The organism is Pseudomonas sp. BJa5, assembly GCF_030272875.2.
In the GTDB taxonomy this organism is placed as follows: domain Bacteria; phylum Pseudomonadota; class Gammaproteobacteria; order Pseudomonadales; family Pseudomonadaceae; genus Aquipseudomonas.
Genome location: NZ_JALRNG020000009.1, coordinates 1 through 57,671 on the forward strand (window position 1 = coordinate 1; position 57,671 = coordinate 57,671).

General features: G+C 63.6%; 39 protein-coding genes and 1 pseudogene (1 of these 40 running past the window's edge). 22 read left to right on the forward strand and 18 right to left on the reverse strand.

The genetic code is table 11. The annotated features are described in order from the left end of the window. Positions 1-193, forward strand: a 193-nt coding sequence (locus M2D63_RS07240) for a hypothetical protein (RefSeq protein ID WP_285862159.1), incomplete at its 5' end; no start/stop codon positions are given. Positions 194-345: 152 nt separating this feature from the next. Here M2D63_RS07240 and M2D63_RS07245 read toward each other — a convergent pair. Then, a complete protein-coding gene (locus tag M2D63_RS07245) occupies positions 346-1,248 on the reverse strand; it encodes a bile acid:sodium symporter family protein (protein ID WP_285862160.1) in 903 nt (300 codons plus the stop codon). Between the two features lie 140 nt (positions 1,249-1,388). Between M2D63_RS07245 and M2D63_RS07250 the strand changes: the two genes are divergently transcribed. Next, positions 1,389-2,390 (forward strand): AraC family transcriptional regulator, encoded by a 1,002-nt coding sequence (locus M2D63_RS07250; protein WP_285862161.1) that lies wholly within the window; start codon positions 1,389-1,391, stop codon positions 2,388-2,390. Between the two features lie 2 nt (positions 2,391-2,392). Here the strand turns inward: M2D63_RS07250 and M2D63_RS07255 are convergent, their stop codons facing one another. Next, on the reverse strand, positions 2,393-2,965 hold the full coding sequence (locus M2D63_RS07255) for an HD domain-containing protein (protein ID WP_285862162.1): 573 nt from the start codon (positions 2,963-2,965) through the stop codon (positions 2,393-2,395). 175 nt (positions 2,966-3,140) lie between these two features. Between M2D63_RS07255 and M2D63_RS07260 the strand changes: the two genes are divergently transcribed. Together M2D63_RS07260 and M2D63_RS07265 are read left to right on the forward strand one after the other, a co-directional pair. Further along, positions 3,141-4,019 (forward strand): Dyp-type peroxidase, encoded by an 879-nt coding sequence (locus tag M2D63_RS07260; protein ID WP_285862163.1) that lies wholly within the window; start codon positions 3,141-3,143, stop codon positions 4,017-4,019. A 325-nt stretch (positions 4,020-4,344) separates the two neighbouring features. Continuing rightward, the gene (locus M2D63_RS07265; RefSeq protein ID WP_285862164.1) at positions 4,345-6,246 is read left to right on the forward strand and encodes a potassium transporter Kup; all 1,902 of its coding nucleotides are present in this window, start codon (positions 4,345-4,347) and stop codon (positions 6,244-6,246) included. Here the strand turns inward: M2D63_RS07265 and M2D63_RS07270 are convergent. After that, entirely contained in the window at positions 6,206-7,147 is a 942-nt protein-coding gene (locus tag M2D63_RS07270) for a LysR family transcriptional regulator (protein ID WP_285862165.1), read from the reverse strand. The genes M2D63_RS07265 and M2D63_RS07270 overlap by 41 nt on opposite strands. Positions 7,148-7,275: 128 nt before the next feature. Here M2D63_RS07270 and M2D63_RS07275 point away from each other — a divergent pair, with 128 nt between their 5' ends. Next, positions 7,276-8,106, forward strand: a complete 831-nt coding sequence (locus M2D63_RS07275; RefSeq protein ID WP_285862166.1) for an oxidoreductase — start codon at positions 7,276-7,278, stop codon at positions 8,104-8,106. 57 nt (positions 8,107-8,163) lie between these two features. Here the strand turns inward: M2D63_RS07275 and M2D63_RS07280 are convergent, their stop codons facing one another. The 3 genes from M2D63_RS07280 to M2D63_RS07290 all read right to left on the reverse strand — a co-directional run bounded on the left by M2D63_RS07280 (position 8,164) and on the right by M2D63_RS07290 (position 12,143). After that, complete coding sequence (locus M2D63_RS07280; protein ID WP_285862167.1) at positions 8,164-9,435, reverse strand: MFS transporter; 1,272 nt, start codon at positions 9,433-9,435, stop codon at positions 8,164-8,166. A 34-nt stretch (positions 9,436-9,469) separates the two neighbouring features. Next, positions 9,470-10,534: a sugar phosphate isomerase/epimerase gene (locus M2D63_RS07285; protein ID WP_285862168.1), complete on the reverse strand. Its 1,065-nt coding sequence runs from the start codon at positions 10,532-10,534 to the stop codon at positions 9,470-9,472. 112 nt (positions 10,535-10,646) lie between these two features. Then, positions 10,647-12,143: a PLP-dependent aminotransferase family protein gene (locus tag M2D63_RS07290; RefSeq protein WP_285862169.1), complete on the reverse strand. Its 1,497-nt coding sequence runs from the start codon at positions 12,141-12,143 to the stop codon at positions 10,647-10,649. A 192-nt stretch (positions 12,144-12,335) separates the two neighbouring features. Between M2D63_RS07290 and M2D63_RS07295 the strand changes: the two genes are divergently transcribed. The 7 genes from M2D63_RS07295 (at position 12,336) to M2D63_RS07325 (ending at position 18,703) form a co-directional block, all read left to right on the forward strand. Beyond that, the gene (locus tag M2D63_RS07295; protein WP_285862170.1) at positions 12,336-13,316 is read left to right on the forward strand and encodes a quinone oxidoreductase; all 981 of its coding nucleotides are present in this window, start codon (positions 12,336-12,338) and stop codon (positions 13,314-13,316) included. Positions 13,317-13,329: 13 nt separating this feature from the next. After that, positions 13,330-14,178, forward strand: a complete 849-nt coding sequence (locus M2D63_RS07300; RefSeq protein WP_285862171.1) for a TauD/TfdA family dioxygenase — start codon at positions 13,330-13,332, stop codon at positions 14,176-14,178. Positions 14,179-14,248: 70 nt separating this feature from the next. Further along, positions 14,249-15,301, forward strand: coding sequence for a 3-keto-5-aminohexanoate cleavage protein (locus M2D63_RS07305; RefSeq protein ID WP_285862172.1), 1,053 nt, complete (start codon positions 14,249-14,251; stop codon positions 15,299-15,301). Between the two features lie 108 nt (positions 15,302-15,409). Further along, the gene (locus M2D63_RS07310) at positions 15,410-16,717 is read left to right on the forward strand and encodes an MFS transporter (RefSeq protein WP_285862173.1); all 1,308 of its coding nucleotides are present in this window, start codon (positions 15,410-15,412) and stop codon (positions 16,715-16,717) included. A gap of 5 nt (positions 16,718-16,722) precedes the next feature. Then, positions 16,723-17,376: a DsbA family oxidoreductase gene (locus M2D63_RS07315; RefSeq protein WP_285862174.1), complete on the forward strand. Its 654-nt coding sequence runs from the start codon at positions 16,723-16,725 to the stop codon at positions 17,374-17,376. Then, positions 17,373-17,699, forward strand: coding sequence for a Rieske 2Fe-2S domain-containing protein (locus M2D63_RS07320; protein ID WP_285862175.1), 327 nt, complete (start codon positions 17,373-17,375; stop codon positions 17,697-17,699). The genes M2D63_RS07315 and M2D63_RS07320 overlap by 4 nt, the downstream gene beginning before the upstream one ends. After that, positions 17,696-18,703: a YeiH family protein gene (locus tag M2D63_RS07325; RefSeq protein ID WP_285862176.1), complete on the forward strand. Its 1,008-nt coding sequence runs from the start codon at positions 17,696-17,698 to the stop codon at positions 18,701-18,703. Before M2D63_RS07320 ends, M2D63_RS07325 begins: the two co-directional genes overlap by 4 nt. 106 nt (positions 18,704-18,809) lie before the next feature. Here M2D63_RS07325 and M2D63_RS07330 read toward each other — a convergent pair whose 3' ends face one another. Further along, positions 18,810-19,820: an AraC family transcriptional regulator gene (locus M2D63_RS07330; protein WP_285862177.1), complete on the reverse strand. Its 1,011-nt coding sequence runs from the start codon at positions 19,818-19,820 to the stop codon at positions 18,810-18,812. Between the two features lie 276 nt (positions 19,821-20,096). Here M2D63_RS07330 and M2D63_RS07335 point away from each other — a divergent pair, with 276 nt between their 5' ends. From M2D63_RS07335 to M2D63_RS07370, 8 genes are all read left to right on the forward strand, one after another. Beyond that, positions 20,097-20,663, forward strand: coding sequence for an alpha/beta hydrolase (locus M2D63_RS07335; protein WP_285862283.1), 567 nt, complete (start codon positions 20,097-20,099; stop codon positions 20,661-20,663). A gap of 84 nt (positions 20,664-20,747) precedes the next feature. Further along, a complete protein-coding gene (locus M2D63_RS07340) occupies positions 20,748-22,703 on the forward strand; it encodes a DUF1302 domain-containing protein (RefSeq protein WP_285862178.1) in 1,956 nt (651 codons plus the stop codon). 38 nt (positions 22,704-22,741) lie between these two features. Then, positions 22,742-24,100 (forward strand): DUF1329 domain-containing protein, encoded by a 1,359-nt coding sequence (locus M2D63_RS07345; RefSeq protein ID WP_285862179.1) that lies wholly within the window; start codon positions 22,742-22,744, stop codon positions 24,098-24,100. Between the two features lie 69 nt (positions 24,101-24,169). After that, the gene (locus M2D63_RS07350; RefSeq protein WP_285862180.1) at positions 24,170-25,237 is read left to right on the forward strand and encodes a YCF48-related protein; all 1,068 of its coding nucleotides are present in this window, start codon (positions 24,170-24,172) and stop codon (positions 25,235-25,237) included. Positions 25,238-25,265: 28 nt separating this feature from the next. Then, on the forward strand, positions 25,266-27,761 hold the full coding sequence (locus M2D63_RS07355; protein ID WP_285862181.1) for an RND family transporter: 2,496 nt from the start codon (positions 25,266-25,268) through the stop codon (positions 27,759-27,761). Next, a complete protein-coding gene (locus M2D63_RS07360) occupies positions 27,754-29,526 on the forward strand; it encodes an acyl-CoA dehydrogenase C-terminal domain-containing protein (RefSeq protein WP_285862182.1) in 1,773 nt (590 codons plus the stop codon). The genes M2D63_RS07355 and M2D63_RS07360 overlap by 8 nt, the downstream gene beginning before the upstream one ends. 11 nt (positions 29,527-29,537) lie before the next feature. Then, positions 29,538-31,181: a fatty acid--CoA ligase gene (locus tag M2D63_RS07365; RefSeq protein WP_285862183.1), complete on the forward strand. Its 1,644-nt coding sequence runs from the start codon at positions 29,538-29,540 to the stop codon at positions 31,179-31,181. 79 nt (positions 31,182-31,260) lie between these two features. Then, entirely contained in the window at positions 31,261-31,842 is a 582-nt protein-coding gene (locus M2D63_RS07370) for a flavin reductase family protein (protein ID WP_285862184.1), read from the forward strand. Between the two features lie 291 nt (positions 31,843-32,133). On the opposite strand, the gene M2D63_RS07375 is transcribed toward M2D63_RS07370, so the two are convergent. Then, a complete protein-coding gene (locus tag M2D63_RS07375; RefSeq protein WP_285862185.1) occupies positions 32,134-33,087 on the reverse strand; it encodes a GlxA family transcriptional regulator in 954 nt (317 codons plus the stop codon). Between the two features lie 151 nt (positions 33,088-33,238). Here M2D63_RS07375 and M2D63_RS07380 point away from each other — a divergent pair, with 151 nt between their 5' ends. Continuing rightward, the gene (locus M2D63_RS07380; RefSeq protein ID WP_285862186.1) at positions 33,239-34,030 is read left to right on the forward strand and encodes a cysteine hydrolase; all 792 of its coding nucleotides are present in this window, start codon (positions 33,239-33,241) and stop codon (positions 34,028-34,030) included. A 107-nt stretch (positions 34,031-34,137) separates the two neighbouring features. On the opposite strand, the gene M2D63_RS07385 is transcribed toward M2D63_RS07380, so the two are convergent. Both M2D63_RS07385 and M2D63_RS07390 read right to left on the reverse strand, forming a co-directional pair. Further along, entirely contained in the window at positions 34,138-35,310 is a 1,173-nt protein-coding gene (locus tag M2D63_RS07385) for an MFS transporter (RefSeq protein ID WP_285862187.1), read from the reverse strand. Then, on the reverse strand, positions 35,307-36,500 hold the full coding sequence (locus tag M2D63_RS07390; protein WP_405309343.1) for a serine hydrolase domain-containing protein: 1,194 nt from the start codon (positions 36,498-36,500) through the stop codon (positions 35,307-35,309). The genes M2D63_RS07385 and M2D63_RS07390 overlap by 4 nt, the downstream gene beginning before the upstream one ends. Before the next feature lie 116 nt (positions 36,501-36,616). Here M2D63_RS07390 and M2D63_RS07395 point away from each other — a divergent pair, with 116 nt between their 5' ends. Then, positions 36,617-37,531, forward strand: a complete 915-nt coding sequence (locus M2D63_RS07395; RefSeq protein ID WP_285862188.1) for a LysR family transcriptional regulator — start codon at positions 36,617-36,619, stop codon at positions 37,529-37,531. Between the two features lie 47 nt (positions 37,532-37,578). Here the strand turns inward: M2D63_RS07395 and M2D63_RS07400 are convergent, their stop codons facing one another. The 8 genes and pseudogenes from M2D63_RS07400 to M2D63_RS07435 all read right to left on the reverse strand — a co-directional run. Then, positions 37,579-38,022, reverse strand: coding sequence for a potassium channel family protein (locus M2D63_RS07400; RefSeq protein WP_285862189.1), 444 nt, complete (start codon positions 38,020-38,022; stop codon positions 37,579-37,581). Next, positions 38,016-39,068, reverse strand: coding sequence for a DUF2955 domain-containing protein (locus M2D63_RS07405; RefSeq protein ID WP_285862190.1), 1,053 nt, complete (start codon positions 39,066-39,068; stop codon positions 38,016-38,018). The genes M2D63_RS07400 and M2D63_RS07405 overlap by 7 nt, the downstream gene beginning before the upstream one ends. Beyond that, complete coding sequence (locus tag M2D63_RS07410) at positions 39,058-40,179, reverse strand: HlyD family secretion protein (RefSeq protein WP_285862191.1); 1,122 nt, start codon at positions 40,177-40,179, stop codon at positions 39,058-39,060. Before M2D63_RS07410 ends, M2D63_RS07405 begins: the two co-directional genes overlap by 11 nt. Further along, positions 40,176-41,684 carry an efflux transporter outer membrane subunit gene (locus M2D63_RS07415; protein WP_285862192.1) on the reverse strand — a complete coding sequence of 503 codons (1,509 nt, stop codon included), beginning with the start codon at positions 41,682-41,684 and terminating at the stop codon, positions 40,176-40,178. The genes M2D63_RS07410 and M2D63_RS07415 overlap by 4 nt, the downstream gene beginning before the upstream one ends. Positions 41,685-41,698: 14 nt before the next feature. Continuing rightward, entirely contained in the window at positions 41,699-42,844 is a 1,146-nt protein-coding gene (locus M2D63_RS07420) for an AI-2E family transporter (protein ID WP_285862193.1), read from the reverse strand. A 1,008-nt stretch (positions 42,845-43,852) separates the two neighbouring features. Next, a pseudogene (locus tag M2D63_RS07425) lies at positions 43,853-44,266 on the reverse strand (IS3 family transposase); the annotation flags it as partial. A 56-nt stretch (positions 44,267-44,322) separates the two neighbouring features. Beyond that, positions 44,323-47,175, reverse strand: a complete 2,853-nt coding sequence (locus M2D63_RS07430) for a UvrD-helicase domain-containing protein (protein ID WP_285862194.1) — start codon at positions 47,173-47,175, stop codon at positions 44,323-44,325. A gap of 251 nt (positions 47,176-47,426) precedes the next feature. Beyond that, positions 47,427-57,671, reverse strand: partial view of a peroxidase family protein gene (locus M2D63_RS07435; RefSeq protein ID WP_285862195.1) — the 3' portion only. It continues 579 nt past the right edge of the window; the window shows 10,245 of its 10,824 coding nt (coding positions 580-10,824); the start codon falls outside the window, past its right edge — the gene reads right to left on this strand; the stop codon is at positions 47,427-47,429.

Here is a 57,671-nt window from a genome sequence, read left to right on the forward strand (position 1 = left end):
CTGCGCAGCCGATCGCAGGCTTCGCCAGCTCCCACAGTTGCCATTCGATTGCAGGGTATCTGCGGGAGCTGCCGCCAAGCTGCGATCCTGGCTGGTGGGCCTGCTGGTGACCTCGCCGCTGTACTACTGGCTGGCCAGCCGCGATTCGGCGTACCGTCGCCGGCAGCGGTCGGCGCAACTGGCGATGCAGTAATCGGCGGCTGCTGCGCAGCCGATCGCAGGCTTCGCCAGCTCCCACAGTTGCCATTCGATTGCAGGGTATCTGTGGGAGCTGCCGCCAGGCTGCGATCGGCCGCGAAGCGGGCGTAGAACCTGACAACCCGGTGCATCAGACCCACCGTGCGGTCAGCCGCGATCGCGGGACAGGCCCGCGCCTACCGTTGCCGGCTCCTGGCTGCGGCTCACCCACCAGCCAAAGCACGCCGCGGTAAAGAACATGATCAGGCTGTAGATCGCCGCCGGGATCGCCATGGTTGCGTTGTTCAGCAAACTCGGCGCCAGGGCCAGGGCAATGGCCAGGGTGCCGTTGTGGATGCCGATCTCCATGCCGATGGCAATCGCCTGGCGCTTGGGGATCTGCAACAGCCGCGGCAGCCAATAACCGATGCCCAGGCTCAGCAGATTGAACAGCAGCGCCGCACCACCCACCACCGGGGCGTAGTTGAGGACGGTCTGCCAGTCCTTGACCATCGCCAGGACCACGGTAAAGGCCAGGAACAACGCGGCAACGATCTTCATCGGCCGCTCCATGCGCGCGGCAAAGCCCGGCGCCAGGCGGCGGATCAGCATGCCGATGGCCACTGGCACCAGGACGATGGCGAACACCTGCAGCACTTTGGCGAACTGCAGGGGAATGGCCTGGCCGGCCTCCATGAAGTACGCCAGCGACAGGTTCACCAGCAGCGGCATGGTCAGGATCGCGATCAGTGAGTTGACCGCGGTCAACGTCACGTTCAACGCCACATCGCCGTGGGCCAGGTGGCTGAACAGGTTGGCGGTGGTGCCCCCAGGCGAGGCGGCCAGCAGCATCAGGCCGACGGCCAGGGCCGGGGCCAGACCGAAGCCCTTGGCGATCAAAAAGCAGATAAAAGGCAGCAGCAGGATCTGGCAGGCCAGCCCGATCACCACCGGTTTGGGAAATTTCACCACCCGGGCGAAGTCGGCCAGGGTCAGGGTCAGGCCCAATCCCAGCATGATGAAGCCCAGGGCGAGGGGCAGGAAGGCGCTGAGCAATGGCGATGCAGTCATGTCAGGATCTCGCGTAAAGGGATGTGCGCCAGTGTAGGCGAGGATTGCAGCGGGTGTGGCCGGGCAGCCGCCTGTAAGGTTGTCGCTGGGGGTGGCACTGGTGTAGAACGGCGGTGCACTGATTGAACAAGAGTCCGTCGATGACCGAGCGCACCACCTCTTCCCATTGGGCCAGCACTATCGTCCAGTCCCTTGAACTGCAGGGTGTGGATTGTCGTCGGTTGTTCGCCGGGCTGGGCCTGGACTACAGCGCGCTGAGCGACACCGAGGCGCGCTTCCCCCAGGACGCCATGACCCGCCTGTGGCAACAGGCGACCCTGGTATCCGGCAACCCGGCCATTGGCCTGGGCATGGCCCGGGTGGTCAGGCCTTCGGCCATGCACGTGGTCGGCTATACGCTGATGTCCAGCCATTGCTTGCTCGAAGGCATTCACAGCCTGGTGCGCTATCAGCGGATCATCGGCGAGGCGGCGGACCTGGCCCTGCAGTCCACGGCCCAGGGCTATGAGCTGACCCTGGCGATACAGGGCGACCGCTTGCCCTCGACCCGGGAGAGCGCCGAAGGCTCGCTGGCCTACTTCCTGGCGTTCTGTCGCTGGCTGGCCTGCCGGCCATTGCAACCGCGACTGGTGCGCCTGCGCGGTGCCGCGCCGCGTGACTGCACACCCTATCAGGCGGTGTTCCAGGCACCGTTGCAATTCGATGCCGAGCATTACGCCCTGTGCTTTGCCGAGGAAGACCTGCAGGCACCGCTGCCCGGCGCCAATGCCGAACTTGCCAGGCTGCACCAGCGTTATGCCGACGATTACCTCAGCCGCTACGCCGACGCCCCGGTCAGCCAGCAGGTGCGCCAGTTGCTGTTCCAGATGCTGCCCCGCGGCGAGCCTAGGCGCGAGGCGCTGGCCCAGGCCTTGTTGCTGTCCGAGCGCACCTTGCAGCGCCGCCTGCAGGAAGAGGGCAGCAGCTTTCACCAGTTGCTCGACGATACCCGCCGGACCCTGGCCGAACAGTACATGGCGCAACCGGCCTTGAGCCTGCAGGAAATCGGCTACCTGCTGGGTTTCTCGGCGCCCAGCACCTTCTTTCGCGCCTTCCGCCGCTGGTTCGACTGCACCCCCAACGAGTACCGGGCCCGCCGCTGAGCTCAATGGCTGGCCTGGTACAGCGAACGGCGCGGCTGGGCGAACACCCGTCGCAGCATGGGCTCGAAGAATGCCAGCGGCAGGATTTCGCCGTCCGGGTCGAAGGCGGCCGCGTCATAGCGGGCACAGAACTCGATGGTGCGCTGGTACTGCGGGTGCTGCTTGAATTGCTCGCGCAGGTGGCGGTCCATGCCCAGGTGGTGGAAGAAGTAGTAACCCTGGAAGATCCCGTGGTGCTCGATCATCCAGTGATTCTCGGGGCTGACGAAGGGTTTGAGGATCGCCGCGCCGATATCGGCATGGTTGTAGCTGCCCAGGGTGTCGCCGATGTCGTGGAGCAGGGCGCAGACCACATACTCTTCGTCCTCGCCGGCGCTGTAGGCGAGGGTGGCGGTTTGCAGCGAATGGGTCAGGCGATCTACCGGGAAGCCACCGAAATCACCTTCGAGCAGGCGCAGGTGGGCCAGGATGCGCTCGGGCAGGCCGGCGGCGAAATCGGGGAAGTGCCGGGCAATGATGGCCCAGTCTTCGGCGGTGCCGTCGTCCATATGGGTAAAGCGGGCGCGTGCGGTCATTGGCGGCTCCTTGGCCTGGCGGTCGATGGGGTGAGGATAAGCGGCACCTGAGGTGCGCCCAATCACCGCAGGCGCCAGATTGCTCGCTTTGTTGGCCATTCTGGCTTGCGCATTGCCTTGTCGGTCCGGCGCCCAGGCAGTAGCATTTGCGTTTTACTCAAGGATTCGATCGCCGATGCAGTTCCAGCCAGGCATTCTCGCCGCCCCCGTTCCCGCCCAGGGCCGTCACCTGTTTTTCACCCTGCACACGCCGGCGGCCTTGTCGGCTGTACTCGACGCGCTGCTGCAGCAGGTCGACGGCAGCCGCGTGGTGGCCGGTTTCGGCGCGCCGCTGGTGCAGGCGCTGGGGCGCAGCATCGAAGGCCTGCGCGAGTTTCCGCGCCTGACTGCCACGGTCGACAACCCCTGCACCCAGCACGACCTGTGGCTGTGGCTGCGTGGCGAGGATCGCGGTGACCTGTGGCTGCTGAGCCAGGACCTGGAAAAACTGCTGGCCCCGGCCTTGCGCCTGGTCGAGGCCACCGACGCGTTCCGCCACAAGGACGGTCATGACCTGACCGGTTATGAAGACGGTACGGAAAACCCGGTCGAAGACGCTGCTGTCGAGGCCGCTATCGTTGCCGGCGACGTGCCGGGCCTGAGCGGTTCGAGCTTTGCCGCCTTCCAGTTGTGGCGCCATGACCTGGCCGGTTTCAAGGCCATGCCGCAGACCGAGCAGGACAACATCATCGGCCGGCGCCTGGAGGACAACGAAGAGCTCGACGACGCGCCGGCTTCGGCCCACGTCAAACGCACCGCCCAGGAGAGCTTCGACCCCGAGGCCTTCATCGTCCGCCGCTCCATGCCCTGGGCCGACCAGCGCGGTGCGGGCCTGGCGTTCCTGGCCTTCGGTCGTTCCTTCGATGCCTTCGAAGTGCAGCTGCGGCGCATGAGTGGCCTGGAAGACGGGGTGGTGGATGCCCTGTACCGCTTCAGCCGGCCGCTGACCGGTGGCTACTACTGGTGCCCGCCGATCAATGCACAGGGCTTGGACCTCAGCGCCCTGATCGGCTGAGTAACACTGTGGGAGCATCTGTCTTTGTGGGAGCCGGCGAAGCCTGCGATCGACTGCGCAGCAGTCGCAATCCGGTCACCTCATTGAGTCAGGTGTACTGAGGCGGTCTGGTTTTACGGCCGCTTCGCGCCCGATCGCAGCCTATCGGCAGCTCCCACAACGTCCGGGCATACCGGGAACCCTTGTGGGAGCTGGCGAAGCCTGCGATCGGCTACACAGGTATAAATAATTTTACGGACTTTTTACGAAGGGCCGCGGCGCATACAGGGATACTGCCCGTGTATTACCTGATGTTTCAGGCCCTCCGTACCCGAGAAGTCCAGCCGTGAGCCAAACCGCATCCGCCGCCACCGCCCATTCCCCCGTAAAATCCTCATCAATCAGCCTGCTCATCGCCGCCGCCGGTGTGGTCTATGGCGATATCGGCACCAGTCCGCTGTACACCCTCAAGGAGGTCTTCGCCGGCCACTATGGGGTGCAGGCCAACCATGACGGGGTGCTGGGCATCCTGTCGCTGGTGTTCTGGTCGCTGATCTGGGTGGTGACCGTCAAGTACGTGCTGTTCGTGCTGCGCGCCGACAACCAGGGCGAGGGCGGCATCATGGCCCTGACCGCCCTGGCCCGGCGCGCAGCGGCGCCTTTTCCGCGACTGAGCCGGGTGCTGGTGTTGCTCGGCCTGTTCGGTGCGGCACTGTTCTACGGCGACAGCATGATCACCCCGGCAATTTCCGTGCTGTCGGCGGTCGAAGGCCTGCAACTGGCCTTCGACGGCATCGGTCACTGGGTGGTGCCGATCGCCGTGGTGGTGCTGGTGGCGCTGTTCCTGATCCAGAAACACGGCACGGCGCGCATCGGCATCCTCTTCGGGCCGGTGATGGTGCTGTGGTTCACCGTGCTGGGCGCGCTGGGCGTTTATGGCATCGTCCAGCGCCCGGAAGTGCTGCTGGCCCTGAATCCGGCCTGGGCGGTGCAGTTCTTCGTGGTGCATCCGGGCATCGGTGTTGCCATTCTCGGCGCCGTGGTGCTGGCCCTGACCGGCGCCGAGGCGCTGTATGCCGACATGGGCCACTTCGGCCGTAAGCCCATCGCCCGGGCCTGGATCCTGCTGGTGCTGCCGGGGCTGGTGCTGAACTACTTCGGCCAGGGCGCGCTGATCCTCGGCAACCCTGAAGCGGTGCGCAACCCGTTCTACCTGCTGGCGCCGAACTGGGCCTTGCTGCCCATGGTCGGGCTGGCCACCCTGGCGACCATCATCGCCTCCCAGGCGGTGATTTCCGGCGCGTTCTCGCTGACCCGCCAGGCCATCCAGCTGGGCTATGTACCGCGCATGTTCATCCAGCACACCTCCAGCCAGGAGCAGGGCCAGATCTACATCAGCATGGTCAACTGGGCGCTGATGGTCGGCGTGGTGCTGCTGGTGATCGGCTTCGAGTCGTCGGGCGCCCTGGCGGCCGCCTACGGGGTGGCGGTGACGGGCACCATGCTGATCACCACCTTGCTGTCGGCGGCCGTGGTGTTGCTGCTGTGGAAGACCCCGCGCTGGCTGGCCGTGCCGCTGCTGCTGGGCTTCTTGCTGGTCGACAGCCTGTACTTTGCCGCCAACGCGCCGAAGATCTTCCAGGGCGGCGCCTTCCCGGTGATCGCCGGTATCGCCCTGTTCATCCTGATGACCACCTGGAAGCGCGGACGCAAGATCATCGTCGAGCGTCTCGATGAGTCGTCATTGCCGCTGCCATTGTTCATCGCCAGCATCGCCGCGCAACCGCCGCACCGGGTCCAGGGCACGGCGGTGTTCCTCACCGCCCGCGCCGATGCCGTGCCCCATGCGTTGCTGCACAACCTGCTGCACAACCAGGTGCTGCATGAGCGGGTGGTGTTGCTGACCGTGGTGTCCCAGGACCGCCCGCGGGTCCCGGACAGCGAGCGCTTCGAGGTACAGGACTTCGGTACCGGCTTCTACCGGGTCAACCTCAACTTCGGCTTTATCGAAGAGCCCGACGTGCCGGCCGCCTTGCAGCTGTGCCATGTGCCGGCGCTGGATTTCAGCCCGATGGGGACGACCTACTTCCTCAGCCGCGAGACGGTCATCCCGACCAAGCGCATCGGCATGGCGCGCTGGCGCGAAGCGCTGTTCGCCTTCTTGCTGAAGAATGCCAACAGCAACCTCAAGTACTTCAACCTGCCGCTCAACCGGGTGATCGAGTTGGGGACCCAGGTAGAGATGTAGCAGCGGATGTGTCCCGTGCTTCACGGGCGAATTCGACAAAGGCCCTGAGCGCCGCCGGCACATGCCGGCGGCTGGGGTAGTACAGGTGCAGGCCGGGGTAGTAGGGGCACCAGTCCGCCAGCACCTGCACCAACCGGCCATCGGCCAGCTGTTCCCAGACCATGTCCTCGAACACGTAGGCCAGGCCCGCGCCGCGCAGGGCCGGGTCGACCATCAGGCCGACATCGCCCAGTACCAGCGGGCCTTCGACGTCGATTTCCAGGGCAATGCCGCCACGCTCGAATTCCCAGCGATAGAACGCGCCGCTGGGAAAGCGGTGGCGGATGCACGGCAGGCCGCGCAGGTCTTCCGGCCGTTGTGGTAGCGGATGCCGGGCGAAGAAGGCCGGAGCAGCGACCACCACCGAACGCAGGTAGGGGCCGATGGCCAGGGAGATCATATCGGCCTGCAGGCGTTCACCGAAGCGCACCCCGGCGTCGAAGCCAGCGGAGACGATATCCACCAGCGCATCGTCGCTGACGATGTCCAGGGTGATGTCCGGGTAGGCCGCCAGGAACCGGCTCGCCAGCGGCAGCAGGATCAACTGCGCGGCAGCGCGGCCGGCGCTGATGCGCAGGGTGCCCGAGGGCTTGTCGCGCAGGTTGTTGAGGTCTTCGAGGGCGTCATCGATATCGCGAAATGCCGGCTTGAGCCGTGCATACAAGCGCTCTCCGGCTTCGGTCAGGGCCACGCTGCGGGTGGTGCGGTTGAACAGGCGCACGTCCAGCCGGGTTTCCAGGGCGCGCAAGGCATGGCTCAGTGCCGAGGGCGAGACGCCCAGGGCGATCGCCGCCTTGCTGAAATTGAGGTGCTCGGCGATGCACAGGAAGATCGACAGGTCGGCGGCGGAAGGCGCTTTCATTAGTGAATATCCCTCACAAACCCATGTGAAATTATTGGGATTATCACATCAACCCGCCGGATTTACAGTGACGTCAACACATCGACAAGGCCCTGCACCGTGCAGGGTCGATGACAGGAGACGTTAGCATGCGTACTTGGCTGATTACCGGAGCTTCCCGTGGATTTGGTGCACTGATCGCGGCAAAGGCGCTGCAGGCTGGCGATGCGGTCATCGCCAGCGCGCGCAAGCCTGAAGACATCGAGGCGCGGCTGGGGGCGCATCCCAACCTGCTGGCGGTGCGCCTGGATGTCACCCGCCAGGAGCAGGCCCACCAGGCCGTCGCCGAAGGCATCAAGCGCTTCGGGCGCATCGATGTACTGGTCAACAATGCCGGCTTCGGGGTGCTGGGCGCGGTGGAAGAAACCAGTGCCGAAGAAACCGAGCGCCTGTTCGCCACCAACGTCTTCGGCGTGCTCAACGTCACCCGTGCAGTACTGCCGCACATGCGTCGTCAGCGCAGTGGGCACATCATCAACATCTCGTCGATCGGCGGCTATCAGGCCTACATGGGCTGGGGCGTGTATGGTTCGACCAAGTTCGCGGTAGAAGGCATCAGCGAAGCACTGCACCAGGAGCTGGCGCCGCTGGGTATTCATGCCACGGTGGTGGAGCCGGGCTTCTTCCGCACCGACTTTCTCGACGAGCAGTCGCTGGTCAAGACCGCCCTGGAGCTGCCGGACTACGACGAAACGGTGGGAGCCATGCGCCGCTTCGCAGCAAACGCCAACCATGCCCAGCCGGGCGATCCGGAGAAGTTCGCCGAGGCCATGCTGACCCTGGCCAACATGCCGACCCCGCCACTGCGCCTGGCGCTGGGCAGCGACACGCTGGCGCGGATCAGCGAGAAAAACGCCTTCGTGGCCTCGGAACTGAAACGCTGGCACGCCCTGTCGATGTCGACCGACTTCAACGACTGAGCAGTGCCCTGAAACGAAAAAACCGGCCTTGCGCCGGTTTCTTCGTTTGCGGGGTTATCAGTTGGTAACCGCCTGCGCCTGGCCTGCGGCCTGTTGCGCAGTGCTGCGTACCAGCCGCTGCAGGCGGCCGGCGATGACGAAGCCGATCACCGCCAGCACCATCATGCTCATGAACACATAGTTGTAGCCTTGCTGGCCGGGGAAGTGGTCGAGGATCGCGCCGTAGCCGACATAAGCGAACATCCCCGGCGCGTAGCCGATCAGGCAGCCGATGCCGAAGGCGGAGCCGGTGATGTGCGGGGCAATGCCGACTTCACCCATGGGTGCCCAGAACACGCCGCGCATGGAGAACACGATAAAGGCGAAGGACAGGGTGGCCGCCATGCCGGCGTAGATGAAGCCCGGGCTCTTGGGGATCAGCAGGACGATGGCCATCATCGGCAGCAAGGCCAGGAACGCCCACTTCAGGTAGCGGCTGGGGCTCTTGAAGTGTTTGTCGGCAATGAAACCACCGGCCGGGCCGCCGAAGATCTTCAGCATGTACTGGTTGATGATGCCGTAGGCGCCAACCAGGGCCACCGGCAGGCCATAGACTTCCTTCAGGTAAGGGATGAAGTAGGTCAGGCCGCAGTAGACGATGTAGACCATGAACACGTTGAAGCTGACCAGCCAGATCGCCGGCACCTGCAGGGCCTGCACCAGGTTGGACAACGGGTTTTTCTTGGTGGTGGTAGGGGCGGCCGACGGGTTGCTCTTGAGCAGGAACCAGGTCAGCACACCGGCGCAGATGTCGATCACCGAGTAGAACAGGATTGCCGCCTTCAGGCCGTTTTCGGCGGCGCCCATGGCCACGAACACACCCAGGGCCGAGAACGCCACCAGGGTGTCGACCACACCGCGTCCGCCTTCGAGCAGGCCGAACAGGCGGCCTTGTTCCTGGTCATTGCCCAGGCCACGGATGGCCTTGAGCAGGGCCGGCCAGTAGATGCAGTCGGCACACACCGCCAGCAGGCAGAACACCACCATCAGGCTGCTGAAAGGCGGGAAGGTCGCCAGGTACAGGCCCAGCGCACCGGTGCCGAGCAGGCCCACCGGGATCAGCTTGCGGGTGTCGAAGCGGTCGGCCAGCAGGCCGCCGACCACGAACAGGCCGGTGGCGATCAGGGCGTTGGCACTGAGCAACAGACCGATTTCGGTATGGCTCAGGCCCATGAACTCCTGCATCGGCACATAGAAGGCGTCCTTGAGGTTGGCCAGCTTGTAGATGGTGCCGCCGCCGAGGATCAGTATCAGGAATTTGAACCACTTGGCCTTGTCTTGGGCAGTCATTGTTATTCTCCAGACGTATTGGGAAGAGGGCGGATCAAGCGCACGCAGGGCTGGCCAGGGTCAGCTCGGCGAGGGTACGCAGCTCGGCGAGCAGGGACTTGACGTAGCTGACCTGGTTGTTCGCCCAGCGGTGCTCGCCGGCGAGCATCTGTTCCAGGGTCAGGCCGGGCGGCAACGGGGTTTCGCTCATCTCCCGGTATTCGATGAAGGGGTCGGCGTCTTCATTGCTCTGGCGGAAGGCCGGGGCGACGTAGTGGTTTTCCTGTTCGAGGATAAAGGCGATCACCTGCGGCTCGCGTTCGCCGAGCATCAGCAGCTCGAACAGCATGCGCGGGCTGGGCAGGTCGTCTTCGGCGCTGCCCTGGAGCACGCCGTAATGGCCGAAGCCCTGGTCTTCGGGCACCACGCGCACGCCCTTGAGGTGCACCTGGCGGATATGCGCGGCCAGGTTGAACAGGGCCGCCAGGGGTTGCTCGCAGGCGTTGATCATGTTGCCGAAGTCGAACAGGGCATGCAGGCGCGGGTGATCGGCCTGTTTGAGCAGTTGGGCGATCTCGGCGCTCTTGAGCTCTTCGTGCTGTTCGAAGTCGAAGTACAGGTCATGCTTGTCGGCCTGTGTGGCGAGGTACTGCAGGTCACCGGCGATGGTGTCCATCACCTGCGACAGCTTGCCTTCGTAGCGCGAGTAGACGCGGATATTGCGGGTGCCGATGGCCTTGGCCACAGCGATGGCTTCGTCGACGGACTGCTTGCGCGTGGTGCTGATTTCCAGGTGCACGTCCAGTTGCAGGGCGCGGGCCTTGTCACCGAAGGCCACCAGTTGTGCAGCGTTCATCTGCGACAGGCTGTTGTGTTCGCCATCGAGCATATGCAGGCTCAAGCCGGCCAGTTCGTGGCGGTAGGCGAAGTCGAGCAGGTCAAACGGCGTCACGTGGCCGTGGGTGAGGTTGGTCAACAGCGGATAGGCATGGGCGAACAGGCGGACCTGGTCGATGCGTTCGCGTAGTTGCAGGGCCAGTTCGCGGGTCAGCAGCGGAGCTGTGGCGCCATGGGCCTTGTGGTTCAGTAACGTAGCGAAGCGTTCTTGTAGTGCTTTCATTCGAGTCGTTCCTGGTGCGGGCACCGGTTCTACCGGCGTGTCCTTTATCGCGCCGGCGGGGAACTCTCGATAGATCCATTATGCAACAACGGATAAGACCACTGGCCTGGGGCTAAACGGCATGCCCCATGGCCCTCAGGGCCTGGACCAGGGCCATCACCTTGGTTTCGGCCTGCTCCTGGGGGGTGCCGGCAAAGCCGATCAGCAGTGCCGGGGGCAGCGCGTGCTGCAGGCTGTAGTCGCTCAGGGCATAGGTGTGCACACCGCGCCCGGCCAGTTCCCGGGCCAGGTCCTGGTCGTTGATCTGCTCAGGCAGCCAGGCGATCAGGTGCATGCCGGCTTCCACCGGGCTGATCCTGAAAAAACCGCCAAGATGGCGTTCCAGCACCTCCACCAGGCACTGCTGGCGCGCCTGGTACAGCGCGCGCATGCGGCGGATATGGCCGATGAAATGGCCTTCGCGCATGAAATCGGCGGTCACTGCCTGCAACAGCGTCGGCGGGCTGCGGTCGAGCACCGCACGGATGGTGCAGAACGGCTCGACCAGGGCCTGGGGCAGGATCACATAGCCCAGGCGCAGGGAAGGGAACAGCACCTTGCTGAAGGTGCCGACATAGATCACCCGGTCGTTCTGGTCCATGGCGTACAGCGCCGGCAGCTGGCGGCCGCTGTAGCGCAGTTCGCTGTCGCAATCGTCTTCGATGATCCAGCTGTGATTCGCCGCGGCCCAGTCGATCAGCGCCAGGCGCCGGCTGTGGCTCAAGGTCACGCCCAGCGGGTGCTGGCGTGACGGCGTGGTGAACACCAGGCGGGCGTCGGCACAGGCCTCGATGCCCTGATGCACATCGATGCCTTCGGCGTCGATGGCCACCGGCACCACCCGACAGCCATGGGCCTGGAAGGCGATGCGCGCGGCGATATGGCCGGGATCTTCCATCCACATCGCATCATCCGGGTTGAGCAACAGCATCGCCAGCAGGTTGAAGGCCTGCTGCGCGCCGGAAACGATCACCACCTGCTGCGCCGTGCAGTCGATGCCGCGGGCGTCGAACACGTACTCGGCGATGGCCTGGCGCAGGTCTTCAAGCCCCTGCAGTTCGCCATAGCCGAGCAGGGCCTTGCTCGGCTTTTGCACATGGCGGGTCACCAGGCGCTTCCAGATATGTTGGGGAAAGGCCTCGAACGCGCCGTGGCTGGGCAGGAACGAGGTCGGCGTCTCGGGGCTGTAGTGCGAATAGGACACCCCGCGAAAGTGATGGCTGCGCAGCGACAGCATCGACTGGCTCAGGTCCGACAGCCGTGGCGGCGCCGGCGGCGTCTTGTCGGGGTTGGCCGAGCGCTCCCACTCATCGCCGACAAAGGTACCGGCACCGGTGCGCGACACCAGGAAGCCTTCGGCGATCAGCTGATCGAAGGCGTTGAGCAAGGTGATGCGCGACAGGTTCAGCTCCTGGCTCAGGGTCCGTGTCGAGGGCAGGCGGATCCCGCCTTGCAGGCGGCCGGTGAGGATCTGCTTGCGGATCTGCAAATAGAGCTGGCGGTAGAGCGGGGTGGCACTGTCGCGATCGAGCTCGATACCTGAGAACAACAAACCGGCGGCGGACTTCATCGGGGGCTCACGGCAACGGACGGGGACCTTGTCATCGTACGAGAAAGCCCGGCGGGCGGCCAGTTCAGCGGTGTGTGTCATCAAATGAAAACACTGTGTCGTCCGATGCGAAGCACCCTCAAAGCGTAGGGCTTAGAGTCGAGCAAACAATAAATGACGCACTGCGTCTGAAGGATGATTGGAGTAACTGGCATGGCAAAAGTCGTACGTTTCTACGAAACCGGTGGTCCCGAAGTGTTGCGCTATGAGGACGCCGAGGTCGGTGAGCCAGGTCCTGGGCAGGCTCGCCTGCGCCAGGTGGCCGTCGGCCTGAACTACGCCGACACCTATTTCCGCAACGGCACCTACCCGATCCCGATGCCCAACGGCATGGGCGTGGAAGCCTCCGGTGTGGTCGAGGCGGTGGGCGAAGGCGTGACCAATGTGAAGGTCGGCGACCGCGTCACCTACACCGGCTTTCTCAACACCCTGGGGGCCTACTGCACCGAGCGCCTGATCCCGGCCGCCGCGCTGATCAAGCTGCCCGAGACCATTGCCTTCGAAAGCGCCGCCGCGATGACCATGCGCGGCCTGACCTCGGCCTACCTGATGCGCCGCCTGTACGACTTCAAGCCGGGCGATACCCTGCTGCTGCACGCTGCCGCTGGGGGCGTCGGCCTGATCGTTTCGCAGTGGGCGCGGCTGCTGGGGGTGAATGTGATCGGTACGGTGTCCACCGAAGCCAAGGCCGAAGTGGCCCGGGCCCATGGTTGCACCCACACCATCAACTACAGCCATGAAGACGTGGCCAAGCGCGTACGCGAACTGACCGACGGCGTAGGCGCCAACGTGGTGTTCGACAGTGTCGGCAAGACCACCTTCATGTCCTCGCTCGACTCGCTCAAGCGCCGCGGCCTGATGGTGTGCGTCGGTACTGCTTCCGGCACCATCCCGCCGTTCGACCCACAGCTGCTGGCCATGAAGGGCTCGCTGATGATGACCCGTCCGGCACTGGCCGACTTCATTGCCGACCCGGCCGAGAAGGCCGATCTGGCCGGTGAGCTGTTCGAGCACGTGAGCAGCGGTCGGATCAAGATCGAGATCAACCAGCACTACGCATTGCAGGACGCGGTCCAGGCCCATCGTGACCTGGAAGCGCGCAAAACCACCGGTTCGTCGATCTTCGTCATCTGAAGAGGGCAGCAGCATGCACATCGAACAACTGACTTGCGCCATCGGTGCCGAAGTGACCGGGGTCAACCTGGCTGACGCGGTCCACGACGACGACCTGTTCGCCCAACTGCGCGAGCAACTGCTCAAGCACCGTGTGCTGTTCCTGCGCGACCAGAACTTCAGTCGCGCCGAGCACGTGGCCTTCGCCCGTCGCTTCGGCGACCTGGAGGACCACCCGGTGGCCGGCAGCGACCCGGACCATCCGGGCCTGGTGCAGATCTACAAGCGTCCGGACCAGCCGGCCGATCGCTACGAGAACGCCTGGCACACCGACGCCACCTGGCGCGAAGCACCGCCCATGGGCTGCGTGCTGCGCTGCATCGAATGCCCGCCGGTGGGCGGCGACACCATGTGGGCCAACATGGTCCTGGCCTACCAGAACCTGCCGGACGATGTGAAGGCCAAGATCGAAGGCCTGCGTGCCCGCCACAGCATCGAGGCCAGCTTCGGCGCGGCCATGCCGATGGAAAAGCGCCTGGCACTCAAGGCGCAGTTCCCCGATGCCGAGCACCCGGTGGTGCGTACCCACCCGGAAACCGGTGAGCAGGTGCTGTTCGTCAACGCCTTCACCACCCATTTCACCAACTTCCACACCCCGCAGCGCGTGCGCTTCGGCCAGGACGCCAACCCCGGCGCTTCGGACCTTCTGCGCTACCTGATCAGCCAGGCCTACCTGCCCGAGTACCAGGTGCGCTGGCGCTGGAAACCCAACAGCGTGGCGATCTGGGACAACCGCAGCACCCAGCATTACGCGGTCATGGATTACCCGGCCTGCCACCGCAAGATGGAACGCGCTGGCATCAAGGGTGACCGCACCTACTGAGCCCCAACCCGTACTACCTGCGCGCCCTTGATGGCGTGGCCAAGACAATAACAATACCGAGGACTACAGCATGCAATTCTTCGACGATTCGTTGCACCCGGAAAACATGGAGAAGGTGGTGATCACCGTCGCCCCTTACGGCCCGGAATGGATGCCTGAGGACTTCCCCGAAGACATTCCGCTGACCATGGACGAACAGGTGCAAAAGGCAGTCGACTGCTACGAAGCCGGCGCCACTGTGCTCCACCTGCACGTACGTGAGCTGGACGGCAAGGGCTCCAAGCGCCTGTCCAAATTCAACGAGCTGATCGCCGGTGTGCGTGAAGCCGTGCCGGATATGATCATCCAGGTCGGCGGTTCGATCTCCTTTGCCCCGGAAAGCGACGGCGAAGCGGCCAAGTGGCTGTCGGACGACACCCGCCACATGCTCGCCGAGCTGACCCCAAAGCCCGACCAGGTCACCGTGGCGATCAACACCACGCAAATGAACATCATGGAGCTGCTGTACCCGGAGTACCTGGAAGGCACCTCGCTGGCCAACCCGGCATTCCAGGCCGCCTACAGTGAAATGACCGTACCGGCGGGCCCGGCCTGGGTACGCGAGCACCTGCGCCGCCTGCAGGACAACAATATCCAGCCGCACTTCCAGCTGACCGGCATCCACGCCCTGGAAACCCTCGAGCGCATCGTGCGCCGCGGCGACTACATGGGCCCGCTGAACCTGACCTGGATCGGCATCGGTGGCGGCTTCGACGGCCCGAACCCGTTCAACTTCTTCAACTTCATCCACCGCGCGCCGGAAGGCTGCACCTTGACCGCCGAATCGCTGCTCAAGAACGTGCTGCCGTTCAACACCATGGCCCTGGCCATGGGCCTGCACCCGCGCTGCGGCATCGAAGACACCATCATCGACCAGCACGGCAAGCGCTTTACCTCGGTACAGCAGATCCAGCAGACCGTGCGCATGGCCCACGAACTGGGTCGCGAGATCGCCAACGGCAAAGAGGCCCGCGCCATCTACCGTATCGGCGAGCAGTACAGCAGCATTGAACAGACCCTCAAGGCCAACGGCATGGCGCCTAACCGCCAGCCAGGCCAGAAAGGGGTTCCGCAGCGCGGCTGATCGGTCGGGGTCGACAGGCCAGACGCCTGTCGACCCGCCGAAACGCAGCACTGCACGTCAGGCTTTCCATAACAACAAGACTTACGCCAGACAACCAGAGGAGGCAGCATGGCCGCCTATATTGCCAGCGCCGCAGATGATGGTACCGACACTTCCCGTGGGATTTCCCGGCGCTATGCCTGGGTTGTCTTTGCCCTGACTTTCGGCCTGCTGATTTCCGACTACATGTCGCGGCAGGTGCTCAACGCAGTATTCCCGCTGCTCAAGGGCGAATGGGCCCTGAGCGACAGCCAGCTCGGCCTGCTCAGCGGCATCGTCGCCCTGATGGTCGGGCTGTTGACCTTTCCGCTTTCACTGCTGGCCGACCGGTTTGGCCGGGTCAGGAGCCTGGTGCTGATGGCCGTGCTCTGGAGCCTGGCGACCCTGGGCTGCGCCCTGGCGGAAAACTACCAGCAAATGTTCATTGCCCGCTTCCTGGTGGGCGTCGGCGAAGCGGCCTACGGCAGCGTTGGTATCGCCGTGGTGGTCGCGGTGTTCCCCCGTGACATGCGTGCGACCCTGGCCGGTGCCTTCATGGCCGGCGGCATGTTCGGCTCGGTACTGGGCATGGCCCTGGGCGGCGTGATGGCCCAGCATCTCGGCTGGCGCTGGGCGTTCGCCGGCATGGCCGCTTTCGGCCTGCTGCTGGCTCTGCTGTATCCGCTGGTGGTCAAGGAAGCGAAGATCGCGCCCCAGCGCATGACCCGCCAGGCCTGCAAACAAGCCCGGCCGCTGCACAGCCTGTACGGCAGCCGTTCGGTGATTGCCGCCTACGTCGGCAGCGGCCTGCAACTGTTCGTCGGTGGTACGGTCATCGTCTGGATGCCCAGCTACCTGAACCGCTACTACGCCATGAGCACCGACCAGGCGGGCGTCCTGGCGGCAATCATCGTACTGTGCAGCGGCATCGGCACCATCCTCTGTGCCATGCTCTGCGACCGCCTGGGCCGCCAGCGCCCGGACCGCAAGATCAGCCTGGCGATCGGCTACTGCCTGGGCAGCTGCCTGTTGCTGTCGCTGGCCTTTGCCTTGCCGGCCGGCACGGCGCAACTGGTGCTGATCTGCCTGGGCATGATGATCGCCGTCGGCACCAACGGACCGTCCAGCGCCATGGTCGCCAACCTGACCCATGCGGCGGTGCATGGCACGGCGTTCGCCACTCTGACCCTGGCCAACAACCTGCTGGGCCTGGCTACTGGTCCCCTGATCACCGGTCGGGTTTCCGACGTCATCGGCCTGCACGCCGCCTTCCAGCTGGTGCCGCTGATGAGCATCGGCGCGGCGGCGGTGTTTTTCATCGCCAAGCGCCACTACCACAATGACATGGCCCGCCTGAATGCGTCGCAACCGGGCGAAGCAGGCGCGGCCCAGGAGTAGTAACCGTGAAACACGCACTGTCGATCGAGGTCTTTTTCGACTTTATCTGCCCGTGGTGCCTGATCGGCCAACGGCATCTGCAAAGCGCCCTGGCGCACTTGCGTGAGGAGTACCCGCAGCTGCAGGTGACCACGCGCTGGCGTGGCGTGCAGCTGCTGCCGGACATGCCGGTCGAGGGCCAGCCGTTCGAGGCGTTCTACCGTCAGCGCCTGGGCAGCGACGAGGCCGTGCGCCGTCGCCAGGCCCAGGTGCGTCAGGCCGCCGGTACGGTGGGTGAGAACATCGAGTTCTCGCGCATCAGCCGCATGCCCAACACCGCCGACGCCCACCGCCTGCTGCAGCGCGTCGTGGCGCTGGGTAACCCGGTGCAGGCCGAGGCGATGCTGGAGGCGTTGTTTGCCGCCTACTTCCACCAGGGCAAGAACCTCGGCGATCACGCCACCTTGCTGCAGATCGCCCAGGACTGCGGCCTGATGCCGGCACAGGTCGCCGATTGCCTGCGCGGCGACGGCAGCCCGTTCATCGGCGCCAACGCCTATGCGGCCGACGGCGTGCCGTGTTTTCGCTTCAACCAGCGCCGGATGATCTCCGGCGCCCAGCCGGCCGAGGTGCTGCTGCTCGCCATGCGCGAGTCGCTGGAAGAGGCGGTATCGGTATGAGTCAGCGTTACTGTGTGCCGGACCAGCAGGTGCCGCCGCGCGGCGGTCGCTCCCTGCTGGAATGGGAGGGGCGCAGCCTGGCCTTGTTCAATGTCGCCGATACCTTCTACGCCATCGATGACAGTTGCCCGCACCAGGGCGCCTCGCTGTGCGGCGGGCGCCTGGAGGGCAGGGTGATCCAGTGCTGCGCCCATGGCCTGCGCTTCGACCTGGCCAGCGGCTACCTGCTCAATTCGACCGCGCTCAAGGTCGCCAGCTATCCGGTCGAGTGCGAGGGCGGTCAGTTGTACATCGTTTTTGATTCCGAGGAGTGCGGCCAATGACCGTCATTGCCATTTCCGCCGTCAACAACCGCGTTCGCGAGCTGGCACCGGGCTTTATGGTCAGCCTGATTGCCGCCGCTGCCGCGAGTTTTCTCAGTGAGCATTACGGCGCGCCGGTGATGCTGTTCGCCCTGTTGCTGGGCCTGGCCCTGAACTTTCTCTCTGCCGACGGGCGCTGCAAGCCCGGCATCGAGTTCACCGCGCGCACGGTGCTGCGTATCGGCGTAGCCTTGCTCGGCATGCGCATCACCCTGGAACAGATCGCCAGCCTTGGCTGGAAGCCGGTAGCGCTGGTGGTGACCCTGGTGGTGGTGACCATCCTGGTATCGGTGGTGGCGGCCAAGGCCCTGGGATTCCAGCGCCTGTTCGGCATGCTCACCGGCGGAGCCACGGCCATCTGCGGCGCTTCGGCAGCGCTGGCGCTGGCGGCGGCCTTGCCTCATCACAAGCAGAAGGAACATGCCACGCTGTTCACCGTGATCGGCGTGTCGGCGCTGTCGACCCTGGCGATGATCATCTATCCGATGATTGCCGACTGGATGCACTTCTCGCCGCAGCAGTCCGGGGTGTTCCTTGGCGCGACCATCCACGATGTGGCCCAGGTGGTCGGGGCGGGGTACAGCATGTCGACCGAGACCGGCGACATCGCCACGGTGGTCAAGCTGATGCGCGTGGCCATGCTGCTACCGGTGATCGTCTGCGCGGCGATGATCACCCGCCGGGCGGGCTTCGATGCCGGCGGCAAGCGGCCGCCGCTGCTGCCCTGGTTTGCCGTGGGCTTTGTCCTGCTGGCGTGCCTGAACAGCACCGGCTGGGTGTCGACGGCGGTGCAGGGCGCGGTCAATGACCTGTCGCGCTGGTGCCTGGTGATCTCGATCAGTGCCCTGGGAATGAAGACCCAGCTCAAGGAACTGGCCACGGTCGGCTTCAAGCCGATTGCCCTGATGGTCGGCGAGACGGTGTTCCTGGTGCTGCTGGTGATTGCGTTGATGCACTGGATGTAAAGGATTGACCCAGGTGGGAGCGGGCTTGCCCCGCGATGCGATATGGCTGACGGTACGCCATCGCGGGGCAAGCCCGCTCCCACCGATCACACACTATTCCCTACATTTATCTGGCCTGTATGCCATTCTGCGACCGCCAGGCCGCCGGCGGCATGCCGAACTGGGTGATGAACCAGCGGGTGAACGAGCTGGGCATCGAGTAGCCGAGCATGTCGGCAATCCTCCCCAGCGAATAGCTGGGGTTTTCCAGGTAGCGGACCACCAGGTCGCGGCGCACGCCGTTGATCAGGTCGCTGAAGGTCACCCCGCACTCTTCCAGGCGCCGCTGCAGGGTGCGCACGTTCATGCCCTGGGTCTGCGCCACCTGCTCGATGGTGGCACGGCCCATGGGTAGCAGCAGGTAGATGGTCTTGCGCATTTCCAGCTCCAGCGACAGCTTGCCGCCGGCCTGCAGGCTGTCCAGGTAGCGTTGCGCCAGGCGCGCCATGGCTTCGTTGGCCAGGGGGTTGGCTGAGTCGAGGTCGGCGGATGGGCAGACGATGCCGTTGAAATCGCTGCCGAACACCAGTTTGCAGCCGAATATGCGCCGGTGAATGGCAAGGTCGGCCGGCGCGGCATGGGTGAAGTTGGCGCTGATCGGGTGCCAATGGGCACCGAGCAGGGCGGCACACAGGCGCAGCATCACGCCGATCGCAAGCTCGGTGGACTGACGGCCGCTGTTGGGCAGGCCGGTGACCACTTCCTCACGAATGATCACGGTCTTGCCGGCTTCTTCGATATGGATGGCCAGGGCGTCGTTGAGCAGGTGCCGGTATTGCACGATGACCTGCAAGGCATCGCGCAGGGTGCGCTGGTGGCTGAGCAGCAGGCTGATTTCGCCGAAGTCCGACAACTGGCGCAATTCGGCCATGCGCAGGCCGAAGGTTTCACAGCCGCTGACCCGCGCCGATTCCTCCAGCAGGGTGGCCACGGTAGAAACGGCGATGCGCTGGTTGGGATCATCCAGCAGACTGGCACTGAGGCCCACCTGGGCTAGCAGAGTATGGGGGTTGAGGCCCAGGTGACGGGATACCTCAAGGTAGTTGGTCAGGCTCGCAGCACGGACAAGGGCGGTCATATTGTTCTTTTCCACGCGTTTTCATTTGGCGTCCCGCTTCTGTGGCGGTTCACCTTTTATAGCGCCAGTGTCATCAAATGAAAAGCTGTTTCCAGACCTCGCGAACGCGTCTAAACCGCCAGCCCCAGCAAACGCCGACAGTCGTCAGCATCGCTGTCATCAAATGAAAAGCACCTGACGCTCAATGTAAAGCGCCGCGGGAGAGCGGTGATTACTGTGAAGCTACAAACGCTCGACTGATTCTGTGAGCGGAGTGTCTTGAGCATAGGTGCTGACGTGGAAAAACTGCATACCGCCGCTACCGTCCTGATCATCCCTGGCTTGCGCGACCATGTCGCCGAGCATTGGCAAACCTTGCTCCAGGCACGCCTGGCCAAGGTCCGCTGCGTACCGCCGTTGCAGGTCAACGGTCTGGATTGCAACGCCCGGGTCGAAGCGATCCAGCGCGAGATCGAGCAGATTGATGGCGAGGTGATCCTGGTGGCGCACAGCGCCGGTGTGTTGATGGTGGCCCACTGGGCAGCCCGCTACCAGCGCCCGATCAAAGGCGCGCTGCTGGCCGCACCACCGGACCTGAACGCGCAATGGCCGGCCAACTACCCGAGCCCCGAGACCCTGCACGCCAATGGCTGGAGCCCGCTGCCAATCACGCCACTGCCGTTCCCGAGCATCGTTGCCGGCAGCACCAACGACCACCTGGCAAGTCTCGAAGCCGTCACGGCCATGGCCGTGGGCTGGGGCAGCCATCTACTGAAACTGGGGGCCGTCGGCCACCTCAACCCGGCGGCCGGTTTCGGCCCCTGGCCAGAGGCCGAAGCCCTGATCCAGACGCTGGACCGCTAAACCTGCCATCGCGCACGGACGCAACACCCACGCCCGCAGAAGACGGGCGGCCATGACAACAATAACAATACGTGGAGTCACCCAATGCTGAACCATCGCACTCACAGTGCTGTGTATGCACAACGCCGTCTGCTGGCCTGCGCCCTCGGCCTTCTGGCCGTACCGGGCGCCCAGGCGTTCGAATTCGATACCGGCAGTGAAGACTGGGCCGTGCGCCTGGACAACACTGTCAAGTACAACTACGGCGTGCGCACCGAAAGCGCCGACAAACGCATGTTGGCAACGCCGAACAACAACGACGGCGATTACAACTTCCGCAAGGCCGGCACCAACATCACCAACCGTGTCGACCTGCTGACCGAGCTGGATGTCATCTACCAGCAAAAGATGGGCTTTCGCGTCAGTGCCGCCAGTTGGTACGACAAGGCCTATGAAAACACCGGTTCCAACTCCAACCCGTTCGTCAACGGCAACGGCGACCAGTCCGGTATCAACCCCAGCCTCAATGGCCTGGCCGGCACCGGCGTGCCGCTGGGCAACCCGCACCTGAGCAATTACGCCCAACGCTACTACACCGGCCCGTCCGGCGAAATCCTCGACGCCTTCGTGTTCATGAGCACCGAGGTCGGCGAAAGCTCGCAACTGAGCGGCAAGCTCGGCCAGCACAACCTGTTCTGGGGTGAAACGCTGCTCAACCCGGTGCACTCGCTCAGCTACGGCCAGTCGGGCCTGGACCTGGCCAAGCTGGCCGCGTCTCCCGGCACCGAAGCCAAGGAACTGTTCGTGCCGCGCAACCAGCTGTCGGCCAACTTCCTGGTCAACCCGGAGCTGACCATCGGCGCCCAGTACTTCTTCGAATGGGATGCCGCCCGCTTGCCGGAAGCCGGCACCTACTATGGCGGTTCGGACGTGGTGGGCGAGGGCGCCCAGAGCTTCCTGCTCGGCCATACCGGCACCCCGGGCCTGATCCCGGTGCGTGGCGCCCTGACCACCATCCGCCGTGGCGATGACCTGAACCCCGACAAGCGTGGCGACTGGGGCGTGATGGCCAAGTGGTCGCCTGAATGGCTGGGCGGCACCCTGGGCTTCTACTACCGCAAAACCTCGGAAATCCTGCCCCAGGCCTGGCTCGATACCCGTGGCCTGACCGTGGTCAACGGCCCGTTCGGCAACCCGGCGGGCAACCGTCAGCGCGCAGCGGGCAACCTGTACAACTCGCTGTCGACGGCGACCTACCAGTTCGCCTACTCCGATGACATCGACGTGTATGGCCTGAGCCTGTCCAAGGACGTCGGCGGCGTCAGCGTCGGCAGCGACCTGAACATTCGTCACCACATGCCGCTGGCCAGTATCCCGGCGATCGTCAGCGCACCTGGCCCGACCGGCCTTGCCGCCGGCCTCGGCTTGCTGCCGCCACGCCTGGCCAGCAGCGGCGTGATCGTCGAGAACCCCGAGGACGGCGACGGCCTGAGCGCTACCGGCCAGACCCTGCACTGGACCCTCAACGGCCTGATGACCATCGGCGACACGCCGCTGTTCGACTCGGCGACCCTGCTGGGCGAACTGTTCTACAGCAACCTGCTGTCGCTCGATGGCCACAACGAGGCGCTGTACAAGGGCAAGAGCAGCTACCGCGGCATCGACAAGCCGACCCGTGACAACTGGGGTGTCGCCGTCAACTTCACCCCGACCTGGTACCAGGTCATGCCCGGCGTCGACCTTGGCATGCCGCTGTCGGTCAACGTCGGCCTGGACGGTGTGTCACCGGTACAGGGCGGCGGCGCCGAGAACACCGGCAACTACGCCGTCGGCGTCAGCGCCGCGATCTACAACCAGTACTTCGTCGACCTCAAGTACGTCGACAGCTTTGGCGAAACCGATTCTTGCAACGACGGCCAGACCGACGGTGCAACCCCTAATGCCCTGGACGGCGAGCAGGACTACACCTGCTTCGGCGGCGGCTACTCATCCTTCTCCGGTGGCGGCGCCACTACCGAGGACCGTGGCGCGCTTTACCTCACCCTCAAAACCACCTTTTGAGCCCCGTCTTTAACAGACATCACAGGAAAACAATAACCATGAACTACGTGAAGACCCTGTTGGCCACGTGCCTGTCGCTGGCTGCCCTCAACTCCGCTCACGCGGCCGTTTCCAGCGACCAGGCTGCACGCCTGGGCACCAGCCTGACCGGCATCGGTGCCGAAAAAGCCGCCAATGCCGACGGCTCCATTCCTGCCTACCAAGGTGGCCTGGTAACGCCACCGGCAAGCTTCAAGAGCGGTGCAAGCATGCGTCCGGACCCGTTCGAGTCCGAGAAGCCGGTGCTGGTCATCGACGGCAAGAACGCCGACCAGTTCAAAGGCCAGTTGACGGCCACTACCCAGGAACTGCTCAAGCGCTTCCCGACCTTCCGCGTCGATGTCTACCCGACCCACCGCACCGTGGCGCTGCCACAGGCGGTACTGGACAACACCCGCAAGAACGCCACCGGTGCCCACAGCCAGGAAGGCGGTACCGCCGTCGACAACGTGCTGCCGGGCATTCCGTTCCCGATTCCGCAGACCGGTGCCGAGGCCATGTGGAACTTCCTGCTGCGCTACCAGGGCGTGAGCATGACCGCCAAGTACGACTCCTGGAACGTCGATGCCGCCGGCAAGCCGACCCTGTCCACCACCGGCCAGGCCAACATCAGCTATCCCATCTATGAAGACATGGGCAAGGTGATCGGCGCCAAGGACACCTACTACCAGATGAAGCTCTCCTACACCGCGCCGGCCCGCCGCGCCGGTGAAGCGATGATGCTGCGTGACGCCGCCAACCCGCTGGTGCAGCCACGCAGTGCCTGGCAGTACCTGCCGGGCCAGCGTCGGGTGAAGCTTGCGCCCAACCTGGCCTACGACACGCCGAACCCGGGTACCTCGGGCTCGGGTACCTACGATGACGTGTTCGTCTTCAACGGCGCCCTGGACCGCTACGACTGGACCCTGGTCGGCAAGCAGGAAATGGTGGTGCCGTACAACACCTACCGCCTGACCTACAACACCGACGTCAAGCAACTGACCACCGCCAATCACCTGGCACCGGAGTTCGTACGCTGGGAGAAGCACCGCGTCTGGGTGGTGGAGGGCAAGCTGAAGGATGGCGCCCGTCACATCTACCACAAGCGCCGCTTCTACCTCGACGAGGACAGCTGGATCGCTCTGGCCTCCGACCAGTATGACGCCCGTGGCCAGCTGTACCGTGGTTCGTTCGCCTTCCTCAGCCAGAGCTACGACAAGCAGACCCCGGATGCCACCCCGTTCATGATCTACGACCTGATCGGCGGCACCTACAACCTCAACGGCGTGGTCGGTGCCTACGGCGGCATCCGCTACATCGATCCGCTGTCCAAGACCCAGTGGTCGCCAGAGTCGCTGGCCGGCGCCGGTATTCGCTGAGTCTGAACATGGGGGCCGGGGTCGTCTTTCGATCCCGGCCCTTTGGTTGAACTATCCGGAGGATCGGGTATGTATTGTTTCAAGCGATGGAGCCTGCTGGTGCTGACCTGGAGCGTGCTGCAAGGCACGGCCCAGGCCGATGTTTACGTGGACGTGCTGGACCTGCCGGCCATGCCCAGCGCCCTGGCCGCTGCCAGCCCCCTGCGCGATGTGACCGCGGCCGGCTCGCGCCTGGTAGCGGTGGGCACACGTGGCCATATTCTGTATTCCGATGATCTGGGCAGCCACTGGCAACAAGCCCAGGTCCCCGCCAGTGCCGACCTCAACGCCGTGAGCTTTCCAACCCCTGAGCTTGGCTGGGCGGTGGGCAACGACGGTGTGATCCTGCACAGCCGCGATGGCGGCCTGAACTGGCAAAAACAACTGGACGGTCGCGTGCTCGGCGAGCAGGTACTGGCGCATTACCGCGCCCAGGCCCAGGCCAACCCGAACGACGAACGCTGGCCGACGCTGATCGGCGAGGGCGAGCGCCTGCAGGCCGAAGGCGCCGACAAGCCGCTGCTGGATGTCTGGTTCGCCGACGCCCAGCACGGTTATGCGGTGGGTGTATTCAACCTGCTGCTGTACACCGCCGACGGCGGCCAGCACTGGACGCCCTGGCTGGAACGCACGGACAACCCCCAGGCCTTGCACCTGACCAGCCTGGCCAGTGTCGATGGCGCGCTGTACATCACCGGCGAACAGGGTCTGCTGCTCAAGCTGGCAGAGGACGGCCAGCACTTCACCCGGCTGACCACGCCCTACAGCGGTACTTACTTCGGCCTGACCGGCAAGCCAGGCGTGTTGCTGGCCTACGGACTGCGCGGCCATGTGTTTCGCAGCGAAGACGGTGGCCAGCAATGGCAGCCGGTCAACACCGGGCTTGGCATCAGCATTACCGCGTCGGGCGTCGACAACGCCGGGCAGCTCTGGCTGGCCAGCCAGGCAGGCGACCTGCTGAGCAGCCGCGACAACGGCGCAAGCTTCAGCCCGCTCAAGCAAACCACCCGTACCCCGGTCAGCGGCGTCGCCTTCGATGCAGCTACCGACCTGGTGCTGGTAGGCGAGCGTGGCGTACGTACCCAGGCCCTCGAATAACCGCTGGCGAATAACAAGAGAAACCCTGATGGCCAACATCCAACAAGACACCCTGCCGGTGATCCGCACCCTGGGCGAATTCGACACGCGTTCGGGCAACTGGCTGGAACGCCTGGTTTTCAACCATCGGCTGCCGTTCATGCTCGCCATGCTGCTGGCGACGCTGGTGCTGGGCTACATGGCTGTAACCCGCCTTGAGTTGCGCCCAAGCTTCGAGAAGATGATTCCCCAGAGTCATCCCTACATCCAGAACTACCTGGACAACCGCCAGTCGCTGCGCGGCCTGGGCAACTCGCTACGGGTGGTGGTGGAGAACACCCGGGGCGATATCTTCGACCCGGCCTACCTGCAGACCCTGCGCCAGATCAACGACGAGCTGTTCCTCAGCCAGGGCGTCGACCGGGCCTGGATGAAGTCGTTGTGGAGCCCGGCGGTACGCTGGACCGAAGTCACTGAAGAGGGCTTCCAGGGCGGGCCGGTGATGCCCGACAGCTATCAGGGGGCAGCCGCCGATATCGAGCAGCTGCGCCTGAACATCGAGCGGGCCAATATCGTCGGCAGCCTGGTGGCCCGCGACTTCAAGTCGAGCATGCTGATCGTGCCGCTGCTGGACCAGGACTCGGCCACCGGTCGCGGTATCGACTACCAGGCGTTTTCGGCCAAGCTTGAGCAACTGCGCAGCAAGTACGAAGCCGTCGGTACCGAGAACGGCGGGCAGGGCGCCTACAAGATCCATGTGATCGGCTTCGCCAAGCTGATGGGCGACCTGATCGACGGGCTGATCCAGGTGATGCTGTTCTTCGCCCTGGCGGTGGCCACCACCCTGGTGATCATCTACCTCTACACCCGCTGCGTGCGCAGCACCTTGCTGGTGGTGGTGTGTTCGTTGACGGCCGTGGTGTGGCAGCTGGGCATTGTCGCCTGGCTGGGCTATGCCATCGATCCTTACTCGATCCTGGTGCCGTTCCTGATATTCGCCATCGGCGTGTCCCATGCCGCGCAGAAGATGAACGGCATCATGCAGGACATCGGTCGCGGCACTCATCGCCAGATCGCCGCCCGCTATACCTTCCGCCGCCTGTTCGTGGCCGGGGTCACGGCCTTGCTGGCCGATGCCGTGGGCTTTGCCGTACTGATGCTGATCGACATCCCGGTGATCAAGGACCTGGCCATCACCGCCAGCATCGGCGTGGCCGTACTGATCTTCACCTCGCTGTTGCTGATGCCGGTGGCGCTGTCGTACGTCGGCGTCGGTCGCAAGGCTGCCGAGCGCGCCTTGCGCATCGACTCGCGGGCGGCCGACCATCGCGGCTTCGGCAAGCTCTGGGACCTGCTCGACCGCTTCACCGAGCGCAAATGGGCCACGGCGGCGGTACTGGTGGCTGCACTGATGGGCGCCGGCGGCTTCTGGGTCAGCCTGCAACTGAAGATCGGCGACCTCGACAGCGGTGCGCCGGAGCTGCACGCCGACTCGCGCTACAACCGCGACAACGCCTACATCACCGGCCACTACGCGCTGTCCAGCGACACCTTCGCGGTGATGATCAAGACCGCGCCGGAAGGCTGCCTGCGCTATCAGACCCTGGTGCTCGCCGACCGCCTGGCCTGGCAGCTGCAACAGTATCCGGGGGTGCAGACCACCTTGTCGCTGACCAACGCGGTGCGCCAGATCACCGCCGGCACCTACGAGGGCAACCCCAAGCTCAACAGCATCCAGCGCAACCAGGACGTGCTCAACTACGCCGCCCAGCAAGCCTCGGTCAACGCGCCGGAGCTGTTCAACAACGACTGCTCGCTGATGCCGGTGATCGCCTACCTCAAGGACCACAAGGCCGATACCCTCGACCAGGTGGTGGCCATCGCCGAACGCTTCGCCAAGGCCAACAGCAATGACGAGCACCAGTTCCTGCTGGCGGCCGGCAGCGCCGGGATCGAAGCGGCGACCAATATCGTGGTCCGCGAGGCCAACCGCACCATGCTGTTGCTGGTGTACCTGGCGGTCACGCTGTTCTGCCTGATCACCTTCCGCAGCTGGCGCGCCACCCTGGTGGCGGTGCTGCCGCTGATGCTCACCTCGATCCTCTGCGAGGCGCTGATGGTGGCGATGGGCATCGGCGTCAAGGTCGCCACCTTGCCGGTGATCGCCCTGGGCGTGGGTATCGGCGTGGACTACGCGCTGTACCTGCTGAGCGTGCAACTGCATTACCAGCGCAAGGGCATGTCGCTGTCCCAGGCTTACGAAAACGCCGTGGCCTTCACCGGCCGGGTGGTCGGCCTGGTCGGCATCACCCTGGCAGCCGGCGTGGTGGGCTGGGCCTGGTCACCGATCAAGTTCCAGGCCGACATGGGCATCCTGCTGACCTTCATGTTCCTGTGGAACATGCTCGGCGCGCTGATCCTGATTCCGGCCCTGTCGCACTTCCTCCTGCCCGGCAGCAAGGCTGCCGAGCCTGACACCAGCTCCGTCCCTGCCGACGGACTGCAAAACAAAACCCAAGAAGTCGAGTATTCGCATCATGTCTGATTACCTTCCACCCCTGCGTGACATGGATTTCCTGTTCAACGAAGTGTTCGACATTCCCGCCCAGTGGGCAGGCATGCCGGCCTTGGCCGAACAGATCGACGCCGATACCGCCAGGGCGGTACTCGAACAGGCCGGCAAGGTGATCGCCCAGGTGGTCGCGCCGTTGAACCGCAGCGGCGACGAGCAGGGCTGCCGCTGGGAGCAGGGCCGGGTGATCACCCCGGACGGCTTCCCCCAGGCCTACCGCACCTACGCCGAGGACGGCTGGGTCGGCGTTGCCGGTGCCCCGGAATTCGGCGGCATGGGCATGCCCAAGGTGATTGGCGCCCAGGTCGAGGAAATGCTCAACGCCGCCAACCTGTCCTTCGGCCTGTACCCGATGCTGACCGCCGGCGCCTGCCTGTCGCTGCTCAACCATGCCAGCGAGGAACTCAAGGCCCGTTACCTGCCGCCCATGTACGAAGGCCGCTGGACCGGCTCGATGTGCCTGACCGAACCCCATGCCGGCACCGACCTGGGCCTGATCCGCACCAAGGCCGAACCCCAGGCCGACGGCAGCTACCGGGTCAGCGGCACGAAGATCTTCATCACCGGCGGTGAGCAGGACCTGACCGAGAACATCATCCACCTGGTGCTGGCCAAGCTGCCCGACGCCCCGGCCGGCGCCAAGGGGATCTCGCTGTTCCTGGTGCCCAAGGTGATGGTCGATGACAACGGCGCGTTGGGTGAGAGCAACGCCGTGAGTTGCGGCTCGATCGAGCACAAGATGGGCATCAAGGCTTCGGCCACCTGCGTGATGAACTTCGATGGCGCCGTCGGCTACCTGGTGGGTGAGCTGAACAAGGGCCTGAACGCCATGTTCACCATGATGAACTACGAGCGCCTGGGTGTCGGCATCCAGGGCCTGGCACTGGGTGAGCGTTCCTACCAGAACGCCATCGAGTACGCCCGTGAGCGCTTGCAGAGCCGCGCTCCGACTGGTCCGGTGGCTGCCCAGCTTGCCGCCGACCCGATCGTCGCCCACCCGGACGTGCGCCGCATGCTGCTGACCATGAAGGCCCTGAATGAAGGCGGACGTGCGTTTTCCACCTTCGTTGCCCAGCAACTGGACCTGGCCAAGTACAGCGAAGACGCCGAGGCACGCAAACAGGCCGAAGCACAAGTGGCCTTGCTGACCCCGGTGGCCAAGGCGTTCCTGACCGACATGGGCCTGGAGACCACCGTACACGGTCAGCAGGTGTTCGGCGGTCATGGCTACATCCGCGAATGGGGCCAGGAGCAGCTGATTCGCGATTGCCGCATCACCCAGATCTACGAGGGCACCAACGGCATCCAGGCCCTGGACCTGGTCGGTCGCAAGCTGGTGGCCGATGGGGGGCGCGCCTATGCCGCGCTGTCTGCGCAGATCAACGCCTACGCCCAGTCGCTGGCGCCGAACCGCGCAGAATTCAGTGCGCCGCTGCTGGCCGCGCTGAGCAACCTGGACGAACTGACCGCCTGGGTACTCGACCGTGCCCAGGGCAACCCGCGGGAAATCGGTGCGGCCTCGGTGGAATACCTGCATGTGTTCGGTTACACCCTGTACGCCTACCTGTGGGCGCAGATGGCCGATGTCGCCCTGGACAAGGAGGGTGAGTTCTACGCCAGCAAGCTGGGCACCGCGCGCTTCTTCTTCGCCCGTCTGCTGCCGCGCATCCACTCCCTGAGCGCCAGTGTCAAGGCCGGTAGCGAAAGCCTCTACCTGCTCGACGCCGAACAACTGTGAAGGACCCCCACATGACCAACACCCGTGTCATTACCCCGGCGCCCGGGGCCTACAGCTACCCGCTGCTGATCAAACGCCTGCTGCTGTCGGGCGTGCGCTACCAGCCCGGCCAGGAAATCGTCTACGCCGACAAGATGCGCTACAGCTACGAAACCCTGCTCGAACGTATCCAGCGCCTGGCCAATGTGCTGGTCCAGGCCGGGGTGAAGCCCGGTGATACCGTGGCCTTGCTCGACTGGGACAGCCATCGCGGCCTTGAGTGCTTCTTTGCCGTGCCGATGATTGGCGCCGTGCTGCACACCGTCAACGTGCGCCTGTCCACCGAGCAGGTGCGCTACACCATGGACCATGCCGAAGACCGGGTGGTGCTGGTGCACGACGACTTCCTGCCGCTGATGGAGCAGCTCAAGGACCAGCTGCCGACCGTTCAGCGCTTCATCCGCCTGGGCGAGCATGACAACTGCACTACCAGCCTTGAGCTTGCCGGCGAGTACGAAGCCTTGCTGGCCGCTGCCGACACGCAGTTCGACTTCCCTGATTTCGATGAAAACTCGGTAGCGACCCTGTTCTACACCACCGGCACCACCGGCAACCCCAAGGGCGTGTACTTCACCCATCGCCAACTGGTGCTGCACACCCTCAACGAGCTGGGCACCTTCTCCGCCTGTGGCGGCGAACCCTTGCTGCGTAGCGACGACGTCTACATGCCGATCACGCCGATGTTCCATGTGCATGCCTGGGGCGTGCCCTATGTCGCCACGGCGCTGGGCATCAAGCAGGTCTATCCCGGCCGTTACGAGCCCAACCAGCTGGTGCGCCTGTTCCGCGAGGAGCAGGTGACCTTCTCCCACTGCGTGCCGACCCTGTTGCAGATGATGCTCGAATGCGACGAAGGCCAGCGCACCGACATGGGCGGCTGGAAAATGCTCCTGGGCGGCAGCGCCCTGACCCAGGGCCTGGCCAGCAAGGCCAGCGCCCGCGGCGTGCGGGTGTTCTGTGGCTACGGCATGTCCGAGACCTGCCCGCTGCTGAGCCTCACCCACCTCAGTGCCGAGGAACTGACCCTGCCCATGGCCCAGCAGCTGTCGCTGCGGATCAACGCCGGCGTGCCGATTCCGCTGGTGGACCTGCGTATCGTCGACGAGCAGGGCGCCGACGTTGCCCACGATGGCGAAAGCCTGGGCGAAATCGTCGTGCGCGCGCCCTGGCTGACCCAGGGTTACCTGAAGGAGCCGGAGCAGGGCGCCGCGCTCTGGGCCGGCGGCTGGCTGCACACCGGCGACATGGCCTGCATCACCCCCAGCGGTGTGGTGCAGATCCGAGACCGGATCAAGGACGTGATCAAGACCGGCGGCGAATGGATCAGCTCGGTGGAGCTGGAGAGCCTGATCAGCCAGCATGCCGGTGTCGAATCGGTGGCCGTGGTCGGCATTCCCGACCCGCGCTGGGGCGAGCAGCCCATGGCGCTGGTGGTCTGCGCCGCCGGCAGCTACCTGGACCAGCCGGCGCTGGCGCAGCACCTGCAGCAGTTCGTCGACAGCGGGCGCCTGAGCAAGTGGGCCATCCCGCGGCATGTGCGTTTTGTCAGCGAGATCCCCAAGACCAGCGTCGGCAAGATCAACAAGAAGTTGATCCGGGAAACTGCCGGGCAGTAAGGGCAGGGCGGGGCGGGTGTGACCCTGGCCCGTCCCGCCGCTTCCAATCGAGTACCTCCCACCGGCAAGAAGGTGCTCGATGAACCGCTTTATCGCCCCGGTCGACCTGGCCAAGGCCTACCGTTTGCTCAACCACGGACCTACCGTACTGGTATCGGCCTGTCACGACGGCGTCGACAACGTGATGGCGGCCGCCTGGGCCTGTGCGCTGGACTTCATGCCACCCAAGCTGACCGTGGTGCTGGACAAGGCCACCCAGACCCGCGCCCTGGTGGAAGCCAGCGGCCTGTTCGTGATCCAGGTGCCAACCGCCGCGCAAGTGCAACTGACCCATGATGTCGGTACCCGCAGCCTTGCCGATACGCCCGACAAACTCCAGCGCGCCGGCGTCGAGCTGATGCGCATGCCCGGCCATGAACAGCCCTTTGTCGAAGGTTGCGCCGCCTGGCTGCTGTGCCGGCTGGTTCCCGAGCCGCATAACCAGCAGAGCTACGACCTGTTCATCGGCGAAGTCATCGAAGCCTGGGCAGACAACCGGGTATTCAAGGACGGCCACTGGCATTTCGAACAGGCTGACCCGGCCTTGCGCAGCCTGCATTACATTGCCGGCGGGCATTTCTATGCCATTGGCGAGGTAGTCAAGGCAAAGGTCGATGAATAGCCTATCTTGATTGCCTGTTGGAAGCGGAAACGCCGGCACTGGGCGGCAACAAGTACCATCCCCTGTAGGAGCAACTCTCTTTGTGGGAGCCTGCGATCGACTGCGCAGCAGTCGCAGCCCAGCCACTTCGTTGTGCCAGACAGACTGAGGCCGTCTGGCTTTGCGGCCGTTTCACGGTCGATCGCAGCCTGGCGGCAGCTCCCACGGATAACCCGCAGAGCCCCCGCAATCACTGTAGGAGCTGGCGAAGCCTGCGATCGACTGCGCAGCAGTCGCAAACCGGTACACCAGCTACGGTCTTTGCGCTTTTGCCTGGCGACGCAACTCCAGTGGCGTGCTGCCGATGACCCGCACAAAGCAGCGCAGCATGTGGTCGGCATCGCCAAAACCACACTGCCTGGCGATCGCCTCGAACTTCTGCTGCCCATCCTCGACCAAGGGCCTCGCGGCTTCGATGCGCAGACGCTCGACCGCCTTGGCCGGGGTCACCCCGACCGATGCCGCGAACACACGGGCAAACTGGCGCACGCTCATATGGGCGACGTCGGCCAGACGCTCGACGGACAGGTCGTCGCGCAGGTGATCCCGTGCATAACTGAGCACCGTACGGATGCGGTCCGAGCCCGGATCCAGCTCCAGCAGCGACGAGAACTGGTACTGACCGCCGGGGCGCCGGTAGTAGACCACCAGCATGCGCGCTACCGCTCGCACCACCTCCTTGCCCAGGTCTTGCTCGATCATGGCCAGGGCCATGTCGATGCCCGCCGACATGCCTGCCGAGGTCCAGACATTGCCGTCTTCGGTCCAGATCCTGTCGCCATCGACGCGCAGGGCAGGGTAGCGCGCCTGCAAGTGTGGCGCGTAGTTCCAGTGGGTGGTGGCGACACGCCCATCGAGCAGGCCGGTCTCGGCCAGCACGAAGGCGCCGGTGCAGACACTGGCCGTGCGCCGTGCACGCGTGGCGATGCGCTGGATGACATCGGCGATCGGCAGCAGCCAGTCACCCACCGGCACCGCCGGCGCGCCGACGATGATCAGGGTGTCGATCGCTGCAGCCAACGGCAAAGCCTGGGTCTCTACCGACAGCCCGCCAGAGGTGCGAATCAAGCCGCCGGCAAGCGAGGCGACGGTGAAGCGATAGCTTGAAGCCTGCGCACGATTGGCGTTGGCAAAGGCTTCGAGCGGGCCACTCAAGTCCAGCAGGACGAAGTCCGGGTAGACCAGAAAGCAAACGTGACGGGACATGGCCTCAACCCCAGAGGACCTGGCAGACGCCTCATTAATCGCAGCTGCCGGCCGCAAGGTCAACGAACGGCCGAAATCCAGGGACAAACGTCCTTTTGCCGGTGCCCGGGTGCCGTACCTTGAGCACACCCCCACCCCAGAGGACATGCAAATGACCCGTAGCACCTCAACCCGCCAGCGCATGATCGCCTGCACCACCTTGCTTGCAAGCCTGCTGATAGCACCCGGCATAGGCTTTGCCGCCGAGAATCCCTACACCGACCCGGTCAAGCCTGCACTTCCGGCCTCGACCTTCCAATGGGACTCAAGCCGCACCGCGCTGGTGGTGATCGATCCGCAGATCGACTTCATGAGCCCGGAAGGGGCAGGGTGGCCGGTGTTCGGTGAGAGCGTCACCGAACAGCACCTGGTGGCCAACCTGGAGCGCTTGTTCAAAGCCTTCAAACAGTCCGGCACGACCGTCGCCATTTCGCCGCACTACTACTATCCCCATGACCATAAATGGCAGTACGAGGCACCGGCAGAGACGGTCCAGCACAAGCTCGGCATGTTCGACCGCAAGGGTGCCCTGACCCTCGACGGGTTCCGTAACTCGGGCGCCGACTTCATGCCGCAGTTCAAGGCGTACATCGAAGACGGCAAGACCCTCGTGGCCTCGCCGCACAAGCTCTATGGCCCGCAGAGCAACGACATCATGCTGCAACTGCGCAAGCAGCGGGTCGACAAGATCGTCCTGGCCGGCATGGCCTCGAACCTGTGCGTGGAGTCGCACCTTCGCGAGTTCCTCGAGCGTGGCTTCGAAGTGGTCGTGGTCCGTGATGCCATTGCCGGGCCAAAGCTTGCGGAGGGCGATGGATACGGGAGTGCACTGGTCAACTTCCGCTATATCGCCAATGGCTTGATGACCACCGAGCAGGTAGTGGGCAAACTGGAAGGTCGCTGAACACTGCCAGGTTTGCCAGCGGACAGGGACGTCCGCTGCGCCAGTGTTGATCACGGATTGGCAGTGCGCATGAAGGTGCAGGGCCGATACCGAGGATTCATCACCTACTACCTTCCCACCGCGGGGAAACCGTGGTGCCTTGCGCCCCACACCGCCGCAAACGTTGCGACCAGCAGCACCAGCAGTGCCGGAGAGAACGCCCCGACGCCGAGGCGATCCAGCAGGGCGCCGCCGACAATACCGCCACCCGCGATTGCCAGGTTCCAGGCCGTGACCAGCATCGACTGCGCCATGTCGGCGGCGTCCCCGGCCGTCCTGGCGATGGCCGTCTGAAACAGCGTCGCGGCACCGCCGAAGGCCAGGCCCCAGGCGATCACCGCCGCATACACCACGGCAGGCGCATCGCCGGCCACACCGAGTGCCAACGCGGACAGGCCGAACAAGACCGTGCTGGCGAGCGTCAGCGCGCGCAGATGGCGGTCGATCAGCATGCCGATGATCCAGATTCCCAACAGGGACGTGACACCGAACACCAGCAGCACCAGGTCGGTCCTTTCAGCCATGCCCACCATCGCGAGGAACGGCGCGATGTAGGTGTAGAGGATGTTGTGCGCCAGCACAAAGGCCAGCACCACGAACAGTACCGGACGTACACCGGCCACTGTGAACACCTGCCCCAGCGACAGCCGCTTGCCTGCTTTTTGGCCGGCGAAGTCCGGCACCTTGACGCGCACCCACACCATGAGCAGCAGCGCCAGCCCGCTCATGATGCCGAAGCACATCCGCCAGCCCACCAGGTTGCCGAGGAAGGTGCCAGCCGGTACGCCGAGCGACAGCGCCAATGGCGTTCCCACCATAGCGATGGCGATGGCCCGGCCCTTCTGGTGCTCAGGTACCATGCGCGCCGCATACCCCGCCAACAGCGCCCACAGCAGGCCGGCCGACACGCCCGCCAGGAAGCGCGCTACTATCGTCAGGGTATAGCTACCGGATAGCGTCGTGACTGTGTTGGCAATGACAAAGCCCGCAATGGCCATCAGCAGCAGGGGACGACGGCGCAGGCCCTGTGTCGCGCAGGTCAACGGGATGGCCGCGACCAGCGAGCCCATGGCATAGGCCGTGACGGTCTGCCCGACCCATGCTTCGGAAACCGCCAGGCCTTGCGCCATCTGCGGCAGCAGGCCAGCCGGCAGCGCTTCGGTCAGGATGGTGATAAACGCTGCTGTAGCCAACGCCAGCAGCGACGCGATGGGCATGCGTTGCTGATGCACGGCGATCATCGCGCAGCCTCCAAGGCACCGTAGACCGCATCGCGCAGATCGGTGACGAACCGGCCGGACATGCCCTCGTACAACGTATTGGTGAAAGCGACCACGCTAAGGCCCTGCGCCCGGTCCACAAACCAGGCATGACCGTAGGCACCACCCCATCGCCAGGTGCCGACCGACTCCGGCGATAACGCGAGCCGTGGATCGCGCAGGACCGAAAAACCGAGGCCGAAACCGAAGCCCGGCGCATTGGGCAGTTCGAGCCCCCCGGTCTGGTCCCGTCCCATCTGCGCTATCAGCTCGTCAGGAAGCAGCGTGCTCGCGCCCTGACGCAGGGCTTCCAGCAAGCGCAGGAAGTCCCCCGCCGTGCCCGCCATGCCCGCGCCGCCCGAAGCAAAGGCCTGTGCATCGAAAATACGGGCCGGGCTGTAGGCGATACCGACCGCGCCCTCGAAGGGCGATACCGTTTCTCCCTCATCCAGCCGACGCGGCTGCGGCAAGTCGTTTACATAGGCGGTGGCCACACGCTGGGGATTGTGTACGACGAAACCCGTATCCGCCATGCCCAGTGGACCGGTCACGCACTGGCGCACGGCCTCGTTCAATGTGACGCCCTGAATGCGCTCGATCAATGCCCCCAGCACATCGGTCGCCAGCGAATAGCACCAGGAGGTACCCGGCGCATACAGCAGTGGCACACTGGCAATGCAGCGCAGGTTCTCGGCCAGGCTGATGCTGGCAGCATCCATACCGTCCGAGACACCCGCTCGTGCGTAGGGACCGTTCGCATCGGCTTCGAAAAAGCGATAGCCCAGTCCGGCCGTATGACTGAGTAGCTGTCGCGCGGTGATGCGCGCCGGCTTGCCGTTTGCCAGCCGGGGGCGGAACTCGGGCAGCCAGCGGCCGATGTCCTCATCCAGGTCGAAGCGGCCTTGCGCCACCAGTACCAGCGCCGTCGTCGAAACGATGACCTTGCTCACCGAGGCCAGCCGAAAGACTGTCTCCAGGGCCATCGGCCGCGCGCTGTCGCGGTCGGCAAAGCCTGCCGCTTGCTGGTGGATCAGTTCACCATCACGTGCCACCAGCACGACGGCACCGACCAGCCGCCGTTCATCCAGCGCCTGCTGAACGACGTGCTGAATAGGGGAGGACAAGTAGGCAGGTGGAACACCTTGGTGCAGGGGAGGGAAGGGCTTCGTCACGGGATTGTCCTTGATTGAATGGGCCAAGCCGTGACCTTAGAAAACCTGCCATTAAAGAAAAAGTAGGCTAGATTACCGCGCTGTACGGACTTACATGTCCGCAATTGAGGTAGGGTATGGACAGCCTGAATGGCTTTGTCGTGTTCGTGCAAGTCGCCGAAACGCGCAGCTTCGTGGGCGCTGGCCGACTGCTGGGCGTGTCGGCCTCCGCCGTTGGCAAGCGCGTGGCGCGACTGGAAGAGAAGTTGGGCGTGCGCCTGTTCTACCGCAGCACACGCAGTGTCACGCTGACGGCGGAGGGTTCATTGTTCCTGGAGCGCAGCCGGCGCATCCTGGCCGAGATCGAAGCGGCGGAACTGGAGCTGTCACAGGCCAGTGGCGCACCGCGCGGACGCTTGCGGGTAAGCCTGCCGTTGGTCAGCTCCTTGGTGTTGCCTGTGCTCGGCGAGTTCATGCGCGAGCACCCCGCGATCGAGTTGGACCTGGACTTCACCGATCAAGTGGTTGATGTGATCGAGGACGGCTTCGACGTCGTGGTGCGTACCGGTGAACCCGCCGACTCCCGCCTCACCGCACGCCGATTGGGGAACTTCCGTTCGATGCTGGTGGCCTCGCCAGACTACCTTGCGCAGCGTGGGACCCCCCAGTTGCCGGCCGATCTGTTGCAGCATGTGTGCCTGCACTACCGCTTCCCCAACAGCGGAAAACTGGAGCCATGGGCACTGCGACAAGCCGCTGGAGAGCCCGAGTTGCAACTGCCCACCTCAATGGTCTGCAACAACATCGAGACGCGCGTGTGCTTCGCCCTGCAGGGGCTGGGGATCGCCTACCTGCCGGACTTCTCCATCCGCGAGGCGCTGGCCGACGGTCGACTGCGGCCAATCCTGGCCGACCATGTACAGCGCAGCGGCGTCTTCCATGTGCTGTGGTCGGCGAGCAAGCACCCGTCACCGAAGGTCCGGGCGCTGGTGGACTTCCTGTGCGCACGGGTATTCCCAGCGCCGAAGAGCAGCGCGTCAGTGTCCGGGTAACAAGCGCGAAGCTGCCGGCCTGGTACGTGTTTATCGAGCGCTTGCCGTTAGCGCTTTTCGTGTCTGCCAGAGGCGTGCAGCTTGATGGTGTCCATGACGGCAGCGGTCATGATTGCAGTGGAGACGCCGAACATGAGAATGCCATTGGCCGCCTCCAGGGGACTGAGCAGGCGCCATTGATCGCTCAGCACCACATCGCCGTAGCCCAGGGTGGCGAAGGTCACGCCGGAAAAGTACAGCGCGGTGGTGAAGTCCTCGAATTCACCCAGCAGCAGGAACAGCACGGCCCACAGGGCCATTTGCACATAGTTGCCGATGAGCATCACCACCATCACCATCGACAGCAAGCGCACGTCATCACGCCAGGAGGGGCGAGCGCTCGTCTTGCGTCGCAGCACCACATAGCGTTGCGCACACAGGGCCAGGAACAACGCCTGCAAGATTACGCAAAGCACGATCACCGGTAGGCCTACCAGAAAATTGATCAGCATGGCTGACTCTCTTGAGCGGTTGGGTTGGACATATTTCGACGTTGCCGGCGCTTGTCGAGCAGATAGACCATCGCACAGGCATACAGGGTGACCAGAATGAACAGCCCCATGCGGATGGCGAAGGCGGTGTAGACATCCTTGCCGGCGGCGCTGTCCTGCACCGACTGGCCGAGCAGAATGATCATGGTCGTCAGGCTGTTGAGCCAGAAGCCCGGCTTGTAGTTACCCGGGCTCAGCCCGTAGAGCTTGCGGGCCAGCAGCAGCCCGAACAGCAGCATCCACAGGAAGAACATCCACAGGTTGACGAACAGGCCCAGGGCGAACCAGAAGAGTATCGCCATCAGGCCGCCCAGCAGGGTCGAGCCGAGCAGTTCCCGGCCGGCGGTACGCGCATTGGTGGCGGTGCTCTGCTGGCCGAGGTTGACCGACTTCATGACGATCGGCATGTAGCTGGCCGGATCGATCAGCGCCAACAGGAAGGCGGGCATCACCACCAGTGCTGCGCGCACTGCCAGCCAGCTGATTTCATCAGCTGGCAGGGCAGGTGAGGGGGCGGGTGGCTGGGTGCCGATCGGATCAGGGAACAGCCAGTGGCTGATCGATACCACCGTGAGGGCCAGGAGCAAGCCCTTGACCAGCGAAACGATGACCTGCAATGCCAGGTCGAATTCGGTAGCGCCGGCCGCACTGATCATCGTCAAGCCGATCACCATGAAGGTGGCGACCAGCGCGTTGCCGCCACTCATGCCGTAGCGAAAGACCAGAAACAGGCACAGCCCGACCAGCATCACGCCGGTTGCCGCGTAGTAGTGCAACAGCGGAATGAGCAGCAGGCCGCTGCTGGTGGTCACCATCAGCATGACAGCCAGGCCCAGGCTGGCCTTGAATGGCAGTGGTCGATTCATCGCCGCCAGCATCGTCAGCGCCAGCATCGGTGCCAGGAAGGGGATCGGCAGGGCCAGGCCGAAGCTTGCGGCCAGGCACAGCGCGGTGCCAGTGGCCAGGCGCAGGGCGCGCCTGGCACGGAGTTGCTGCTCAGTAGACATACGACATCCAGCTCATCACGCGCAGGAACAGCCGGCCAAGCAGGTTCAGCGGGTTGCCTTCGCTGGGGAACGCCATGACCTCGGCCTGGCCACCGACACGAATGCTACTGATATCGTCGGTCAACTGGCCGGGCGCAAGCTCGATGATCACCGGAAAGCGCTGGGCCGGGCGCAGCCAGTCACGGCTGTTCTGCACCGTGGGCAGGGTCCCGGCTGGCGTGCTCTGACCGGTACTGACGCCATAGCCGATACTGCGCACCTGGCCTTCGAATATCCTGCCGGGAAGGCTATCGAGCACGATGCGCACTGGCGTCCCGGGCCTGACCTTGCCCAGGTTGTTCTCCGTCATGTCGGCCGTGACCCATACATCGTGGATGGCGATCAAGGTCATCAACGGCGCACCGGCGCTGGCGAACTGGCCGACATCGGTGCGCAGGTCGGTGACCAGGCCGGCCGAGCGGGCCCGTACCATGCTGTTGGCCAGGTCCAGTTCGGCCTTGTCCAGATTGGCGATGGCGGCGAGCAACTGGGCATTTTTCTCGTCGCTGCCACCTTGGGTTTCGCGGGCGCGTTCTACTTCAGCCCGCGCCGCGGCGACGTTGGCGACGGCCGCATCGAGGGTGGCGCGGGAAACCTCCAGCCGACGCAGGGAGATGGTCCCGGGGTCTTCCTTGTACAGGCGCTCCAGGCGCTGGAGGTCCTGCCGGGACATGACTTCGTTGGCCTGGGCCGCTTTCAGCGATGCCACCTTGGAGTCGATACCCGCAGTATTGGCGCCGATCTGTTTGCGGGTGGTCTGCAAGTCGGCACGCGCGCGGTCGACAGCGATCTGGTATTGCTGCGGGTTCACTTCGAACAACACTTCGCCGGCCTTGACGTCCTGGTTGTTGCGCACGTTGACTTTGGTGACCCTGCCGGCGACCTCCGCTGCCACCGGAACGACGAACGTTTGCACCCGTGCCTGTTGCGTGTAGGGGGTAAAACGGTCGGCCAGCAGGTACCAGACCAGGCTCAGGAGGATCAGCACGGCAATCCAATTCACCGCTTTTTTTGTCGGGTCGGCCGCAGGCGAGGGCGTGGTTTCTTCCGTCTCTTGTTGGCGGTCACTCAATTGACACCTTCCTTCGCTTCATCGAGCAGGTCGCCCCAGTCGGTGCGTTGCTGCATCTGTTGGCGGGTGGCCGGATCGAGCAGCGGCCGGTCGCTGTACCAACCGCCGCCGAGGGCCTTGTACAGGGCGATCAGGCTGTTGACGGCGGTGTTGCGATTGACCAGGTAGTTATCCTGCTGGGCGAACAGGGCCGCCTGGGCATCGAGTACCCGCTGGAAATCCGAATAGCCTTCACGGTACTGGGCATTGGCCAGGGACAGGGAGCGTTCGGCGGCAATCGACGATTCGCTGAGGATACGGTCGCGCTCCAGGGCCTTGAGCAGGCCGGTCGCCGCATCGTCGGCCTCACGCGCCGCCTGGCGAACGCTGTCCTGGTAGACGACGATCAATTGCTGCAGGCGGGCGTCCTGGATGCGCACATTGTTGGTGATGCGGCCATGGTCGAACACATCCCAGCGCAGGCTGGGCCCACCGATCAGGTCCAGGGTGTTGGAGGTGCCGTCCAGGGAGCTCGCGGACCAGACGATGCTGCCCAACAGGCTGATGGAAGGGTAAAGGTCGGCCTCGGCGACACCGATCAGCGCCGACTGGGCCGCGACTTGAGCTTCTGCAGTCCGTACATCCGGACGGCGTAACAGCAGGTCGGCCGGTACCCCCTGCAGCACGGCACGGTCGACCAAAGGCACCATCCCCGTGTTGGTCTGCAGTTCTGGCATCGCGCCGGGCGGACGACCGATCAAGGTGGACAACGCATTGCGTGTGCTTGCCACCTGCGCCTCCAGATCGGGGATGGTGCTCAAGGTTGCCAGGTACTGGGTCTTGGCCTGTTGCAGATCGAGTTCGGCACTATTACCGCTCAAGAACAGGCGCTCGGTGATCTCATAGCTGCGCTTCTGCAGTTTGGCGTTGTTCCTGGCGATGAGCAGGCGCGCCTCGGCGGTACGCAGCGCGTAGTAGGTTTGCGCCACCTGGGCGTGCAGCAGCACCAGCACGTTTTCATAGTTGCTCTGGGCTGCGAACCAGGCCGCATCGGCCGACTCGATGGCGCGGCTGAACCGGCCCCAGAAATCCAGCTCCCAGCCGATGTCGAAGCCGGCGCTGTGTTGCCACAGGTGGCTGTCCTGCGGATTGTCGCCGCCCCATTGGCGACGCTTGAGGTAGACGCTGTCGGCACTGATCTGTTGGAATTGCGGGTAGCGGTTGCTTAACGCAATGCCCAGTTGTGCGCGGGCTTCCATCACCCGCAGGCCGGCGATTTCCAGGTCGGCGTTGTGGGCATCGGCCTCGGCGATCAGTTGGTCGAGTACCGGGTCGGTAAATACGTGCCACCACTGGCGGCTATCGGGTTGCGTACGTTGCTGGCTGGCAAGCTCCAGGGCAGGGGAGTTCCAGTGCTCGACCCAAGGCTGGGTCGGCGACTGGAAGTCCGGGCCCAGGCGCACACAGCCGCCCAGGCCCAGGGCGCCGCACAGCAGCAGCCGGCTCATGCGCGCAGGACACGACATCAAGCGCATTCTCCTCAGACCGGTGGCGGCTCGTTGGTCGCGTCAAGTCGCGGTTGCTCATCGCGCGGTAGTTCATCCAGCACGTCGATGTGCGGCTGGTCCTCGACCCATTGCCAGAACAATTGATAGGCAACCGCCAGTGCCACCGGCCCGATGAACAGGCCGATGAATCCGCCACTGACCATCCCGCCCAGGGCGCCTATCAGGATCACCGGCATCGGCACATCGACGCCGCGGCCCAGCATCAATGGCTTGAGGATGTTGTCGGCCATGCCGGCAATCAGGCTGTAGATGGCGAACACGATAGTGCCAAGCGTGGCGCCTTCAGTGGCAAAGACATAGGCGATTACCGGCAAACTGACGAGAATCACCGGCAACTGCATGATCCCCATCAACAACGCGACCATGGCCAGCAGCCCGGCACCGGGCACCCCCATGACCACGAAACCGACACCCACCAGCAGCATCTGGATAAAGGCGATGCCCACCACGCCCTGGGCGACCGCGCGGATGGTCGCGGTGCTCAGTTCGACAATGCGCGGGCCACGTTCGGGGCCGGAGAGGCGGGTAGCGATGGCGATGGCGCTGCGTTGGCCATTTTCGCCGTAGGCCATGAGCACACCGGCAATGATCAGGGCACCGATGAACAACAGAAAGCCCACACCAACACCGGCCATCTTGCCCAGCAAGGTCAAGCCGACCGACTTGATGTAAGGCATCAGCTTCATCAGCACGCTGCTCATGTCGGTGGCCGACTGCACCCAGAAGGTGTAGAGCGGTTTGCCAATGAGCGGCAGGGTGGCGATTTTCTCGTTCGGCAGCGGAATTTCCAGGCTGTCTGACTTGAGCATGGTCAGGGTCGCCTCGATCGAATCACTGATCGACGTACCCAACAGGTAGATCGGCACCATCAGCAAGGCCAGGGCGACTACCACGATCAGGGTAGCGGTGCGACCGTCCTTGTTACCCAGCTTGCCCTTGAGCATGTTGTGCAGCGGGTACAGGGTAATGGCCAGGATCACGGCCCAGAGCATCAGATTGAGGAAGGGATGAAAGATCTGGAAGCAGAACAGCACCAGTACCGTGATCAGTCCGGCGCGAATCAAAACATCGAGCAACCCACCGGACAGTGCTCTTGCGGAAATGTTCGTGCGCAACATTGTCTAGCACCTCGCGACTCGTCACCAGGATCGGGATACGCTTAGGCAGCATAGACGTTGAATTGCCGGGCGTTCCAAGGCGCGGGCTCAACGGCGTGAGAGGAGTAGGGCTGGCAAATTCTGGTTGCGTAGCCATCGCTGACATTATAACTCAACTAAATGACTATTTAGTTGAGTTATATCTTTCGGTTATCAATATAAAGTACCAGAAAGGTCAGGGCATGCGTCCTTCTTTTCTGAACAATGTGTCGCCACTCAGATCCGCGTTGATTCTGAGGCCGAATTATCAAGGTCAAGCGCCCATGGTCCCAAGAATTGCTGCCAATGAACGATCCTGTAGGCCAGACACCTGAAATCGTGCATCACGCGCTAAATGCCTGAACCTGCGAGATTCCCCGTAGATCGCCCAGCCCAAGGCGACACGGATAGACCGACGCCGTAGGAAGCTACATAGATGGAAAAATTCGTGAATCTTGAGGCCAAGGCCTTACCGGTACTTCGACAACAACTGCAGGTCAGCGCCAACGGTAAGCCTGAGCATCGTGAAATGGCTTATGGTTGAAATCTGGCGCGGCCAACGGGTCATTCATCATGACGATGCTCGAGAGATTCCACCGTGTGTTCATCAACTCAACGGTTGGCGTCTGCTGGAACGAATCTGACGCTGGGCAATGTACCGAAGCGAATCCTGGTGAGATTGCTGCGAAGAGCGCAGGTTGTGGTGATGGGTTGGCGCAAGGCGCATGCTTTTCAGGATGGACGCATTTTTAATGACGCAAGCAGATAGCCGGACAGCCTGTTGAACCAGGAGGCGAATGTGGGCTTGTGCCTGGTTTCAAATCTGCTCAACCCACGGGGCCGAGTCTCTATAGATGACTACGCATAATGTATATTATGTTAAATCAATAACCTACCTAAGCGTCTTCTTCATGTCACCAGCCCCCCCAAAACCAGACTTTGCCTGAATTGACCATACACCCCTCGAATTGAATCGCCCCGGATTCTCCAGACACCTTGCAAGCTCACTGCATAACGCTTTTCAAACTCTACCGGTGACAGCTGATTGTTGAAACCATGCCGACGTTTTGCGTTGTAGAACATCTCGATGTAATCGAACACATCACTACGAGGATCTTCCCTCGTCGTGTAGATTTTCCGCTTGATCCGTTCCCGCTTTAGAAGCTGGAAAAAGCTCTCGGCCACGGCGTTGTCATGGCAGTTACCTCGGCGACTCATGCTGGCAACCAAATTGTTCGCCTTCAAAAAGCTGCGCCAATCGGTGCTGCTGTACTGGCTGCCTTGGTCGGAGTGAACCATCACCTCCTGCTTTGGTTTACGCCTCCAAACCGCCATCAATAACGCACCAATGGCCAAATCACTGGTCATCTGCGACTTCAATGACCAGCCAACAAGACGATTAGCGATCGCAAGCGGCTATTCAGAGACCAGCCCGAATACGCGCCATCCCCCCCGCGAGCTTATTTCGTTGGCTTACGACCGCTCCGGGGCACTGGCGCCTTGAACGGCGTTTTCTTCGGCGGCTTGTATTTGCACTTCGGAAAGGTTGAACAGGATAGGAATTTTCCGTACGGCCCTGGTCGCCATATCAGCTCACCAACTTTGCAGCCTGGGCAGGCAGGCCCCTTGGCCTTGAGGGGAGCTTGCGCAGCGGTCGATCCGGCAGCGGCCCTATCAGACTTGCGTTCAGCGGCCATCGACTGCTTTATAGCTCGGCCGTTGTCATCACAGGGAGCTAAAACACCTTCGTCGATCAACTCTTGCAGGAAAGGTGAGCGGCGCCCTGCGACAGTGAACATTGCCACGCTGCGCCTTGCCCTCGTCAGTGCGACGTAGAAAAGCCGACGCTCCTCACTGGATGGAAAGGTGTCGCCCTGCGGCATAACCAGGGAGAACAGTGGGTCGTCAACTTTAACGTTTGGAAATCCACGCATGACCATTCCGGGAAGAATCACATAGTCGGCCTCATCACCCTTTGAGGTATGCACGGTCTTGAACCTGAATGCCATGCGATCCCCAAACCGTTGCTGCCAATCGTCACTCAGGAATTTGGCGTCCAGCTTGTAGCGCCCCAACACGAAGACGTTCACTTTGCCGCCCCGCCCCAAAGGCACTCTACCCTCGCAGATCTGCTGGTAGAGACGCTCGACATACTTATCAACCGCTTGGGCTACCTTATTTCGGTGCCCCACCTGTATAGCCTGGAAGGCCGGCCCGATGGGCGCCGTCACAGAGTTCACGTTCTTCTTGAATTGCGCTGGGTTCTTCGACACGAATCGGCTGGAGACGTCACAAATGGCCTGAGGGCATCTGAATGTCGTTTCTAGCCGAAGAACCTGTCCATGGCCGTACCAGGGTTTGAAACCTGTCATTACGGAAACGTCAGCGCCCGCGAATCGGTTGATCGATTGCCAGTCGTCCCCGACGGCGAACAGAAACCGATTAGGCTGGCGAACGAGGGCTTTGCAAAGCCGCGCCCGCGCACGGGAAGCGTCCTGGTATTCATCAGCCATCACTAGGTCGTATGGCGACCGGTGCCCGGCCTCCAAATACCCCGCAGCCTTGTTAATCATGTCTTCGAAGTCGATTCCGTTCTCTGCAGCCAAGGCTTTGTCCCATTTGTTGACTACCGGGATCAGCAGGTCTACGAACATGTTGAACCGGTACTTGAAGGCGCCGCTGTCCATCTCGGCCAAGCGAGCCTTCAAGTCCAGTTCCGTATAGCAGTTGCTTTTGAAATGGTTGATGAACGTACGGATCAGTCCGAGCAGGTCGGCATGCTTGATGGGTTCCAGACCATTGGAGGGGATCGGTCGATCAGGGTTTGGATCAAGCTTGATGCCCCTGTTGGTGAGCTCTTTCGCTAGATGAGTGAACGCTTCCCCAGTGCGGACTTGATGAGAGAGCGTTTCGATCAGGTGCGTTCCCTTTTGCTTGTGGATCTGACGCTTCCAAGCCACCCCGTCCAGGTATTTCTTGAACTGCTCAGGCGGCTGGCCATCTTCATCCAATGCAAAATGCTCATGGTAGAGATTTAGACTTGGATAGAAAAAATCCGGGAAGTACTGACGATGTTCTGACGTCGCAGTCGGGTGCTCGTACTCACGTTCGTACTGGTAGTCGACCCCGTTGTAAAAAAGCCAGTTGGCAATGATGCACTCTTCCTGACTGGCCACCTCCTCGCCTTTTAGGGTTACCAGTTTCCCCTCGCCGTCCGAGTTTGTCGTATCGAACAGCTTGTCGTTGCGTGAAAGCGGTAGGTGTCGACCAAATACCAAACGGAAAATATCCCAACGCGTACGGAACGCTGGGCACTCATCTTTGAGGTCGTCGACAATGTCGGAGAGCTTGGCCAGCGCGAGATGTTCTTTGCGAGCCCATGCGGGTATATGCGGTGTGCTTCCGGTAGCTGAACCGATGATCTTCAGCCCTAACGAATGGAACGTCATGGCTGCGATCTCAACGCTAGGCTTGCCAAGGCGTTCAAGAGAGGCATTGGCCCGTGCTTGAAGTTCTGCAGCCGCATCCTTGTTGTAAGCTAGCATGACGATAGATTTGGGGCTGACAATCCCCCGATGCATGGCATAGATGGCCTTGGCGACCATTGTGGAGGTCTTGCCAGATCCCGCCGATGCGACAACCTGAACCCGGTTGTCAAAGCACACCACTGCCTCCGCCTGCTCGTCAGTTAAAGGCTTACTTTCTACCTTGTCGAAAAGCTCCCGGCAGTCACGAAGCTCTCGCTCCGCGTGCAGCTTGTTGCGCTGCTCCCAGGTGACCGTCCAATCAGACGTCCATCGTTCGATATCAAGCCCCGCTTGGGCATACCCATCCTTTAGATGAGCTCTCACCTCTGGCGTTTCGAGCAGCTCTTTCAGGGCCGCCACGCTCAACTCTAGGGTTGGTTTGCTACTCAGTAATGCTTGCTGGTTTTCATGGGTAAGCCAGCGGTGCTTTTGATCAGCGGTTGCTAAAGCGTGGTCAACATTTGCGAGCCACTGGGAAAGCTTGGCATAGTAGTAATCGAAGCGTTGGCAGCGGGATCGTTTGAGGAGATCGGACACCGCACGGTGCAGAGCCGTGGCGCGTAGGTTGGAGAGACCACCAAAGCGCACGCCCGTGCTTGCAGGCCACACGAGTTCCGACCATAGCAAGCGGCGTTTGATTTCAAAGCTTGTGAGTGTTTGAGGCGTTATGTGGTATTGCTGCCCACCGACGGAGACAACAAGACGATCGTCCTCAACAAGGAGACGCCAGTTGGCTGATCTGGTCAGTAAGCGCCCTAGTCTGGATGGCGTCCACTCCAAAAACATACACAATTCCTACACCCCAATAGGCGCTATTCTAGCCCAATATTCAGGGTTTTCGGACGTGCGCATCGATAGGTTCAGATCTCGGGTCTAGAACCGAAGCGCTCATGTAGCCCACGGTTGGTACCCACTCCTACTGGGCAACACAAGCCTGGCGACGACTGACATCCAGCCTTTCAGCTAGCACCCCAATAAAAACGGGGCTGCAATGCAGCCCCCTATGACACTGGGCATCCCTGCCCTCCAAAGCCCCCTCAACCGGCAAGAATGAAGTCCGCAACCGTGACCGTCGTCGCATCGCCCACCCCCACCAGGCGAATCGAGTCACCCCCAGCGAAGCTGACCAGGGTATCGGCACCGACATCGGCAACGCTGACGCTACCGGCGAAGGTTGCCGCCGTGACGCTCAGCCCGGAAATATCCAGCCGATCCTGGCCACCTGCCGGGGCGGCATCGAAGCCGATGATCTGATCGGCGCCAAAGCCTGCGGCAAACTGGAAGATATCGTTGCCAGCGTTGGCCACCAGGGTGTCGTTGCCGGCCCCGCCATTGACGATATCGTTGCCATCCGCACCGTTGATGAAGTCATTGCCGGCACCGCCCTGCAAGGTGTCGTTGCCCATCCCGCCGAACAGTGTGTCACTGCCATCGCCCCCCACTAGCAGGTCGTTGCCGATATCGCCATCCAGGCTGTCATTGCCCAACCCGCCCAGCAACGTGTCGCTGCCGGTGCCACCGTTGATGGCGTCGTTGCCGTCACCGCCGTCGAGCGTGTCATCGCCACCCCCGCCGCTCAGCGAGTCCGTACCTATGCCACCGAACAGCTGGTCGTTTCCTGCCTCGCCACTGAGCGTGTCATCGCCGGCGTTGCCAGTGAGGATGTCGTTGCCGCCACCACCATTGAGGGTGTCGTTGCCTATCCCGCCAGTGATGATGTTGGCCAGGCCGTTGCCGATGCCGACGAAATTGCCCACCCCGGTATAGGTCAGGTTCTCGACATTGGCCGCCAGTGTGTGGCTGGACTGCGACGTCTGCACGGTGTCCGTACCGCCGCCTGTCGCTTCGACCACCACGTCGTCTGCATCGACCAGGTAGGTGTCGTTGCCCGCGCCGCCTGCCAGCCGGTCAGCACCCGCACCGCCATTGAGCAGGTCGTTACCGGCCCCGCCCGTGATGGTGTTGGCCAGGGCATTACCGGTGCCCGTGAAGTTACCGGTGCCGGTGAAGGTGAGGTTCTCGACGTTGACACCGAGCAGGTAGCTCGCCAGGGTGGTCTGCACCAGGTCGGTACCGCCACCCACAGCCTCGATGACACTGTCGCCGACGTTGTCGACCACGAAGGTGTCGTTGCCAGCCCCGCCATTCATGGCGTCCGCACCGAGGCCCCCATTGAGGGTGTCATTGCCGTCCTCGCCATTGAGGATGTCGTCCTCGGTGCCGCCGTTGAGACTGTCGTTGCCGATGCCACCGAACAACTGGTCGATACCGCCCAGGCCACTGAGGATGTCGTTGCCCCCCAGGCCCATCAGTACGTCGTTACCCGCGCCGCCAGTGAGGATGTTTGTCGCCGCAGTGCCGACCAGCACCACGCCCGCTGGCACCGTTACCGGCGCCGTCGCCGCCGAGGTGACCGTCTCCAGCGTGCCGAAGCCGTCGGTGTAGCGTACGATCACCCGCAGTTGCTGGTTACCCTGCGCGAAGCCAGGCGTGTAGGTTGACGCGGTGGCACCGGCAATGTCGGTAAAGGTCGTGCCGGTCCCTTGCTGCCACTGGAAGCTGAAGGTACCCAGCCCGTCGATGTCGGCGATGGCGGCAGTCGATGCGGTCAGCAATTGCCCCTGGCCCGGCGTGGTATCGCTGATGACCACGGCACCGGTCGGTGCATCGTTGACGTTGGCTACCGGGTCGAGGATATCGGACGCGACGCTTTCGGCAACGCCGAAGTCATCCACGTAGCTGACCACCACCCTCATGTTCTGGCCGACCTGGCCCTGGCCAAGGGTGAAGGTGGTGTTAGTGGCACCCGGGATATCGACCCAGCCCACGCCGATGTTCGACTGCCACTGGAAGGTGAACTGCGGGTTGCTGAGGCCGTCGACGTCGATAATGGTCGACGGGTCGACGCTCAGCACCTGGTTCTGTATCGACAGCCCGGTGACGGTTGGCCCTGCGCTGGCCGTGCTGTTGGGCGACGAGTCGACGATCTCCAGCGTGCCCTTGGCATCCTGGTACACCGCGCGGACGCGGATGTTCAGCCCCGCCACATCGTCCGTGACCCGGTAAGTGCTGCCAAGTGCCTGGGTGATCTCGCCCGCGGCATCGAAGGTGATGTCTTCGAAGACGCCCGAGCCTGGCAGGCGTTCAACCTGCCAGTAGTACGCTACCGGGCCGGTCACCGCACCGCTGGTGTTGGCGCCGCTCAGGTTGTCGGCGTCGTGCACTGCCTGATTGCTGACCCGCAGAAGCTGGCCGGCGACCGGCGTATCGTCACGCACCCCGCTGGCATCGTCGAGGATAACCAGGTGGCCCGACGGGCCGTTGTTCACCGCCGTGCCAACGCCGGACGCCATTGCTCGGTCGGCGAACTGCAGGCGCTCGATGCCGGTCAGGCGATCGACGCCGTCACGCCCGGCGATCAGGTCGGTGACGATGACCGCGTTGCCATCGACCTCCACGCTGTAATCCGTCAGATTGCCGGAGAACACTGCGGTGTCGTAGCGATCATTGCCACTGAGGATTTCCCGCACGATCACCAGCTGGCCCGGGTTGTAGGTACCGTTGAGCATCAGCGGCACCATCGGCTCCATGCTGTCGAAGGAGGCGATTTCCTCGCCGGTGCCATCGGCGTTGGCCCGTACGCTGATGCGCACGTTCAGCCACTTGTCGCCGTCGATGATGTCGTTACCCCCGCGCCCTTCGATCAGGTCACTGCCGCTGCCCCCGAGGATGATGTTGCCGCCGTCGTAGAACGTCGCACCTGCCGCCAGCAAACCGGCCAGGCCATCGATCAGGCTGATGTTGGTCAGCACACTGCCGTTGGCACCTGCAGTGGGGAGCGACGTGGCGTCTTCGTTGTCACCGCGCAGGAAGTCGCCGTGCGCCGAGCCCGACAAGCCTTCCATGATGTCGAACCGCGCCAGCGCCGAGGCGCCGGAGCCGGGCTGCAGCGGTACACCGAAGAAGCGGTCGCTCATGTCGATGGTCACGCCCTGGGTGAGGTTCTTGAACGTTGCCCAGTCGTAGCCGGAGCCGCCGATGTAGCGGTCACCGAAACCGAGGCTGCCGACCATGATGTCGTCGCCGCCCTCCCCGTTGAACTTGTCGTTCTCGTTGCCGCCGATGAACACATCGTTGCCGATGACCGGGTCGTTGCCGAGCGGGTCGAAGTTGTCGCCGGGCGCACCGTCCGAGGTGCCCTTCTCGATCCAGTCGTCGCCTTCGTTACCCATGTCCTGTTCGTTGGCCTTGCTGCCCAGGATGAAGTCGTTGCCCTGGCCACCAATCGCCTCGGAGGCGTCCTCACCGGTCACGATGAAGTCATTGCCGAAGCCACCGATGATCAGGTTGACGCCGTTACCGCCGTGCAGCACGTCGTTGCCGTCGCCCCCCTGGATGTTATCGTCACCGCCCAGGTCGGTGATGATGTCGTCGCCAGCGCCACCGCGCAGTTGGTCGTTACCGTTTCCACCTTCGATGCGATCGTTGCCGGCATCGCCCCAGACGGTGTCGTCGCCGCCACCGGCCACCAGGATGTCGCCACTGTTGGTACCGCCCAGGACAATGTGCTCTTCACCTGCGTAGCGGATGTAGTTGCTGTCCGGGCCCGTGGTCAACGGGTTGTCGCGGAACACCACCTGCTGGCCGTGGTCACCAAGCGGGTCGGCGCTGCCAAGGCCGTCGTTGTACTGCTTGGTCTGGTCCCGTTCCAGGAAGAACGTGGGGTCCGAGAACACCAGGCCTGGCAAGTGGGTGGCCGAGGTGTTGGCCATGATCAGCTTGGCGAACGAGTTGCTTTCCAGTTCGGCGTTCATCGACAGGCCGGCGGTACGCTCCAGGTAATAGAAGCGGTCGCCATCCTGCAGTTTCTCCATCTGGTTCTCGAACACGAAGTTGAAGGTCGAGCCGAGCATGCCGCCGAACGGGGTTTTCGCTTCGGCCAGGCCACCGATCCACAGGTCGATGGCATCGACCCCGGTCACCGTCACGCCCTTCAGGTCGTCCGCGGTGCCCATCACGGCGTCCTTGCCGGCCAGCGTCACGTTGGCCCAGGCACCGGTGCCGTTGAGGAAGTCCAGGCGGTCGGCCGGCGCACCGTCGCCGCCGAACACCAGCGCCAAGGCTGCAGCGCGCTTGCCTTCCAGCGTCGTTGCCGACGTGATCGTCTCGTGGGTGCCGTAGGCGGCGATGAAGTTGATCAGCGATTCCGGATGCTTGAGATGCTGCACCAGGTCGACCCAGCTGATGTACGGCTTGAGTTGGGTATCGCCGGTCTGGCCGTAGATGTCGCGGCGCAGCGCATTGAGCGACGGAATGCCGACATCGCGACCACGGGCGATGTTGATCGCAGGCAGGTCGAGTGGCAGGCCAAGCAAGTTGTTACGCAGCGCTTCGGTGACGAACTCGTCGATTTCGTTACCGGCTTGCCGCGTCACACCCCGCACGATGGCACTGGTTGCGTCCTCGGGGGTCACGCCACTGGCGGCATACGCCAGCGGGTTGAGGAAGGCCGCGATCAAACCGAGCTGCTGGTCGGGGTCGGCGCTGTTCGGGTCACCCACGACGTTGAAGTCGACATCGAAGCGGTCGACGGTCTCGGTCAGCATCGAGTGGCCAAACCGGTACACGGTGTGCGCAAACTCGGCGACGATCGAGGCATCGAGGTCGACATCGTAGACCTGGGTCGGTGCGAAGAACAGGTCGACCCTGGGCTGGACGGTGCGTGCGAACTCCTCGAACACCAGGTGCTGATACTGCATCTCGGTGCCGAACTTGGCTGCCTGGAACAGACGCTCGCCATTCCACACCAGGGCATCGATCTCGGCCTGGTTGGTGGGCATTGCGTCCACCGGGGTGAGCAGCCACTCGTTGAGGAAGGCCAGGTCGCCGGAATCGAGCACGGTGTCCTTGGTTTGCGCGACCAGACGGTTGTGTTCGGAGTGGAAGATCGCATGCACCGCGGTCAGGCCGATGTTCTCGTTGACCCGGCCGTCGCCTGCGATGTAATGCGCATCCAGCAGCTCGTTGTCGTAGGCCAGGTTGGCGCCGGTATGCGGATCGACGTCGATGGCGTTACCTGCAACGTTATCGCTATCCGCCGCCAGCACTCCGCCGATGGACACCGGCACGGCATTGTGGGCGATATCGGCGAGGAACTGATGGCCGGTACGCACGGCGTTGGTCAGGTCGATGGGGGCCAGCGGGTTGCCTTCGACCAACTCATCGTCGCTGGTACCGCCCAGGCCATCGGCGCCCTTCATCACCACCATCGGGTAACCGTGCGGCCCCTTGATGAAGTTGCCATAGGCATCGGTTGCCAACAGCGGCACGTTGTCGACGTCGGCATCGGTGAGGTGGATGCCGAGGATATCGTTGGCTTGCGCCTTGACCACCTTCCAGGTGGCCATGCCACCGATTTCGTGGTCGTCCCCGGTGCCGTACTTGCCATCGCTACCCAGGTCACGGTTGGTGATCAGCCGACCGGTCGCGATCGGGCCCTGGTCGGTCATGGTGTAACCGCGCAGGAACACCTGGTGCGATGGATGCGAACTGTAGGTCTGGTTCTGGTCCACGAACGGCGTGGTGGTGTTGGTGTGCTCATGGATATCGTCGGCCGTACCGAGAACGCCATCGGCGCCAGGCAGGTTGGTCGCGCGGGTCAGCACCATGAAGTTGGCGTGGCCACCAGGCTCATACAGCGGGTCGTCCGGTTGCAGCGGAATGAACACGGTGCCCGACCCGCCTTTGGTAACCAGGTCCAGGCCATGGTCGAAGAACTGCCCGAAGAAGGTCATCCAGGCGTTGAACGGTGCGGACAACCCGGCATCGGCCGAGGTGTTCTCGAACAGGTACACGTCGTGGTCATCGCCCGTACCGAACTGGCCATCCAGGCCAGGGCTGGCGACGATGCGCACGCCATCCTTGAGCACGTCGTCGCTACCCTCCGCGCCGAAGTCGAGCTGACCGTTCGCGCCCGGGTCGTACGCCGTCGCGTAGGCTGCCGGGTTGTTCGAGGTCTGGTCGACGATCAGGTTACTGATGGTACGCGGCTGCGAGTCGAACACGTAGCCGCTGGTCTGCTGGTAGGACGACCCTGGAATGGCCGGTGAGCCGGGGCCGAAGAAGCCGGCAGGCGCACCTTCGGCCGTGTTGAATACCGGGTCGCTCACGCGTGGGAAGACATTGTCGGCGGCACCGAATTCGGTGTTGTTGGTGCCGTTGAGGTTCATCAGGTTGTTGTTCGAACCATCCACCGCACGCAGGCCCAGGGGTGCACGGATATTCGGGATCAGCGAGAGGATGTCCTGCCCACTGGCATCGGCCTCGGCAATCTTGATCTGCGTGAGGATGAAGTTCAGGTCGGAGCGCACCATGTGCAGGCCCGCGCCGCCATCGGTGGCATCGACGACCGGGGTCGGCGCGGTTGGCACGACCGGCGCACCGGGCTCGACCACGGTGGTGGGCGCGGAGAACAGCACTTCGGTGGTGCCATGGGCATCCTGGTAGATCGCCTTAACCCGCAACGACAACCCGGCAAGGTCGGGAGACACCTTGAACGCCGTGCCGTCGGCACTCTGGAACGCCAGGTCGCCGGCAGGCAACAGGATGATGTCCTCGAACACACCGCTGCCCGGGTCGGCCTCGAACTGCCAGTAGTAGGACACCGAGGCGTTGGTGAGCAGGCCCTGCGGATTGCCCGCCGTGATGTTGTCGCCATCGCGCACGCCGGCCATGTTCACGGTAAGCACATCGCCTACCGTGATCGCGCCGCCATTGGTATCGGAAACGGCTGGAGCGCCGGTCGGTTGGGCATTCACCCCCGTCACCAGCACGCGCTGGGAGTCGGCGAACTGCAGGCGTTCGATATGCAGCAAGGTATCGGTGCCATCGCGACCGACCACGGTATCGGCCACGGTCCAGACATCGTCCGCCACATCGGTGGTGCCGCGGGTATCGCGAGTGACCACGTACTCGGATTGAACACCGGAGAACACTGCGGTATCGAAAGCCGCCCCGCCCGTCGAGGTGCCTGGCAGTATTTCCCGTACGGCCTTGAGTTGACCAGGGTTGTAGGTACGGTCGAGCATGAATGGAATCATGTCGACCATGCTGTCGAAGCTGGCAATCTCGAGGCCGGTATGGTTGACGTCGTCGGCGGCATACACCGCAATGCGCACGTTCAGCCACTTGTCGCCGTCGATCAGGTCGTCACCCCCGCGCCCTTCGATCAGGTCACTGCCATTGCCCCCGAGGAGGATGTTGCCCGTGGCAAAACCGCTGGTCGGCAAGCCGGCATCGGCCAGGAACTGCGCCAGCCCACGAATCAGCTCGACGTTGGTCAGCGCGCTGCCCGTGGCCCCGCCATGGTTGAGGATGGTGACCGCGTCCACATCATCGCCCTTGAGCACATCGGCGAACCTGGAACCGGACACGCCTTCGACCTCGGCGAAGCGGTCGAGAATCGAGGCCGGCGAGGCCCCGACCGGGTTGAACACGCCGGTGTTCTGGTTTGGCGCGTTGCCATGGGGCTGTGCCAGCGCGGCCAGGCTCAGGTCGACGGTCACGCCAACCTTGTCATTCTTGTGGGTCACCCAGTCGAAACCGGACATACCGTCCATCTTGTCCTGGGCATCGCTGCCGACAAAGATGTCGTCGCCCCCTTCGCCGATCATTTCGTCGAAGCCACCGCCACCGATGAAGATGTCGTTGCCGATCACATCGTCGTTGAGCAACGGCGAGAAGTTGTCGCCAGGCGCACCATCCTGGGTGCCCTTCTCGATCCAGTCGTCACCTTCGTTGCCGGTAGGCGGCAAGTTGGTCTTGGCGCCGAGGATGAAGTCGTCACCCAGGCCGCCGAAGGTGGTGCTGATGTCTTCGGTGGTGATGATGAAGTCCTGGCCGTCACCGCCCAGGATCAGGTTACCGGCGGCGAGCATGCTCCCGGCGACGATCACGTCGTTGCCGGCGTTACCCTCCAAGCGGTTGTCGCCGAACGAATCGGTGATGATGTCATCGCCCGCGCCCCCCAATACCGCATCGTTACCGGCACCGCCCTCCAGGCGGTCGTTGCCGGCGTCACCGTAAACCGTGTCGTCGCCTTCGCCGGAGATGATGATGTCATCCTCGGCGGTACCACCCAGCACGACATGGTCTTCACCGGTGTAGTGCAGGTAATTGGCGTCGCCACCCGAGGTTTCGGGGTTGTCGCGGATCACCAGCGGCACGATTTCCACGCCGTTGATCATCACACCACCCGTCGGGTCGTCCCTGCCGTCCACGCCAAGCCCGGTGTGCTGGTTGGCCTGGTCCACTTCGAGGGTATAGGTCGGCGTCAGGAACACGGTGTTCGACAGGTGGGCGACGTCGGAGTTGAGCATGATCAACTTGGCAAAGGAGTTGTTCTCAAGCTCCGTGCCGAAGTTCAAGCCTGCGGTACGCGACAGGTAGTAGAAGCGGTCGCCGTTCTGCAGCGCTTCGAGCTGGGTCTCGAAGACGAAGTTGAAGCTCGAACCCAACATGCCACCGAACGGCATCTTCTGCTCGGCAAGGCCACCGACCCAGAAGTCGATGGCGTCGACGCCAGTGACGGTCACGCCAGTGATGTCATCGGCAGTGCCGGCAATACCATCCTTGCCAGCTTTGGTTACGTTGGCCCAGGCACCGGTGCCGTTGAGGAAGTCCAGGCGGTCGACCGGTGCGCCGGCGCCACCGAACACCAATGCCAGGGCGGCCGCGCGTTTGTCCGCCAGCGTCGTCGCCGAGGTGATCGTGTCGTGGGTGCCATAGGCGGCGATGAAGTTGATCAACGACGCGGGGTGCTTGAGGTGGTCGGCGAAGTCTACCCAGCTGATGTACGCCTTGAGCTGGCTGTCGCCGGTCGCCGCAAAGAACTCGCGGCGCGCCTCGTTCAATGTGGGGATGCCGGTGTCACGGCCACGCGCGATGTTCAAGGCGGGCAAATCGAGGGGCAGACCGAGCAGGTTGTTGCGCAGCGCTTCGGTGACGAACTCGTCGATTTCGTTACCCAGCTGGCGGGTCACGCCGCGAATGATCGCCCCGGCGGCTTCATCCGCAGTTGCCCCGCTGCCGGCAAATGCCAGCGGGTTGAGGAAGGCCGCAATCAGGCCGAGCTGCTGGTCCGGGTTGTTGGGATCACTGAGGATCGGGTTGAACTGCGGGTCGAAGCGGTCGACGGTCTCGGTCAGCATCGAGTGGCCGAAGCGGTACACCACATGGGCGAACTCGGCGAGGATGGCCGGGTTGATCGAGGTGTCATAGCCGTTCGGCGCGAGGAACTCATCGACCTGCGGCTGTATGGTCCGGGCGAATTCCTCGAACACCAGGTGCTGGTACTGCATCTCGGTACCGAACTTGGCGGCCTGGAACAGGCGTTCGCCATCCCACACCAATGCAGCGATGCCGGCGGGTGTGGTCGGTATCGCCGCCACGTCGACGACCAGCCACTCGTTGAGGAAGGCCAGGTCGCCGGCGGCAAGGATGGTGTCCTTGGTTTGCTCGACCAGCCGGTTGTGTTCGGAGTGGAACACGTGGTGCACGGCGGTCAGGCCAATGTTCTCGTTCACCCGGCCGTCACCGGCAATGTAGTGGGCATCGAGCAGTTCGTTGTCATAGGTCAGGTTGTTGCCGACGCTGTCGGTGAGCTGCGCATTGCCTACATCGCTGTCACTGTCCGCCTGCAGCACCCCGCCCACGACGACTGGGGCGGCATTGTGGGCGATGTCGTCGAGGAAGCCATGCCCGGTGCTTACCGCGTTGGCCAGGCTGATGGGCGCATCGCGATTGCCTTCAACCAGTTGGGTGACGTCATCGGCGGTGCCCGCAGTGTTATCCGCACCGTTACTCACCCGCATCACCACCTGCGGCATGCCGTTCGGCCCACGCAGGAAGTTGCCATAGGCATCGGTGGCCAGCAGCGGCACGCTGTGCACATCGGCGTCGGTCAGGTTGATGCCCAGAATGTCACGGGCCTGTGCCTTGACCACGGCCCAGGTCGCCATGCCGCCGTTTTCGCTGTTGCCATCGTCGGCGGTGCCGAACTTGCCATCGGTGCCCAGGTCGCGGTTGGTGATCAGGCGTCCCGTGGCAATCGGGTCACCTGCGGCGTTGAGCATGTATTCGCGCAGGAACACCTGGTGCGAGGGGTGCGAGCTGTAGGTCTGGCTCTGGTCCACGAAGGGCGAGGTGGTGTTGGGCTGGCCGTCATCGGCGGTGCCCACGACACCGTCCGCACCGGCAGTGCGCACGGCGCGCGGTAGCACCAT

Bases quoted from the DNA above. Each gene is read 5' to 3' on its own strand.
- M2D63_RS07245 (WP_285862160.1), bottom strand. From the start codon at position 1,248: ATGACTGCATCGCCATTGCTCAGCGCCTTCCTGCCCCTCGCCCTGGGC.
- M2D63_RS07250 (WP_285862161.1), top strand. From the start codon at position 1,389: ATGACCGAGCGCACCACCTCTTCCCATTGGGCCAGCACTATCGTCCAG.
- M2D63_RS07255 (WP_285862162.1), bottom strand. From the start codon at position 2,965: ATGACCGCACGCGCCCGCTTTACCCATATGGACGACGGCACCGCCGAA.
- M2D63_RS07260 (WP_285862163.1), top strand. From the start codon at position 3,141: ATGCAGTTCCAGCCAGGCATTCTCGCCGCCCCCGTTCCCGCCCAGGGC.
- M2D63_RS07270 (WP_285862165.1), bottom strand. From the start codon at position 7,147: ATGAAAGCGCCTTCCGCCGCCGACCTGTCGATCTTCCTGTGCATCGCC.
- M2D63_RS07275 (WP_285862166.1), top strand. From the start codon at position 7,276: ATGCGTACTTGGCTGATTACCGGAGCTTCCCGTGGATTTGGTGCACTG.
- M2D63_RS07280 (WP_285862167.1), bottom strand. From the start codon at position 9,435: ATGACTGCCCAAGACAAGGCCAAGTGGTTCAAATTCCTGATACTGATC.
- M2D63_RS07285 (WP_285862168.1), bottom strand. From the start codon at position 10,534: ATGAAAGCACTACAAGAACGCTTCGCTACGTTACTGAACCACAAGGCC.
- M2D63_RS07290 (WP_285862169.1), bottom strand. From the start codon at position 12,143: ATGAAGTCCGCCGCCGGTTTGTTGTTCTCAGGTATCGAGCTCGATCGC.
- M2D63_RS07295 (WP_285862170.1), top strand. From the start codon at position 12,336: ATGGCAAAAGTCGTACGTTTCTACGAAACCGGTGGTCCCGAAGTGTTG.
- M2D63_RS07300 (WP_285862171.1), top strand. From the start codon at position 13,330: ATGCACATCGAACAACTGACTTGCGCCATCGGTGCCGAAGTGACCGGG.
- M2D63_RS07305 (WP_285862172.1), top strand. From the start codon at position 14,249: ATGCAATTCTTCGACGATTCGTTGCACCCGGAAAACATGGAGAAGGTG.
- M2D63_RS07310 (WP_285862173.1), top strand. From the start codon at position 15,410: ATGGCCGCCTATATTGCCAGCGCCGCAGATGATGGTACCGACACTTCC.
- M2D63_RS07320 (WP_285862175.1), top strand. From the start codon at position 17,373: ATGAGTCAGCGTTACTGTGTGCCGGACCAGCAGGTGCCGCCGCGCGGC.
- M2D63_RS07325 (WP_285862176.1), top strand. From the start codon at position 17,696: ATGACCGTCATTGCCATTTCCGCCGTCAACAACCGCGTTCGCGAGCTG.
- M2D63_RS07330 (WP_285862177.1), bottom strand. From the start codon at position 19,820: ATGACCGCCCTTGTCCGTGCTGCGAGCCTGACCAACTACCTTGAGGTA.
- M2D63_RS07340 (WP_285862178.1), top strand. From the start codon at position 20,748: ATGCTGAACCATCGCACTCACAGTGCTGTGTATGCACAACGCCGTCTG.
- M2D63_RS07345 (WP_285862179.1), top strand. From the start codon at position 22,742: ATGAACTACGTGAAGACCCTGTTGGCCACGTGCCTGTCGCTGGCTGCC.
- M2D63_RS07350 (WP_285862180.1), top strand. From the start codon at position 24,170: ATGTATTGTTTCAAGCGATGGAGCCTGCTGGTGCTGACCTGGAGCGTG.
- M2D63_RS07355 (WP_285862181.1), top strand. From the start codon at position 25,266: ATGGCCAACATCCAACAAGACACCCTGCCGGTGATCCGCACCCTGGGC.
- M2D63_RS07360 (WP_285862182.1), top strand. From the start codon at position 27,754: ATGTCTGATTACCTTCCACCCCTGCGTGACATGGATTTCCTGTTCAAC.
- M2D63_RS07365 (WP_285862183.1), top strand. From the start codon at position 29,538: ATGACCAACACCCGTGTCATTACCCCGGCGCCCGGGGCCTACAGCTAC.
- M2D63_RS07370 (WP_285862184.1), top strand. From the start codon at position 31,261: ATGAACCGCTTTATCGCCCCGGTCGACCTGGCCAAGGCCTACCGTTTG.
- M2D63_RS07375 (WP_285862185.1), bottom strand. From the start codon at position 33,087: ATGTCCCGTCACGTTTGCTTTCTGGTCTACCCGGACTTCGTCCTGCTG.
- M2D63_RS07380 (WP_285862186.1), top strand. From the start codon at position 33,239: ATGACCCGTAGCACCTCAACCCGCCAGCGCATGATCGCCTGCACCACC.
- M2D63_RS07385 (WP_285862187.1), bottom strand. From the start codon at position 35,310: ATGATCGCCGTGCATCAGCAACGCATGCCCATCGCGTCGCTGCTGGCG.
- M2D63_RS07395 (WP_285862188.1), top strand. From the start codon at position 36,617: ATGGACAGCCTGAATGGCTTTGTCGTGTTCGTGCAAGTCGCCGAAACG.
- M2D63_RS07400 (WP_285862189.1), bottom strand. From the start codon at position 38,022: ATGCTGATCAATTTTCTGGTAGGCCTACCGGTGATCGTGCTTTGCGTA.
- M2D63_RS07405 (WP_285862190.1), bottom strand. From the start codon at position 39,068: ATGTCTACTGAGCAGCAACTCCGTGCCAGGCGCGCCCTGCGCCTGGCC.
- M2D63_RS07415 (WP_285862192.1), bottom strand. From the start codon at position 41,684: ATGTCGTGTCCTGCGCGCATGAGCCGGCTGCTGCTGTGCGGCGCCCTG.
- M2D63_RS07420 (WP_285862193.1), bottom strand. From the start codon at position 42,844: ATGTTGCGCACGAACATTTCCGCAAGAGCACTGTCCGGTGGGTTGCTC.
- M2D63_RS07430 (WP_285862194.1), bottom strand. From the start codon at position 47,175: ATGTTTTTGGAGTGGACGCCATCCAGACTAGGGCGCTTACTGACCAGA.